General features: G+C 65.0%; 54 protein-coding genes (1 of these 54 only partly in view). 32 read left to right on the forward strand and 22 right to left on the reverse strand.

Annotated elements, in window-relative coordinates:
* The 11 genes from glcE to ABZE94_RS01550 all read left to right on the forward strand — a co-directional run.
* The coding region (glcE, locus tag ABZE94_RS01500) for a glycolate oxidase subunit GlcE (protein WP_372873767.1) at window positions 1–856 on the forward strand (856 nt) is incomplete at its 5' end.
* Between the two features lie 3 nt (window positions 857–859).
* A complete protein-coding gene (gene glcF, locus ABZE94_RS01505; RefSeq protein ID WP_372873768.1) occupies window positions 860–2,077 on the forward strand; it encodes a glycolate oxidase subunit GlcF in 1,218 nt (405 codons plus the stop codon).
* A 55-nt stretch (window positions 2,078–2,132) separates the two neighbouring features.
* Window positions 2,133–2,534, forward strand: a complete 402-nt coding sequence (locus ABZE94_RS01510) for a heme-binding protein (protein ID WP_372873769.1) — start codon at window positions 2,133–2,135, stop codon at window positions 2,532–2,534.
* A gap of 77 nt (window positions 2,535–2,611) precedes the next feature.
* On the forward strand, window positions 2,612–4,789 hold the full coding sequence (locus ABZE94_RS01515; protein WP_372873770.1) for a malate synthase G: 2,178 nt from the start codon (window positions 2,612–2,614) through the stop codon (window positions 4,787–4,789).
* 171 nt (window positions 4,790–4,960) lie between these two features.
* Window positions 4,961–6,661, forward strand: coding sequence for an L-lactate permease (locus ABZE94_RS01520; protein WP_372873771.1), 1,701 nt, complete (start codon window positions 4,961–4,963; stop codon window positions 6,659–6,661).
* A gap of 109 nt (window positions 6,662–6,770) precedes the next feature.
* Entirely contained in the window at window positions 6,771–6,938 is a 168-nt protein-coding gene (locus tag ABZE94_RS01525) for a rubredoxin (protein WP_372873772.1), read from the forward strand.
* Window positions 6,939–7,078: 140 nt separating this feature from the next.
* Complete coding sequence (locus ABZE94_RS01530; RefSeq protein WP_090499839.1) at window positions 7,079–7,246, forward strand: rubredoxin; 168 nt, start codon at window positions 7,079–7,081, stop codon at window positions 7,244–7,246.
* A gap of 86 nt (window positions 7,247–7,332) precedes the next feature.
* Window positions 7,333–8,505, forward strand: coding sequence for an NAD(P)/FAD-dependent oxidoreductase (locus tag ABZE94_RS01535; protein WP_372873773.1), 1,173 nt, complete (start codon window positions 7,333–7,335; stop codon window positions 8,503–8,505).
* 189 nt (window positions 8,506–8,694) lie between these two features.
* Window positions 8,695–8,967, forward strand: a complete 273-nt coding sequence (locus ABZE94_RS01540; protein WP_372873774.1) for an HU family DNA-binding protein — start codon at window positions 8,695–8,697, stop codon at window positions 8,965–8,967.
* A 179-nt stretch (window positions 8,968–9,146) separates the two neighbouring features.
* A complete protein-coding gene (locus tag ABZE94_RS01545; RefSeq protein ID WP_372873775.1) occupies window positions 9,147–9,539 on the forward strand; it encodes a helicase in 393 nt (130 codons plus the stop codon).
* A gap of 74 nt (window positions 9,540–9,613) precedes the next feature.
* The gene (locus tag ABZE94_RS01550) at window positions 9,614–10,366 is read left to right on the forward strand and encodes a hypothetical protein (RefSeq protein ID WP_372873776.1); all 753 of its coding nucleotides are present in this window, start codon (window positions 9,614–9,616) and stop codon (window positions 10,364–10,366) included.
* A 420-nt stretch (window positions 10,367–10,786) separates the two neighbouring features.
* On the opposite strand, the gene ABZE94_RS01555 is transcribed toward ABZE94_RS01550, so the two are convergent.
* The 3 genes from ABZE94_RS01555 to ABZE94_RS01565 all read right to left on the reverse strand — a co-directional run bounded on the left by ABZE94_RS01555 (window position 10,787) and on the right by ABZE94_RS01565 (window position 15,299).
* Window positions 10,787–12,193, reverse strand: coding sequence for an HDOD domain-containing protein (locus ABZE94_RS01555; RefSeq protein WP_372873777.1), 1,407 nt, complete (start codon window positions 12,191–12,193; stop codon window positions 10,787–10,789).
* A gap of 93 nt (window positions 12,194–12,286) precedes the next feature.
* Complete coding sequence (gene recG / locus ABZE94_RS01560) at window positions 12,287–14,362, reverse strand: ATP-dependent DNA helicase RecG (RefSeq protein WP_372873778.1); 2,076 nt, start codon at window positions 14,360–14,362, stop codon at window positions 12,287–12,289.
* A 10-nt stretch (window positions 14,363–14,372) separates the two neighbouring features.
* Window positions 14,373–15,299 (reverse strand): hydrogen peroxide-inducible genes activator, encoded by a 927-nt coding sequence (locus ABZE94_RS01565; protein WP_372873779.1) that lies wholly within the window; start codon window positions 15,297–15,299, stop codon window positions 14,373–14,375.
* Between the two features lie 112 nt (window positions 15,300–15,411).
* On the opposite strand from ABZE94_RS01565, the gene ABZE94_RS01570 reads away from it, so the two are divergent.
* From ABZE94_RS01570 to ABZE94_RS01580, 3 genes are all read left to right on the forward strand, one after another.
* Window positions 15,412–16,269: an NAD-dependent epimerase/dehydratase family protein gene (locus tag ABZE94_RS01570; RefSeq protein ID WP_372873780.1), complete on the forward strand. Its 858-nt coding sequence runs from the start codon at window positions 15,412–15,414 to the stop codon at window positions 16,267–16,269.
* Window position 16,270: 1 nt separating this feature from the next.
* Window positions 16,271–17,068 (forward strand): AraC family transcriptional regulator, encoded by a 798-nt coding sequence (locus ABZE94_RS01575; protein WP_372873781.1) that lies wholly within the window; start codon window positions 16,271–16,273, stop codon window positions 17,066–17,068.
* A gap of 193 nt (window positions 17,069–17,261) precedes the next feature.
* Complete coding sequence (locus tag ABZE94_RS01580; RefSeq protein WP_372873782.1) at window positions 17,262–17,873, forward strand: LysE family translocator; 612 nt, start codon at window positions 17,262–17,264, stop codon at window positions 17,871–17,873.
* Between the two features lie 101 nt (window positions 17,874–17,974).
* On the opposite strand, the gene ABZE94_RS01585 is transcribed toward ABZE94_RS01580, so the two are convergent.
* The 5 genes from ABZE94_RS01585 to ABZE94_RS01605 all read right to left on the reverse strand — a co-directional run bounded on the left by ABZE94_RS01585 (window position 17,975) and on the right by ABZE94_RS01605 (window position 22,847).
* Entirely contained in the window at window positions 17,975–18,355 is a 381-nt protein-coding gene (locus ABZE94_RS01585) for a RidA family protein (RefSeq protein ID WP_372873783.1), read from the reverse strand.
* 144 nt (window positions 18,356–18,499) lie between these two features.
* Window positions 18,500–20,608 carry a bifunctional GTP diphosphokinase/guanosine-3',5'-bis pyrophosphate 3'-pyrophosphohydrolase gene (spoT, locus tag ABZE94_RS01590; RefSeq protein ID WP_372873784.1) on the reverse strand — a complete coding sequence of 703 codons (2,109 nt, stop codon included), beginning with the start codon at window positions 20,606–20,608 and terminating at the stop codon, window positions 18,500–18,502.
* 60 nt (window positions 20,609–20,668) lie between these two features.
* Window positions 20,669–20,932, reverse strand: coding sequence for a DNA-directed RNA polymerase subunit omega (rpoZ, locus tag ABZE94_RS01595; protein WP_079203875.1), 264 nt, complete (start codon window positions 20,930–20,932; stop codon window positions 20,669–20,671).
* Between the two features lie 192 nt (window positions 20,933–21,124).
* Window positions 21,125–21,745: a guanylate kinase gene (gene gmk / locus ABZE94_RS01600; RefSeq protein ID WP_372873785.1), complete on the reverse strand. Its 621-nt coding sequence runs from the start codon at window positions 21,743–21,745 to the stop codon at window positions 21,125–21,127.
* 238 nt (window positions 21,746–21,983) lie between these two features.
* On the reverse strand, window positions 21,984–22,847 hold the full coding sequence (locus ABZE94_RS01605; protein ID WP_372873786.1) for a YicC/YloC family endoribonuclease: 864 nt from the start codon (window positions 22,845–22,847) through the stop codon (window positions 21,984–21,986).
* Window positions 22,848–23,092: 245 nt separating this feature from the next.
* Here ABZE94_RS01605 and rph point away from each other — a divergent pair, with 245 nt between their 5' ends.
* Both rph and ABZE94_RS01615 read left to right on the forward strand, forming a co-directional pair.
* Window positions 23,093–23,815 carry a ribonuclease PH gene (gene rph, locus ABZE94_RS01610; protein ID WP_372873787.1) on the forward strand — a complete coding sequence of 241 codons (723 nt, stop codon included), beginning with the start codon at window positions 23,093–23,095 and terminating at the stop codon, window positions 23,813–23,815.
* Window positions 23,816–23,845: 30 nt separating this feature from the next.
* Window positions 23,846–24,214, forward strand: coding sequence for a DUF4870 domain-containing protein (locus ABZE94_RS01615; RefSeq protein WP_372873788.1), 369 nt, complete (start codon window positions 23,846–23,848; stop codon window positions 24,212–24,214).
* Between the two features lie 63 nt (window positions 24,215–24,277).
* Here the strand turns inward: ABZE94_RS01615 and ABZE94_RS01620 are convergent, their stop codons facing one another.
* Window positions 24,278–25,057: an exodeoxyribonuclease III gene (locus ABZE94_RS01620; RefSeq protein WP_372873789.1), complete on the reverse strand. Its 780-nt coding sequence runs from the start codon at window positions 25,055–25,057 to the stop codon at window positions 24,278–24,280.
* Window positions 25,058–25,150: 93 nt separating this feature from the next.
* Between ABZE94_RS01620 and pyrE the strand changes: the two genes are divergently transcribed.
* Window positions 25,151–25,792 (forward strand): orotate phosphoribosyltransferase, encoded by a 642-nt coding sequence (gene pyrE / locus ABZE94_RS01625; protein WP_372873790.1) that lies wholly within the window; start codon window positions 25,151–25,153, stop codon window positions 25,790–25,792.
* Between the two features lie 25 nt (window positions 25,793–25,817).
* A complete protein-coding gene (locus tag ABZE94_RS01630) occupies window positions 25,818–26,411 on the forward strand; it encodes a DUF4124 domain-containing protein (RefSeq protein WP_372873791.1) in 594 nt (197 codons plus the stop codon).
* A 32-nt stretch (window positions 26,412–26,443) separates the two neighbouring features.
* Here ABZE94_RS01630 and ABZE94_RS01635 read toward each other — a convergent pair whose 3' ends face one another.
* From ABZE94_RS01635 to coaBC, 5 genes are all read right to left on the reverse strand, one after another.
* Window positions 26,444–26,890 (reverse strand): acyl-CoA thioesterase, encoded by a 447-nt coding sequence (locus ABZE94_RS01635; protein ID WP_372873792.1) that lies wholly within the window; start codon window positions 26,888–26,890, stop codon window positions 26,444–26,446.
* A gap of 130 nt (window positions 26,891–27,020) precedes the next feature.
* On the reverse strand, window positions 27,021–27,926 hold the full coding sequence (gene argB / locus ABZE94_RS01640) for an acetylglutamate kinase (protein ID WP_372873793.1): 906 nt from the start codon (window positions 27,924–27,926) through the stop codon (window positions 27,021–27,023).
* Between the two features lie 24 nt (window positions 27,927–27,950).
* Window positions 27,951–29,345, reverse strand: a complete 1,395-nt coding sequence (gene algC / locus ABZE94_RS01645; RefSeq protein ID WP_372873818.1) for a phosphomannomutase/phosphoglucomutase — start codon at window positions 29,343–29,345, stop codon at window positions 27,951–27,953.
* Between the two features lie 1,214 nt (window positions 29,346–30,559).
* The gene (gene dut / locus ABZE94_RS01650; protein WP_372873794.1) at window positions 30,560–31,015 is read right to left on the reverse strand and encodes a dUTP diphosphatase; all 456 of its coding nucleotides are present in this window, start codon (window positions 31,013–31,015) and stop codon (window positions 30,560–30,562) included.
* Window positions 31,016–31,045: 30 nt separating this feature from the next.
* Window positions 31,046–32,254, reverse strand: a complete 1,209-nt coding sequence (coaBC, locus tag ABZE94_RS01655; RefSeq protein WP_372873795.1) for a bifunctional phosphopantothenoylcysteine decarboxylase/phosphopantothenate--cysteine ligase CoaBC — start codon at window positions 32,252–32,254, stop codon at window positions 31,046–31,048.
* 223 nt (window positions 32,255–32,477) lie between these two features.
* On the opposite strand from coaBC, the gene radC reads away from it, so the two are divergent.
* Window positions 32,478–33,152: a DNA repair protein RadC gene (gene radC / locus ABZE94_RS01660; protein WP_372873796.1), complete on the forward strand. Its 675-nt coding sequence runs from the start codon at window positions 32,478–32,480 to the stop codon at window positions 33,150–33,152.
* A gap of 156 nt (window positions 33,153–33,308) precedes the next feature.
* Here the strand turns inward: radC and ABZE94_RS01665 are convergent, their stop codons facing one another.
* Window positions 33,309–34,898: an ABC transporter substrate-binding protein gene (locus ABZE94_RS01665; RefSeq protein ID WP_372873797.1), complete on the reverse strand. Its 1,590-nt coding sequence runs from the start codon at window positions 34,896–34,898 to the stop codon at window positions 33,309–33,311.
* Window positions 34,899–35,261: 363 nt separating this feature from the next.
* On the opposite strand from ABZE94_RS01665, the gene rpmB reads away from it, so the two are divergent.
* Together rpmB and rpmG are read left to right on the forward strand one after the other, a co-directional pair.
* Window positions 35,262–35,498, forward strand: coding sequence for a 50S ribosomal protein L28 (gene rpmB, locus ABZE94_RS01670; protein ID WP_010489195.1), 237 nt, complete (start codon window positions 35,262–35,264; stop codon window positions 35,496–35,498).
* 10 nt (window positions 35,499–35,508) lie between these two features.
* Window positions 35,509–35,664 carry a 50S ribosomal protein L33 gene (gene rpmG, locus ABZE94_RS01675; protein ID WP_090499893.1) on the forward strand — a complete coding sequence of 52 codons (156 nt, stop codon included), beginning with the start codon at window positions 35,509–35,511 and terminating at the stop codon, window positions 35,662–35,664.
* Between the two features lie 184 nt (window positions 35,665–35,848).
* Here the strand turns inward: rpmG and ABZE94_RS01680 are convergent, their stop codons facing one another.
* Together ABZE94_RS01680 and ABZE94_RS01685 are read right to left on the reverse strand one after the other, a co-directional pair.
* Window positions 35,849–36,214 carry a cupin domain-containing protein gene (locus ABZE94_RS01680; RefSeq protein WP_372873798.1) on the reverse strand — a complete coding sequence of 122 codons (366 nt, stop codon included), beginning with the start codon at window positions 36,212–36,214 and terminating at the stop codon, window positions 35,849–35,851.
* Window positions 36,215–36,237: 23 nt separating this feature from the next.
* The gene (locus tag ABZE94_RS01685) at window positions 36,238–37,575 is read right to left on the reverse strand and encodes an aspartate aminotransferase family protein (protein WP_372873799.1); all 1,338 of its coding nucleotides are present in this window, start codon (window positions 37,573–37,575) and stop codon (window positions 36,238–36,240) included.
* Between the two features lie 230 nt (window positions 37,576–37,805).
* On the opposite strand from ABZE94_RS01685, the gene ABZE94_RS01690 reads away from it, so the two are divergent.
* Together ABZE94_RS01690 and ABZE94_RS01695 are read left to right on the forward strand one after the other, a co-directional pair.
* On the forward strand, window positions 37,806–39,299 hold the full coding sequence (locus ABZE94_RS01690) for an aldehyde dehydrogenase (protein ID WP_372873800.1): 1,494 nt from the start codon (window positions 37,806–37,808) through the stop codon (window positions 39,297–39,299).
* Window positions 39,300–39,441: 142 nt separating this feature from the next.
* Window positions 39,442–40,605: an MFS transporter gene (locus ABZE94_RS01695; protein WP_372873801.1), complete on the forward strand. Its 1,164-nt coding sequence runs from the start codon at window positions 39,442–39,444 to the stop codon at window positions 40,603–40,605.
* 213 nt (window positions 40,606–40,818) lie between these two features.
* On the opposite strand, the gene ABZE94_RS01700 is transcribed toward ABZE94_RS01695, so the two are convergent.
* Complete coding sequence (locus ABZE94_RS01700; RefSeq protein ID WP_372873802.1) at window positions 40,819–42,240, reverse strand: PLP-dependent aminotransferase family protein; 1,422 nt, start codon at window positions 42,238–42,240, stop codon at window positions 40,819–40,821.
* Between the two features lie 181 nt (window positions 42,241–42,421).
* On the opposite strand from ABZE94_RS01700, the gene ABZE94_RS01705 reads away from it, so the two are divergent.
* Window positions 42,422–42,649, forward strand: coding sequence for a DUF1127 domain-containing protein (locus ABZE94_RS01705; protein WP_372873803.1), 228 nt, complete (start codon window positions 42,422–42,424; stop codon window positions 42,647–42,649).
* Between the two features lie 346 nt (window positions 42,650–42,995).
* Here the strand turns inward: ABZE94_RS01705 and ABZE94_RS01710 are convergent, their stop codons facing one another.
* A complete protein-coding gene (locus ABZE94_RS01710; protein WP_372873804.1) occupies window positions 42,996–44,309 on the reverse strand; it encodes an NAD(P)/FAD-dependent oxidoreductase in 1,314 nt (437 codons plus the stop codon).
* A gap of 174 nt (window positions 44,310–44,483) precedes the next feature.
* On the opposite strand from ABZE94_RS01710, the gene ABZE94_RS01715 reads away from it, so the two are divergent.
* The gene (locus ABZE94_RS01715; RefSeq protein WP_372873805.1) at window positions 44,484–44,837 is read left to right on the forward strand and encodes a YkgJ family cysteine cluster protein; all 354 of its coding nucleotides are present in this window, start codon (window positions 44,484–44,486) and stop codon (window positions 44,835–44,837) included.
* A gap of 59 nt (window positions 44,838–44,896) precedes the next feature.
* On the opposite strand, the gene ABZE94_RS01720 is transcribed toward ABZE94_RS01715, so the two are convergent.
* On the reverse strand, window positions 44,897–45,385 hold the full coding sequence (locus tag ABZE94_RS01720; RefSeq protein WP_079203848.1) for an Lrp/AsnC ligand binding domain-containing protein: 489 nt from the start codon (window positions 45,383–45,385) through the stop codon (window positions 44,897–44,899).
* Window positions 45,386–45,540: 155 nt separating this feature from the next.
* Between ABZE94_RS01720 and dadA the strand changes: the two genes are divergently transcribed.
* The 6 genes from dadA to ABZE94_RS01750 all read left to right on the forward strand — a co-directional run bounded on the left by dadA (window position 45,541) and on the right by ABZE94_RS01750 (window position 52,073).
* A complete protein-coding gene (gene dadA / locus ABZE94_RS01725) occupies window positions 45,541–46,839 on the forward strand; it encodes a D-amino acid dehydrogenase (protein ID WP_372873806.1) in 1,299 nt (432 codons plus the stop codon).
* The gene (locus ABZE94_RS01730; protein WP_372873807.1) at window positions 46,814–47,164 is read left to right on the forward strand and encodes a RidA family protein; all 351 of its coding nucleotides are present in this window, start codon (window positions 46,814–46,816) and stop codon (window positions 47,162–47,164) included. Before dadA ends, ABZE94_RS01730 begins: the two co-directional genes overlap by 26 nt.
* A 309-nt stretch (window positions 47,165–47,473) precedes the next feature.
* Entirely contained in the window at window positions 47,474–48,562 is a 1,089-nt protein-coding gene (gene alr / locus ABZE94_RS01735) for an alanine racemase (RefSeq protein WP_372873808.1), read from the forward strand.
* A 102-nt stretch (window positions 48,563–48,664) separates the two neighbouring features.
* Window positions 48,665–49,213: a cupin domain-containing protein gene (locus tag ABZE94_RS01740; RefSeq protein WP_372873809.1), complete on the forward strand. Its 549-nt coding sequence runs from the start codon at window positions 48,665–48,667 to the stop codon at window positions 49,211–49,213.
* A gap of 127 nt (window positions 49,214–49,340) precedes the next feature.
* On the forward strand, window positions 49,341–49,763 hold the full coding sequence (locus ABZE94_RS01745) for a cytochrome c5 family protein (protein WP_372873810.1): 423 nt from the start codon (window positions 49,341–49,343) through the stop codon (window positions 49,761–49,763).
* Between the two features lie 162 nt (window positions 49,764–49,925).
* Window positions 49,926–52,073, forward strand: a complete 2,148-nt coding sequence (locus tag ABZE94_RS01750) for an acetyl-CoA hydrolase/transferase C-terminal domain-containing protein (protein ID WP_372873811.1) — start codon at window positions 49,926–49,928, stop codon at window positions 52,071–52,073.
* Here the strand turns inward: ABZE94_RS01750 and ABZE94_RS01755 are convergent.
* On the reverse strand, window positions 52,057–52,629 hold the full coding sequence (locus ABZE94_RS01755) for a xanthine phosphoribosyltransferase (protein WP_372873812.1): 573 nt from the start codon (window positions 52,627–52,629) through the stop codon (window positions 52,057–52,059). The genes ABZE94_RS01750 and ABZE94_RS01755 overlap by 17 nt on opposite strands.
* A gap of 143 nt (window positions 52,630–52,772) precedes the next feature.
* Window positions 52,773–54,782: a DNA helicase Rep gene (gene rep / locus ABZE94_RS01760; protein ID WP_372873813.1), complete on the reverse strand. Its 2,010-nt coding sequence runs from the start codon at window positions 54,780–54,782 to the stop codon at window positions 52,773–52,775.
* A gap of 267 nt (window positions 54,783–55,049) precedes the next feature.
* Between rep and ABZE94_RS01765 the strand changes: the two genes are divergently transcribed.
* Window positions 55,050–55,329, forward strand: partial view of a putative bifunctional diguanylate cyclase/phosphodiesterase gene (locus tag ABZE94_RS01765; protein ID WP_372873814.1) — the 5' portion only. It continues 1,394 nt past the right edge of the window; 280 of the gene's 1,674 nt are visible here — the first part of the coding sequence; it begins with the start codon at window positions 55,050–55,052; its stop codon lies beyond the right edge, outside the window.

The raw sequence follows: 55,329 nt of genomic DNA on the forward strand, positions 1-55,329 counted from the left end.
CACCCCGCTGGCCGAATTGCAGGCGGCGCTGGACGAGGCCGGGCAGATGCTCAGCTGCGAGGCGCCTAGCTTCGGCGGCGACGCCACCGTCGGCGGCATGGTCGCCACGGGCCTGTCCGGTCCGCGCCGGCCCTGGTCCGGTTCGGTCCGCGACATGGTCCTGGGCACCCGCCTGATCAGCGGCCACGGCAAACACCTGCGTTTCGGCGGCGAGGTGATGAAGAACGTCGCCGGCTATGACCTGTCGCGCCTGCTGGTGGGCAGTTTCGGTTGCCTGGGGCTGATCACCGAGGTGTCGCTCAAGGTGCTGCCCAAGCCGCGTCAATGTTTCAGCCTGCGCCTGCAGATGGATGTCGAGAGCGCCCTGCGCCAACTCGCCGAGTGGGGGCAGCAGCCGATCCCGCTGAGCGCCGCCAGCCATGACGGTCGGGCCCTGCACCTGCGCCTGGAAGGCGGCGAAGGTTCGGTGGCCGCGGCCCGCGAGCACATTGGCGGCGAGCCGCTCGACCCGGCCTACTGGCAGCAGCTAAACGAGCAGCGCCTGGCCTTCTTCGCCGATCCGCGGCCGTTGTGGCGCCTGTCGCTGCCCAACAACACCTCGCTGCTCGCGCTGCCCGGCGAGCAGTTGATCGACTGGGGCGGTGCCCAGCGCTGGCTGAAATCTACTGCCGAGGCGGCGCAGATCCGCAGTATCGCCAGCGCTGCCGGCGGCCATGCCACCTGCTTCACTGCCGGGGTCTGCGACAGCCCGTTCCAGCCCCTGGCCGCGCCTTTGCTGCGCTATCACCGCCAGCTGAAAACCCAGCTCGACCCGCAAGGGATCTTCAACGCTGGCCGCATGTACGCCGAGGTGTGAACCGTGCAGACCAATTTAACCGAACAAGCCAAGCGTCTGCCGCGCGGTGAAGAAGCCGAAAGCATCCTGCGCAGCTGCGTGCATTGCGGCTTCTGCAACGCCACCTGCCCGACCTACCAGCTGCTCGGCGACGAGCTGGACGGCCCGCGTGGGCGCATCTACCTGATCAAGCAGGTGCTCGAAGGCAGCCAGGTCACTGCCAAGACCCAGTTGCACCTGGACCGCTGCCTGACCTGTCGCAACTGCGAAACCACCTGCCCGTCCGGGGTCGACTACCACAACCTGCTGGACATCGGTCGCGCCGTGGTCGACCAGGCGGTGCCGCGTCCGCTGGGCCAGCGCCTGCTGCGCGAAAGCCTGCGCGCCCTGGTGCCGCGGCCGGCCCTGTTCAAGGCCCTGGTCCAGGCCGGCGAGGCCTTCCGCCCGTTGCTACCGGCCGTGCTCAAGGCCAAGCTGCCGCGGCAGATCCGCCCGGCCAAGCCGCGCCCGCCGGTGCAGCACGGCCGCCGCGTACTGATCCTCGAAGGCTGCGTGCAGGCCGGCCTGTCGCCCAACACCAACGCGGCCACGGCGCGGGTGCTTGATCGCCTCGGCATCAGCATCACCAGCGTGCGTGAAGCCGGCTGTTGCGGCGCCGTGGATTACCACCTCAATGCCCAGGAACAGGGCCTGCAGCGTGCCCGGCGCAATATCGACGCCTGGTGGCCGGCGATCGAGGTCGGGGCCGAAGCCATCGTGCAGACCGCCAGCGGCTGCGGCGCCTTCGTCAAGGATTACGGCCACCTGCTCGAGCATGACCCGGCCTACTCGGCGAAAGCCAAGCGGGTCAGCGAGTTGGCCAAGGACCTGGTCGAAGTGCTGCGCGGCGAGGCGCTGGAAGGCCTCGGCGTGCGGGGCAGCCAGCGCCTGGCCTTCCATTGCCCGTGCACCCTGCAGCATGCGCAGAAACTCGGCGGCGCCGTCGAAGGCGTGCTCGCCCGTCTGGGGTTCCAGCTTACCGCGGTGGCCGATGGGCACCTGTGCTGCGGCTCGGCCGGCACCTACTCGATCACTCAGCCGGAGCTGTCCAGGCAGTTGCGCGACAACAAGATGGACGCCCTGGAAAGCGGCAAGCCGCAGCTGATCGTCACCGCCAACATCGGCTGCCAGACCCACCTCGACGGCGCCGGCCGAACCCCGGTGCGCCACTGGATCGAAGTGGTGGAAGAGGCCATGGGCTGAGAGTCACGGCCCACGAATTCGCGCATCACGCGCCAATCAATCATGAGGAAAGAACATGCAAAGCAAAGCCGTACTGGGTCAAGCCGAAGTCGCCCGCGTCCTGGCCGCTGCTCGCGCCGAGGCGCAGCAGCACAACTGGGCCGTCAGCATCGCCGTGGTCGATGACGGCGGTCATCCGCTGGCCTTCGAGCGCCTCGACGGCTGCGCGCCGATCGGCACCTACATCGCCACCGAGAAGGCGCGCAGTGCGGCGCTCGGCCGGCGCGAGACCAAGGGTTACGAAGACATGGTCAACGGCGGCCGCAGCGCCTTCCTCTCCGCGCCGCTGCTGACCTCCCTCGAAGGCGGTGTGCCGCTGATCGTCGACGGCCAGGTGATTGGCGCGGTCGGCGTGTCCGGGGTCAAAGCCGAGCAGGACGCCCAGGTCGCCAAGGCCGGTGTCGCCGGCCTGGCCTGAACGCAAAGCACCGAATAAAGCCTGACGCCCGCCGCTGCTGCCGCGGGGCAGGGGAGTACTGAATTGGAGAACCGAAGATGACCGATCGCGTGAACTGCCAGCGCCTGCAAGTGGCCGCCAACCTGCAACGTTTCGTCGATGACGAAGTGCTGCCGGGCACCGGGCTCGCCCGCGAGGCCTTCTGGGCCGGCTTCGACGCCCTGGTGCACGAGCTGGCGCCGCACAACCGTGCGCTGCTGGCCGAGCGCGAGCGTCTGCAGCACGAACTGGATACCTGGCACCGTGCCCACCCGGGTCCGGTGACGGATATGCCCGCCTACCGCGCCTTCCTCGAAGCCATCGGCTACCTGCTACCGCCACCGGCCAGCGTGCAGGCCAGCACCGCCAATGTCGACAGCGAGATCAGCAGCCAGGCCGGCCCGCAGTTGGTGGTGCCGGTGATGAATGCGCGCTACGCGCTGAACGCCGCCAACGCACGCTGGGGCTCGCTGTATGACGCGCTCTACGGCACCGACGCGATCGGCGAAGCGGGCGGGGCGCAGAAGGGCCCCGGCTATAACCAGGTGCGCGGGGCCAAGGTGATCGCCTTCGCCCGGGCCTTCCTCGACCAGGCCGCGCCTCTGGCCAGCGGTTCGCATGCCGACGCCGTCGGTTACCGGGTGGTCGCCGGCCAGCTGCAGGTCGGTCTGGCCAATGGCGCGCGCAGCGGCCTGCGCCAGCCGGAAAAATTCCTCGGCCACCAGGGCGAGGCGGCGCAGCCCAGCGCCATCCTGCTGCAGAACAACGGCCTGCATGTGGAGATCCAGATCGACCCGAGCAGCCCGATCGGCCAGACCGATGTCGCTGGGGTCAAGGATCTGCTGATGGAAGCGGCGCTGTCGACCATTCTCGATTGCGAAGACTCGGTCGCCGCGGTCGATGCCGACGACAAGGTGCTGATCTACCGCAACTGGCTGGGCCTGATGAAGGGCGACCTGAGCGAGGAGCTGGACAAGGGCGGCAAGCGCATCACCCGCCGCCTCAACCCGGATCGTGAGTACCGCGGCGCCGACGGCAGCAACCTGACCCTGCACGGCCGTTCGCTGCTGTTCGTGCGCAACGTCGGTCACCTGATGAGCAATCCGGCGATTCTCGACGGCGAAGGTCGCGAGATCCCCGAAGGCATTCTCGACGGGGTGATGACCAGCCTGATCGCCCTGCACGACCTCAAGCGCCGGGGCAATTCGCGCAGAGGAAGCGTCTATATCGTCAAACCGAAGATGCACGGCCCGCTCGAAGTGGCCTTCGCCGACCAGCTGTTCGGCCGTATCGAAGACCTCCTTGAGCTGCCGCGCAACACCCTGAAGATGGGCATCATGGACGAGGAGCGGCGCACCAGCGTCAACCTCGAGGCCTGCATCGGCGCCGCCAGCGCGCGGGTGGCCTTCATCAACACCGGCTTCCTCGACCGCACCGGCGACGAGATGCACACGGCCATGGAAGCCGGGCCGATGCTGCGCAAGGGCGACATGAAGAGCACGCCGTGGATTCAGGCCTACGAGCGCAACAACGTGCTGGTCGGTCTCAGCTGCGGCCTGCGCGGCCGCGCGCAGATCGGCAAGGGCATGTGGGCCATGCCGGATCTGATGGCCGCCATGCTCGAACAGAAAATCGCCCACCCCAGGGCCGGCGCCAACACCGCCTGGGTGCCGTCGCCGACCGCCGCCGTGCTGCATGCCCTGCACTACCACCAGGTCGACGTGCAGGCGGTGCAGCGCGAACTGGAAGCCATCGACTTCAACGCCGAGCGAGAGCGCCTGCTCGATGACCTGCTGAGGGTTCCCGTGGCCCTCGAGCGCAGCTGGAGCGAGGCGGATATCCAGCAGGAACTGGACAACAACTGTCAGGGCATCCTCGGTTACGTGGTGCGCTGGGTCGAACAGGGCGTCGGTTGCTCCAAGGTGCCGGACATCCACGACGTCGGCCTGATGGAAGATCGCGCCACCTTGCGCATCTCCAGCCAGCACATCGCCAACTGGCTGCACCACGGCGTGGTCAGCCCAGCCCAGGTGCGCGAGACCCTCGAGCGCATGGCCCGGGTGGTCGATGGGCAGAATGCCGGCGATCCGCTGTACCGGCCAATGGAGGCGGACTTCGAGCGCTCGCATGCCTTCCGCGCTGCCTGCGACCTGGTGTTCAAGGGCCGCGAACAGCCCAGCGGCTATACCGAGCCGCTGCTGCACGCCTGGCGCCTGCGCTTCAAGCGGGAGGGGTAACGCCCAGCGACCGAACTTCAGCCCGTGCGCGCAGGCACGCGGGGCTTTGAGCATGGATGCCGGTATGGACAAGCTCCAGTGCCGGTGTTCGCGGGCCTGACCGGCTCCGATGCGTGATACCGGGTCATTCCGGGCAACAGTGGTTCACAACAACTAAAAAGGACCCAACCCATGAATCAAACGCTACTGTCCATCCTCGCCTTCGTGCCGCTGGTGCTGGCGGGCGTGCTGCTGATCGGCTTTCGCTGGCCGGCCAAGTACGCCATGCCGGTGGTCTTCCTGCTCACCGCGATCATCGGCCTGACCGCCTGGGACATGTCCCTCAACCGGGTCGTGGCCTCAAGCCTGCAAGGGCTGATCCTCACCGCGGCGATCCTGTGGATCATCTTCGGGGCGATCCTGTTGCTCAATACCCTCAAACACTCCGGTGGCATCACTGCCATCCGCCACGGCTTTGCCAATATCACCCCGGATCGGCGGGTACAGGCCCTGATCGTCGCCTGGCTGTTCGGCTGTTTCATCGAGGGTGCCTCCGGTTTCGGCACCCCGGCCGCGGTGGCGGCGCCGCTGCTGGTCGCGTTGGGCTTTCCGGCCCTGGCGGCGGTGGTCCTGGGGATGATGGTGCAATCCACGCCGGTGTCTTTCGGCGCGGTCGGTACGCCGATTCTGGTGGGCGTGGCCGGCGGCCTGGACAAGGTCGGCATGAGTGAGCAATTGCTCGCCCTGAACAGTAACTGGGAGGTGTTCTTCCACCTGATCTACTCGCGGGTGGCGATTGTCCACGGCCTGATCGGCCTGCTGATGCCGCTGATCATGGTGATGATCATGACCCGCTTCTTCGGCAAGAATAAGTCGTGGAAAGAAGGCCTGGCGGTGGCGCCATTCGCCATCTTCACCGCGCTCTGTTTCTCCGTTCCGTACATGGCCGCCGGGGTGTTCCTCGGTCCGGAGTTCCCGTCGATGATCGGCGCCATGGTCGGTCTGGCCATCGTCGTGCCGGCAGCCAAGGCCGGTTTCCTGCTGCCGAAGCAGACCTGGGACTTCGCCGAAGCGAAAGACTGGCCGTCCGAGTGGATGGGCAAGATCGAGATGAAGATCGAGGATGTCGCGGGCAAGTCCCCGGTGTCGGTCCCCATGGCCTGGGCGCCTTACCTGTTGCTGGCGATCTTCCTGGTGCTGTCGCGGATCTTCCCCGAGCTCAAGGCGGCGCTGATCGCGGTCAGCTTCGGCTGGACCGACATCCTCGGCGAAACCGGCGTCTCCGGTACCCTGCAGCCGCTCTACCTGCCGGGCGGCATCCTGTGCATGGTGGTGATCGTGACCTGCTTCCTGCACCGCATGCGCTTCAGCGAAGTGAGGGCCGCGCTCAGCGAGTCGAGCCGCACCCTGCTGGGCGCCGGTTTCGTCTTGATCTTCACCATTCCGATGGTGCGTATCCTGATCAACTCCGGGGTCAACGCTTCCGACCTGATGTCGATGCCGGTGGCCATGGCGCAACTGGTGGCCGACAGCGTGGGCGGCGTGTATCCGTTCTTCTCCCCGGCCGTGGGCGCACTGGGCGCCTTTATCGCCGGCTCCAACACCGTGTCCAACCTGATGCTCTCGCAGTTCCAGTTCAACACCGCCGGCCTGCTCGGCGTGTCCGGGGCGATGATGGTGGCGGCGCAGTCGGTCGGGGCGGCCGCGGGCAACATGATCGCGATCCACAACGTGGTGGCGGCCTCGGCCACCGTGGGCCTGCTCGGCCGCGAAGGCATCACCCTGCGCAAGACCATGCTGCCGACCCTGTACTACCTCCTGGCAGCCGGTAGTCTGACCATGATCGCCATGTATGGCATGGCCATCACCGACCCGCTGCTGATCGCCCGCTGATTGCGGCTGGCCTGCCGCCGGGCGCAAATGCCCGGCCGCCGGCTTGGCGCCCCCGCACATTTCCGGTAGCGTGTTTGCATGCACTACCCGAGAGGTACCCGAGGACGTTATGAAGAAGTGGCAATGTGTGGTCTGTGGATTGATTTACGACGAAAGCCTGGGCTGGCCCGACGAAGGCATCGCTGCGGGCACGCCGTGGCAGGATGTACCGCAAGACTGGCTGTGCCCGGACTGCGGCGTGGGCAAGCTGGATTTCGAGATGATCGAAATCGGCTGAGTGCAGCAATAGAAAAACGGCGCCCCCAGGGTCGCCGTTTTTTATTGCCAGGATAATTGCCGGCTTGGCCTGGCTCGGGCTTGGCGCCCGTCGGGCAATTGCGCTAGGGTCGGGGAAATTCCCCGCGCGCGGAGGTCGCCATGCGCAAGTGGCAATGCATCGTCTGCGGCTTTATCTACGACGAAGCCGCAGGCCTGCCTGAAGAAGGCCTTGCACCGGGTACCCCCTGGGAAGACATCCCAGCGGACTGGCTGTGTCCGGACTGCGGCACCGGCAAGCAGGACTTCGAGATGATCGAGATCAGCTGAGCCGCCAGACCTCCCCCTGAATAGTCCATGAAGTGATGCCGGCCTGCAGCCCTGTCCCCGCTGTTTGGTCGATCGAGGAAGTGAAGATGAGTGCAACGGTGACGCCGCCCGTAGCTACACCCGTAGTGATAGTCGGTACCGGCCTGGCCGGCTACAACCTGGCCCGGGAATTTCGCAAGCTGGACGGCGACACCCCCTTGCTGCTGATCAGCGCCGATGACGGGCGTTCCTACTCCAAGCCGATGCTGTCCACCGGCTTCGGCAAGCACAAGGACGCCGATGGCTTGAGCATGGCCGAACCCGGTGCCATGGCCGAACAGCTCAAGGCCGAGATCTACACCCATACCCGCATCACCGGCATCGACCCGGGGCATAAGCGCCTGTGGATCGGCGAGGAGGCGCTGGCCTACCGCGACCTGGTGCTGGCCTGGGGGGCCGAACCGATCCGGGTGCCGGTCGCCGGCGACGCCCAGGACGCGATCCTCTCGATCAACGACCTGGAGGACTACGCCCGCTTTCGCGCCGCCTCGGCCGGGAAAAAGCGTGTGCTGCTGCTCGGCGCCGGCCTGATCGGCTGCGAGTTCGCCAACGACCTCAGCCTCGGCGGTTACCAGGTCGAGCTGGTGGCGCCCTGCGAGCAGGTCATGCCCGACCTGCTGCATCCGGCGGCGGCAGCAGCGGTGCAGGCGGGGCTGGAAAGCCTCGGGGCGCGCTTCCACCTCGGCCCGGTGCTGGCCAGCCTCAACCATGCAGGCGAGGGCCTGCAAGGACGCCTATCCGACGGCACGGCGATCGCCTGCGATCTGGTGCTCTCGGCGGTCGGGTTGCGTCCGCGCACCGAGCTGGCGGCTGCCGCCGGCCTGGCGGTCAACCGCGGGGTGGTGGTCGACCGTGAACTGCGCAGCTCCCACGCCAACATCTATGCCCTGGGCGATTGCGCCGAGGTCGATGGCCTCAACCTGCAGTACGTCATGCCGCTGATGCACTGCGCTCGCGCCCTGGCCAGAACCCTGGCCGGCCAGCCGAGCACCGTCAGTTACGGGCCGATGCCGGTCACGGTGAAGACCCCGGTGTGCCCGCTGGTGGTTTCGCCGCCGCCGCGCGGCATGCCGGGCGAGTGGACGGTCGAGGGCAGCGGCCGCGACATCAAGGCGCTGTGCCGCGATGCCGACGGGGGCCTGCTCGGCTACGCCTTGACCGGCGCGGCGGTACAGGAAAAGCTCGCCTTGAATAGGCAGTTGCCGGCGCTTCTGGCGTGAGTCTCGGCCGTTCTGGCGTAAATACCCTCGAATTGTCCGGTTAAACTGTCGGACAAGACTGGCGCAGGTCTTGATCACATGCCATTCTCCCTTTGGTCTGCCGCAGAGTAGAGCTGTTGCGGCGCCTTGGGCGCTGTTCTAGAAGAGCAGCACGGACACAACAACAACAAAACCGTCAAAGAGGCATTTATGCGTAAACCGGAACTCGCCGCCGCCATCGCCGAAAAGGCGGATCTGACCAAAGATCAGGCCAACCGTGTACTCAACACCGTACTGGAAGAAATCACCGGTGCACTGAACCGCAAGGACAGTGTGACCTTGGTGGGCTTTGGCACCTTCTTGCAGCGTCACCGCGGTGCTCGCACCGGCAAAAACCCGCAAACCGGCCAGCCGGTCACGATCAAGGCCAGCAACACCGTTGCCTTCAAACCGGGGAAGTCCCTGAAAGACGCGGTCAACTGAGCCTCGTCCGCCCGGAGCCGCCTGGCTCCGGGTGCTCTGCTCCTTCTCTAGAACCTGCTCAGGCAGTCGACGTTCGCCAGTCTTCCCCGCTTTTCGCCGGCTTCGATGGCGGGCTGTGGATCCCTGCAAAAAACACTACAATGCGCCGCCAATTTCCTTCCCCCGTCGAGGCCGTGCGCATGAAATTCCGTTTTCTCCTGTGGATGCTGGGGCGCCTGATGGCCAAGGCCAGCCGTGACAACCCGGCGTTCCAGCAGCAATTGGTCGACCGCAACATGGTGTTCCAGCTGCACACCCTGGATGGCAAGGTGGCCCGTCACTTCATCGTCAAAGACCAGCGCATCAGCAGCAAGCGCGGCCTGGCCAGCCAGCCGGCCTTTGCCCTGGGTTTCAAGGATGCCGCCTACGGCTTCGCCACCATGAGCGCGAAGAACAAGCAGCTGGCCTTTATGCAGGGCATCCAGAACAAGGACATCCAGATCCAGGGCAACCCGGCCCTGGTGATCTGGTTCCAGGGCCTGACCAAGTACCTGATGCCGAAGAAGAGCAGCAGCGAGAAAAAAGCCGCCTGATCCCCCCAGGACGCCGCTGGCCGACGCCGGTTGCATTCGCTAGGCTGGAGCACCGTCACCGTGGATGCCCGCTTATGCGCTTGCCGCTGCTCGTCCTGCTCCTCATCAGCACCCTGGCACACGCCGAACCGGGCAAAGTCGCAGCCTTTGCCCCGGTGTTCGAGCTGGCCGGCATTCGCCTGCTCTGCGAGCAGAGTGCGCCGCTGCTGGCGCGTGGCTTGAGCGAGCGACAGCAGGCGCAACTGGGCGACACCTTCGCCGCCGATGCACTGTGCCAGGATCTGGCCAGGCAGCTCGCCGGCACCTTCGACCAGGCCGTGCTGCAGCAGATCCAGGACGTGCTCGACAGCCCCGTGGCCCGGCGTTTCGGCGCGGCGGAGCGGGCGGTCGGGGAAGACGGCGGCGCGGCGCTGGCCAGCTACCGCATACAGCTTGCCCAGCGGCCGCCGCTCGCAGAGCGTCTGGCGTTGGTACGGCGCCTCGATGGCGCCGCGCACACCAGCGCACTGGCCAGCCTGCTGCGTTACGAAGTGGGCAAGACCCAGGCGCTGTTGGCCCTCATGGCGCGTGGCGATAGCCTCGACGAGCAAACCCTGAGCCGCCAGACCGCCAGCCAGGCCACAGCGCTGCGGGCCTCGAGCGTCGAGGCGGTGGAGTCGTTCATGCTTTATGCCTACCGGCAGATGCCCAGCGCGCAACTGGCCGCTTACGCCGCGCTCTACGAGCAGCCGGCGGTCGCGCTGTTGCTGGAACGCTGCGTGCAGCTGTTGCCACAGCTGTTCGCCGAACGTCGGGCGACGCTCAGGAAGGCGGCGGCCAAGCCCTAGGGCCGCAGAGGCTCGGTTGCGTAGCCGGATAAGCGTCAGCGCAATCCGGGAGCGTCAGCCCGCGCCACTCTTATCAAGTAGTCCGTATGTCATTGATTTTGTGGGTTATCACGGTTCTGTAGGAGTGCGGCCCGGACCGCCCGATCTCGAGCAATCCGCCCGATCTGGGGTAACCCACAATCGGTAGGGTGTCACTCGCCGCAGGCAGTGCACCATGGGTTCACCGGAGCGGCCCAAAAGCTGGCGGGTTGTCGCTGCGCTCCGAAGCCGCCCTACGAGCGGAACGTCGCCCGACCGCTCCTACAGGAGCTCACAAGCTAACAGGTGCGATTGCCCCCCAGTTTGCTGCGCGACAGCGCGGCGTCGAAGACGGGACGGCCGCGCCTACACAAGCCGTCGTAACTCCGAGGAATCGCGACCTCAACGTAGCGGATGGAACTGGCTGGCCAGTTCGCGTAGCGCCACCTCGGCGGAGAGGACTTTGCTCACCGCCTCCTCGGCCTTGTCGCGGCTCAGCGCCAGGGAATCGAGCAGGCTCTGCGGAATCTCGCGTTGCGGGCCGGCGCCGATGCCGCGGTTGCGCAGGAGGTTGACCGCCAGGCACACCAGGTTGGGGTAGGCCGCATGGATGCCGGCATACTCGGGGTCGTGCTGGAAGCGCAGGGCGATGGCCAGTTCTTCGGGCATGTCCCAGTAGCGCATCAGCCAGGTGCCGATCTGCTCGCGGCTGATGCCCAGCAGGTGCTGTTCGATGTAGCTGTGCGACAGGTGTGGATTGACTTCCATATGCCGGCAGATCAGCGAGAAGTGCGGCGGAAAGACATGCGCCAGTACCAGGTAGCCGAAGTTGTGCAGCAGCCCGGCGAGGTAGGTCAGCCCCGCTTCCGGGCGCTGGGCGCGCGGCATGGCCCGGGTCAGGCCCTCGATCACGGCGGCGGTGTAGATCGCCTGTTGCCAATAGGGTGTGGCCTGTTGCGGTTTGTCTTTGGGCAGGCTGAGGGTTTTGCCCAGGGCCAGGCCGAGGGCCAGGTTGATCACCAGATCGAAGCCGAGCACGCGGACGATCGCGTCCTCCACCGAGCGGATCTTGCCGGGCGCGGCATAGTAAGGCGAGGCTGCCCAACTGACCACCTGGGCCGCCAGCGCCGGGTCGGTTTCGACCACGCCGGTGATGTCGTCTACCGTGGCATTCGGGTCGACCCGCAGTTTGATGATTTTCTGCGCGGTTTCCGCCAGTGGCGGGATCTCGATGGTTTCTTCCAGGCGTTGCTGGATGCGCCGCGCGGTGAAGGCGTGCACCGCCTGGGTGATCTCGGCGCGGTCGTCGTCCGGGCGGTCGAGGTTGGGCCGGATCTTGCTCAACGGCTCGCCGATACGGGCGGCGCTGGCCTTGCTCAGCAGGCTCTTGAAGACCTCGCTGGCTATTTCCAGGAGGACGCCGGGTTGGCCGGACTCGATGAACAGGCTCGGCACGTGCAGCAGGCGCTCGTCGTACAGGCAGGGCGAGCTGGTCAACTGCGGCAGGCCGGGCAACACGCCGAGGGCATGCTTGGCGAGCATGCGTTGCAGGCGTTCGGGTTTTACCGCGACCAGTGTGCGCCCAGTCAGCTCGGCCAGGCGATCCAGGGCGAGCAGTTGGCTCTGTGGAAAGAGCACCAGCAAGGCGCCGACCGCATCCTCGAGCAGCACCGCCTGTACCCGTTGCGTAGCGGGTAACCCGGCATGCTCGCGGTGTACCCGATAAGCCAGGCCGAGTTTATCCAGCAGTTGCACGATTACCGGCGGCGGGGTCGCTGCGGTGTCTGGGGCGAGGGCTACATCACTCATATCGAGATCCGGTTCGGGGGCACAAGTGCCCGAAGTATAAACAGCAGGCCAGTGGGCCAAAGGGGTGAGGCGACGGATGCCCTGCGAACTGGTTCACACTTGTCCGTATTGCTGGCCATGGCGCAGCCAGCGCTCGAGCAGTGGGCTGACATGCTGCGGCCAGTGTTCCAGTAGGGCTTGCGCGGCATCGCGCACGGCCGGCAGCAGGTCGGCGTCACGCATCAGGTCGGCGACCTTGAACTGCAGCAGGCCGGTCTGCCGGGTGCCGAGCATTTCCCCCGGGCCGCGCAGCTCCAGATCTTTTTCGGCGATGACGAAACCATCGCAGGTCTCGCGCATGATGCCAAGGCGTTCCCGGCCCAATTGCGACAGCGGCGGGTGGTAGAGCAGTACGCAATGGCTGGCGGTACTGCCGCGGCCAACCCGCCCGCGCAACTGGTGCAGTTGCGCCAGGCCCAGGCGTTCAGGGTTCTCGATGATCATCAGGCTGGCATTGGGCACGTCGACGCCGACCTCGATCACGGTGGTGGCGACCAGCAGTTGCAACTGGCCCTGCTTGAACTGCTCCATCACCGCAGCCTTCTCCGCCGCTTTCATCCGCCCGTGAATCAAGCCGACATTGAGCCCGCCGAGTGCGCTGGCGAGATCCTCGAAGGTGGTCTCGGCGGCCTGGCAGGTCAGCTCCTCGGACTCCTCGATCAGGGTGCAGACCCAGTAGGCCTGACGGCCTTCGTTGCAGGCCGAACGGACCCGTTCGACCACTTCGGGGCGGCGGCTGTCGGCAATCACCAGGGTGTTCACCGGCGTGCGGCCGGGCGGCAGCTCATCGAGGATCGAGGTGTCGAGGTCGGCATAGGCGCTCATCGCCAGGGTGCGCGGTATCGGCGTGGCGGTCATGATCAGCTGGTGCGGGCACATGCGTCCGCCGATGCCTTTCTGGCGCAGGGCCAGGCGCTGTTGCACACCGAAGCGGTGCTGCTCGTCGATGATCACCAGGGCCAGCCGGGCGAATCTGACCTCGTCCTGAAACAGCGCATGGGTGCCTACCACCATGGCTGCGCCGCCGGCGATCCTTTCCAGCGCCGCGACGCGGGCCTTGCCCTTGAGCTTGCCGGCCAGCCAGGCGACCTCGATGCCGAGCGGCGCCAGCCATTTGCTGAAATTGAGGAAGTGCTGCTCGGCGAGGATTTCGGTGGGCGCCATCAGGGCGACCTGGTAGCCGGCCTCCAGCGCCTGCAGCGCGGCGAAGGCGGCGACCACGGTCTTGCCGGCACCGACGTCGCCCTGGATCAGGCGCAGCATGGGCTCGTCCTGGCTGAGGTCATAGGCGATCTCGGCGCCGACCCGTTGTTGCGCACCGGTGGGGGTAAAGCCCAGGTTGGCGAGGTACTGCTGCGGCAGGCGCTTGGCCAGCGGCAGTGCCGGTGCCTGCTGGGCGCGCACGCTTTCGCGCAGGCGTTGCAGGGACAGCTGGTGGGTCAGCAGTTCCTCGAAGGCCAGGCGGTGCTGGGCCCAGTGGCGGCCCTCGGCGAGTTCGGCCTGGTCGGCGTCCGGCGGCGGTCGGTGCAGGTAGCGGATGGCCTGATCCAGCGGGCTCAGCCGGTAGTCACGGGCCAGTTCGCGCGGCAGCCAGTCCGGCAGGCTGTGCGGGCCGAGTCTGGCCAGGGCCTGTTCGCTCAGGCTGCGCAGGCGCTGCTGGGTCAGGCCTTCGGTGCTCGGGTAGATCGGCGTCAGGGTCTGTTCCACGGCAATCGGTTCGCTGGCCGAGAGCGCACGATATTCCGGGTGGTAGATCTCCAGGCCGGAAGAGCCGGGGCGCACCTCGCCGTAGCAACGCACCTGGGTGCCGCGCTTGAGGCCTTCCTTCTGCGCCTGGCTGAAGTGGTAGAAGCGCAGGGACAGGCTGCCGCTACCGTCCTGCAGGCGCACCAGCAGGCTGCGCCGGCGGCCCATGACCACATCGGCGCCGACCACCGTACCTTCGACCACGGCGTCCTGACCGGGGCGCAGTTCGCCGATCGGCACGATGCGGGTGCGATCCTGGTAACGCAGCGGCAGATGGAACAGCACATCCTGCAGGGTTTCCAGGCCGACCCTGGCGAGTTTCTCGGCCAGGGCGGCGCCGACACCTTTCAGCGCGGTGACGGAAACCGCAGCGAGCTCGGTCATGGGGCGTGCCTTAGGCAGTTTTTGCTTGCGGCTGGGCCACCGAGCACAGGCGGATCGAATCGGCCAGGATCTCGATGGCTTTCGGCCGCGGGAAGCTGGCGCGCCAGGCGATGGCCACGGTGCGGAACGGCGTCGGGGCGCTGAGCGGGCGTACTTCGATGATCCCGGGGGCATAGTGGTGGCTGTCCACCGCCGAGAGCGGCAGGATCGACACGCCGAGGCCGGAGGCGACCATGTGGCGGATGGTTTCCAGCGAGCTGGATTCCACCGTGGTGTGCTGGGCGTGTTCTTCGCCGCCCTTGCGCAGGCTCGGGCAGGCCTCCAGAACCTGATCGCGGAAGCAATGGCCTTCGCCGAGCAGCAGCAGGCTCTTGTCGTTGAGCAGTTTGCTGTCGATGGTCTTCATCGCCGCCCAGGGGTGATCGGCCGGCAGCAGCGCGTAGAAGGGTTCGTCGTAGAGCGGCAGGGTCAGCACGTCGGCTTCCTGGAACGGCAAGGCGATGATGATCGCGTCCAGCTCACCGGTGCGCAGCTTGTCGCGCAGCACATGGGTGAAGTTCTCTTCGATATACAGCGGCATCTGCGCCGCCACCCGGTGCAACTGCGGAATCAGGTGGGGAAACAGGTAGGGGCCGACGGTATAGATGGCGCCGATCTTCAGCGGTGCGGTCAGCTGGTTCTTGCCGGCCTGGGCCAGCTCGCGGATGCCCTGGGCCTGCTCCAGGACCTTCTGCGCCTGGGTGACGATGCCTTCGCCGACCGGGGTCAGGCGCACCGCGCTCTTGCTGCGCTCGAAGATCAACACGCCGAGTTCGTCCTCGAGCTTCTTCACCCCCACCGACAGGGTCGGCTGGCTGACATGGCAGCGCTCGGCGGCACGGCCGAAGTGTTGTTCCTGGGCGAGGGTGACGATGTAGCGCAGCTCGGTGAGAGTCATAGTGTTTATCCATTAAGTTGCTGCCAAGCATAGCCTTTGCATTGTAATCAACCAACCGGGCTAGACTGTCTGCCTGTGAATTACTGTTGCCAGTGAATTGAGGGAGGGTTTCATGTCGACTTGCCCGAGTCTGTTGATTGCCGGTTGCGGCGATGTCGGAACGCGCCTCGGCCTGCGTTTGGCGGCGCTGGGCTGGACGGTGCATGGTCTGCGGCGTGCGGTCGAGAGGCTGCCCGCGCAAATCCTGCCGGTTGCCGGGGATCTGCAGGTCGATGGCTGTCCGCCGGCCTGGCCGGCGGCTGAGCTGGATTACCTGGTGTACTGCGCGGCGGCGACCGAGCGCGACGAGGCCGGTTACCGCGCCGCCTACGTCGATGGCCTGCGCCGGGTGCTCGGCTGGCTGGCGCAGCATGGGCAGACACCCAGGCGCTTGCTGTTCGTCTCCAGCAGCAGCGTTTATGCCCAGCAGGCTGGCGAGTGGATCGACGAGACCTCGCCGGCCGAGGCCACCGGTTTTTCCGGGCGCATCATGCGCGAAGCCGAGCAACTGGCCCTGCACAGCGGGATGGCCGCCAGCCTGGTACGCCTGACCGGTATCTACGGGCCGGGCCGTCAGTGGCTGCTCGGCCAGGTGCGCCAGGGCTACAGGGTGGCGAGTGAGCCGCCGCTGTATGGCAATCGGATTCATGTCGATGATGCCGCCGGCTTGCTGGCCTTCCTGCTGCAAACCGATGCCCGTGGGGTGACGCTGGAGGACTGCTACCTCGGCGTCGACGATGAACCGGCGCCGCTGCACGAGGTGTTGGCCTGGTTGCGCGGGCAGTTGGGCGTCAGCCACTGGGCCGAGCAGTCGACGGTGCGTCGCGCCGGCAGCAAACGCTGCAGCAACGCCCGGGCTCGGGCTCTGGGCTGGGCGCCCGAGTACCCGAGCTATCGCGAGGGCTATGGTGCGATCCTGGCGGAGCGCTGAGGTGGACGCCAATCGACTGCTGGCGCGGGCCTGGTTGCCGGGGGTGGAATTGTTCCACGCGGATTTTTCCGGGCAGGCGTTTGGCCGGCACAGCCACGATGCCTTCGCCATCGGCGCCATCCTGCAGGGCGTTGGCGGCTACCAGTGTCGAGGTGCGCGGCATGCCCTGCCGGCAGGCACCCTGTCGCTGATGAATCCGCAAGAGCCGCATACCGGGCATGCCGAGTCCGAGCGCCTGGTGTACCGCATGCTCTATGTCGAAGAGAGTCGTCTGCCGCAATTGCTGGGGCGCAAGCGCCTGCCGCGGGGCTTCGTCGAGCTGAACCCGGCGGACGACGGCGCGGTGGCCCTGGGCCTGGCGCGCCTGGCAACGGCGTTCGAACAGGCGGATGTGTTGACCCTGGAGAGCGAGCTGCTGGCGCTGCTGGAACGGGTGTTCGTGCGCCATGGCGGTTTGCCGGCGGCCCGGGCCGCGCGGCGCGATGGCGGGGTGATCCAGGCCCTGCGCGACTACCTGGAGGCGCATTATGCCGAGGCGGTCAGCCTGGAGCAGTTGGGCCGGCAGTTGCAGCGTCATCCTCGCCATCTGGTCGAGGCGTTTCGCCGCGTCTACGGCGTACCGCCGCATACCTACCTGCTACAGCGCCGGGTCCGCGAGGCCAAGCGCCGCTTGCTTCGGGGCGAGGCGCTGGTGGCGGTAGCGCTGGACCTGGGGTTTTACGATCAGGCGCATTTCTCCACGACGTTCAAGCGCTTTACCGGGGTCAGCCCCGGGCTGTTTCGCCGCTCGACCGCCTGAGAGGCTGTGAAAAAAACTCCCGCCTACGGCGACCGCCCCCCGGACGCCCGCTGCTGACGTAGCGCGCCTTGCCGCGAACGTCTGGAGACGGTCTCGCTACGGCGCTCGATATTTTCACAACCTCTGAGGTTCTTCCAAGACCGACCCTGGCCGCCCCGTTGAGACTGGCTTCCGTTGAATTCGGGAGCCGTTCATGTTCGCCTTGTTTCTGCTGGTCGCCAGCACCCATTTCGCCGCCCTGCTGTCGCCGGGGCCGGACTTCTTTCTGCTGATCCGCGCCGCGTTGCTCAGGGGCCGGCAGCAGGCGGATGGCTGTGCCACCGGGATCGCCCTGGCCAATCTGCTGAGCATGCTGCTGGTCGTGCTGGCCCTCCACCTGTTGCCGGCCCGGAGCGGCTGGCTGTGGCCTGTCTTGCAGATCGCGGGTGGGGTCTATTTCGTCTGGATCGGTGGCCAGGCGCTACGCTCGCGGCGTCAGCTGGAGCTGGCGGTTGTTGTGGCGCGGGAGGCCGGGAGCTGGGCAGGCGGCTTGCGCGAGGGGCTGCTGGTCAGCTGCCTGAATCCCAAGGTGCCGATTTTCTACGCCGGTTTGTTCGGCGTGCTGCGCGATGCGGCGATGCCCGCCTGGGGCTTGGTCCTGAGCATGCTGTGGATGACGCTGGTGGTGCTGGGCTGGGATCTGGCCCTGGTGCGTCTGCTCGGGCAGGCGCGCTGGCGCAGCTGGTTGCAGCGGCGCGTGGCCTGGCTGGATCGGCTGTGCGGCGGTTTGCTGCTGGCGCTCGGCCTGTGGTTGCTGCTGGGGTAGTCGCGTTGCCACCGCCAGGCGCCGGACGGCACGGCGGAGCCGGGACGCATGGCGTGCCCCGATCGAGCCGGACGGCGGGGCGGGTTGCCCCGCCGGCGGACTTATTCGAGGACCAGGATCGCGTCCATTTCCACTTGGGCGCCCTTCGGCAGGGCCGCTACGCCGATGGCGGCGCGGGCCGGATAGGGCTGCTGGAAGTAACGGCCCATGACTTCGTTGACGGTGGCGAAATGAGCCAGGTCGGTGAGGAAGATGTTCAGCTTGACCACGTCCTTGAACGAGCCGCCAGCGGCTTCCATGACGGCCTTGAGGTTCTCGAAGACCTGCACGGTCTGGGCTTCGAAGCCTTCGACCAGTTCCATGGTCTGCGGGTCCAGCGGGATCTGCCCGGACAGGTAGACGGTGTTGCCGGCCTTGATCGCCTGGGAATAGGTGCCGATGGCCGCGGGGGCCTTGTCGCTGTTGATAACGCTCTTGCTCATGGGGACTCCTTGGAAAGAAGCAGCTTCAAGCGGCAAGCCTCAAGCTGCAAGAAAAGGCGGATGTCAGGCTACAGGCTGCAAGCCAAGGCCTGCAAGGGCGGGGACTGTTGCTTGTGGCTTGCAGCTCGTGGCTTGCCACTGCCGTCAGGCTTTTACCCGGGTGATGCGCATCACGCCCTTGAGCGCGCGCAGCTTCTTGATCACCCGCGCCAGGTGCACGCGGTCATGCACGCTGACCACCAGCTGCACGACGCTGATGCGGCCGTCGCGCTCGTCCATGCTGATCTTCTCGATATTGCCGTCGGCGGCGTTGACGCTGCCGGCCAGCAGGGCGATCAGGCCGCGCTGGTGTTCCAGTTCGATGCGCAGTTCGACATTGAATTCGCCGACCACGTCTTTGGCCCATGACAGCTGGATGCATTTTTCCGGGTTGTGGCGGATTTCACCGATGTTCCTGCAGGTTTCCAGGTGCACCACCATGCCCTTGCCGGCGGACAGGTGGCCGACGATCGGGTCGCCGGGAATCGGTGTGCAGCATTTCGCGTAGCTCAACACCAGGCCTTCGGTGCCGCGGATCGCCAGCGGTCCTTCGGCGTTCGGCAGCTGTTCGCCGTCGCTGGCGAGCAGGCGGCGCGCCACCACGAAGGCCATGCGGTTGCCCAGGCCGATGTCTTCCAGCAGGTCCTCGATCACTTCCAGGCGGTATTCGCCGAGCACCGCCTGCACCCGCTCCGGGACCAGCTTGTCCAAGTGGCTGTCGAAGCCGGCCAGGACCTTGTTGAGCAGGCGTTCGCCGAGGCTGATCGACTCGGAGCGGCGCTGCAGCTTGAGGGCGTGGCGAATGTGCGTGCGCGCCTTGCCGGTGACCACGAAATTCAGCCAGGCCGGATTCGGTCGTGCCCCGGGGGCGCTGACGATTTCCACGGTCGAGCCGCTTTCCAGGGCCTGGGACAAGGGCGCCAGGCGGCGGTTTATACGGCAGGCGATGCAGGTGTTGCCGACGTCGGTGTGCACCGCATAGGCGAAGTCGACCGCGGTCGAGCCCTTGGGCAGCTCCATGATCCGGCCCTTGGGCGTGAACACATAGACCTCGTCGGGGAACAGGTCGATCTTCACGCTCTCGATGAATTCCAGCGAGTTGCCGGCGCGCTGCTGCATCTCCAGCACGCCCTTGACCCACTGGCGGGCGCGGGCGTGGGTGCCCTTGGGCTGGTCGACTTCGTTGGACTTGTACAGCCAGTGCGCGGCGATACCGTTGTTGGCCATCTCCTCCATCTCGTGGGTGCGGATCTGGATTTCGATGGGCACGCCGTGCATGCCGAACAGGGTGGTGTGCAGCGACTGGTAGCCGTTGGCCTTGGGGATCGCGATGTAGTCCTTGAAGCGTCCCGGCAGCGGCTTGTACAGGTTGTGTACGGCGCCGAGCACGCGGTAGCAGGTGTCGACCTTGTCGACCACGATGCGGAAGGCGTAGACGTCCATGATCTCGTTGAACGCCTTACGCTTGCCGCGCATCTTCTGGTAGATGCCGTAGAGGTGCTTCTCGCGGCCGATCACCTCGCCTTCCAGGCCTTCGCGGGCCAGGCAGTGGGTCAGCGATTCTTCGATCTTGTTGACGATTTCCTTGCGGTTGCCACGGGCGCGGCGCACCGCGGCGCGGATGCGATCGGAGCGCATCGGGTGCATGGCCTTGAAGCCCAGGTCCTCGAATTCCACGCGCATGCTGTGCATGCCCAGGCGGTTGGCGATGGGGGCGTAGATTTCCAGGGTTTCCTTGGCGATGCGCCGGCGTTTCTCGCCGGACAGCACTTCCAGGGTGCGCATGTTGTGCAGGCGGTCGGCCAGCTTGACCAGGATCACGCGGATATCGCGGGCCATGGCCATGGCCATCTTCTGGAAGTTCTCGGCCTGCGCCTCGGCCTTGGTCTCGAAATTCATCTGGGTCAACTTGCTGACCCCGTCGACCAGTTCGGCCACGGTCTCGCCGAACTGGGTGTTCAGCGCTTCCTTGGCGATACCGGTGTCTTCGATCACGTCGTGCAGCATGGCCGCCATCAGGCTCTGATGGTCCATGTGCATGTCGGCCAGGATGTTCGCCACCGCCAGCGGATGGGTGACGTAGGCTTCGCCGCTGCGGCGGCGTTGGCCGTCGTGGGCTTGTTCGGCGTAGAAATAGGCGCGACGAACCAGGTTGACCTGGTCGTTATCCAGGTAGCCCGACAGTCGATCGGCGAAGGCGTCTATGCTCGGCATGGATGACCTCCCAGCCGACTCTTGTGACCCTGCGCCGTACGACTTCGACCAGGCATAGGCTTACAGAGGCTCGTTGGCCTCATCCTCGAAGGCCGCGAACAGCGGCTCTTCTTCGATGATTTCGTCTTGGGCGATGACGTCGTAGCTCATCAGGCCGGCAGCGATTTCACGCAGGGCGACCACGGTAGGCTTGTCATTTTCCCACGCCAGTTTCGGCTCTTTGCCGCCGGTGGCGAGCTGGCGCGAACGCTTGGTGGCGAGCATGACCAGTTCAAAACGGTTCTCAACGTGATCCAGGCAATCTTCGACGGTAACGCGAGCCATGGTCTTCCTCGTAGCGTATGCAAAATAAGGCTGGCCCAGTGGGGCGAGCGGACTGATTAGTTTAAAAAACAACCAGTGTTAATGGAAGCTTTGTTTTCATCAACTATAAGCTTATGTCATAAGCAGTCTATGCAGAGCCACTGCTCAAGGCGGCTCTGCGTATGGCTCAGAGCTTACAGGGTGCCGCTGCCTTTAGGCCAGTAGCTCGCTGAGCAGGCCGCGATGACGCTGTTGTTGCGGGCTTTGCAGCAGCTGGTTGGCGCGGAAGATGGCCTTCAGGTCGCTGAGCGCGTGGGCGAAGTCGTCGTTGATCAGCAGGTAGTCGTATTCGACGTAGTGGCCCATTTCACTGACCGCCTCGCGCATGCGCTGTTCGATGATCTCGCCGCTGTCCTGGCCGCGATTGGTCAGGCGGTGGCGCAGCGCCTCCTGGGTCGGCGGCAGGATGAAGATGGACCTGGACTGGGGCATCAGGCGGCGCACTTGCTGGGCACCCTGCCAGTCGATTTCCAGAATCAGGTCGAAGCCTTCGAGGAGCGTCTGCTCGACCCAGGCTTGCGAGGTGCCGTAGAGGTTGCCGAAGACTTCGGCATGCTCGAGCAGTTCGCTGTTGTCGATCATCGCGTGAAACTGCTCGCGGCCGACGAAGTGGTAATTCACCCCTTCCACCTCGCCGGGGCGCATGGCGCGCGTGGTGTGCGAGACCGACACGCGGATCTGCGGCTCGCTGTCGATCAGCGCCTTGACCAGGCTGGTCTTGCCGGCGCCGGACGGGGCGGAAATGATGTAGAGGGTGCCGGTGGTGATGGCCATAAGGGGTTCCCGGGACTGGCTGTATTAGGTCTTTAAAAACGTAGCGAGCGACGGCTAGGCCGGGCGCGCAGTAAGGCGAAGTCAGGCGAGAAAGCGGACTGGGCTCGCACTCGAGTTTACGACTGTAAATGAGCATTTCGAGCCTGATTTATTCGCTTCGCTCCCCTTGCGGGCCAGCCTTTGGCTGTTACTCCGCTTTGCTTCGTTTCAACGCGGCATAGCCTAGCGCAGTAGTTTTTTACTCGATGTTCTGCACTTGTTCGCGCATCTGCTCAATCAGCACCTTGAGGTTGACCGCGGCCTGGGTGCTGCGGGTGTCGAAGGCCTTGGAGCCGAGGGTGTTGGCTTCGCGGTTGAGTTCCTGCATCAGGAAGTCCAGGCGTCTGCCGGCTGCGCCGCCGCTCTTGAGTACGCGGCGCACTTCGCTGACGTGGGTGCTCAGGCGATCCAGCTCTTCGGCGACATCGCTTTTCTGCGCGAGTATCACCAGTTCCTGCTCCAGGCGCTGCGGGTCGAGTTCGGCCTGCAGTTCGGCGCTGCGGTCGAGGATTTTCTGCCGTTGCATGGCGAGCATCTGCGGTACCAGTTCGCGCAGGGCCGCGACTTCGCCGTCAATACTGTCCAGGCGCTCGTTGAGCAGTTTGGCCAGTTCGATGCCTTCGCGCGAGCGGCTCTGCTTGAGCTCGTCCAGTGCTTGCTTGAACAGGCCCAGGGCGGCTTTGTTGAGTGCTTGCGGGTCGGCGGCGTCGGCGACCAGCACCCCGGGCCAGCTCAGGACTTCCAGGGGGTTGAGTGGCGCCGGATGCTTGATCAGGCTGGCGACGCTCTCGGCGGCGGCGACCAGTTGGGCGGCGCGTTCGCGGTCCACTTGCAGCGGCTTGCCGGCGCTGTCCTCGGCGAAGCGCAGGGTGCATTCGACTTTGCCGCGCGACAGACCATTGCGCAGCGCCTCGCGCACGGCGCCTTCGAGGTCGCGCAAGGCCTCCGGCAGGCGCAGGTGCGGCTCCAGGTAACGGTGGTTGACCGAGCGCAGTTCCCAACTCAGGGTGCCATTGGTCCCGGCCTGCTCGGCGCGGGCGAAGGCAGTCATGCTGTGGATCATGGGCGAACCTCGCGGAAAGTCGGTACTGGCGGGCGTGCCCTGCGGGGCCCGCGGAATCATGAAAGTCGTATGCGGCACGTCCGTTGCCCTCATCCGGCGCTAGGAGGGCATCGCAGCGCGACTTTCATGGTTAAAGGCGCGAGATTGTAGCGCAGTGCGTCGGTCGCTCCCAATTCGGCATGTCGTTGCTGGCGTACGCCCCCTATAATGGCTCGCAGATTTCTATATAGAGTAGGTATTCCTTGATGAAACGTCCCAGTGGCCGCAGCGCCGATCAGTTGCGCTCGATCCGTATCACCCGCAACTACACCAGGCACGCCGAAGGCTCGGTGCTGGTGGAGTTCGGCGACACCAAGGTGATCTGCACGGTCAGCGTCGAATCGGGCGTGCCGCGCTTCCTCAAGGGGCAGGGCCAGGGCTGGTTGACCGCCGAGTACGGCATGCTGCCGCGCGCCACCGGCGAGCGTAACCAGCGCGAGGCCAGCCGCGGCAAGCAGGGCGGTCGCACCCTGGAAATCCAGCGCCTGATCGGTCGCTCGCTGCGCGCTGCGCTGGACATGAGCAAGCTGGGCGAAAATACCCTGTACGTCGACTGCGACGTGATCCAGGCCGATGGCGGTACCCGTACCGCATCGATCACCGGCGCCATGGTGGCCCTGATCGACGCGCTGAAGGTGATCAAGAAGCGCGGCGGCCTGAAAGGCGGCGATCCGCTCAAGCAGATGATCGCTGCGGTATCGGTCGGCATGTACCAGGGCGAGCCGGTGCTCGACCTGGATTACCTGGAAGACTCCGCCGCGGAAACCGACCTGAACGTGGTCATGACCAGTGCGGGCGGCTTCATCGAGGTGCAGGGCACCGCCGAAGGCGCGCCTTTCCAGCCGGCAGAGTTGAATGCCATGTTGGCCTTGGCGCATAAGGGCGTGAGCGAATTGTTCGAGTTGCAGCAGGCAGCATTGGCCGATTGAGCGTTTGACGTTCTGCTAAGGAGGGTGACCATGGAACCGCAGGATCTTGTACCGGCCCCCACTCCAGAGGCTCGACAGTGGGCGATGTTCTGCCACTATGCGGCGTTCTTCTGGTTTTTGGTGCCGATGATCGGCAATGTAATCGGGCCCTTGATCGTCTGGCAGTTGAAGAAGGACCTCGACCCCTTCGTCAATGAGCAGGGCAAGGAAGCGCTGAACTTTCAGATCACCTTCAGCCTGGCCATGATCGTTTGCGGCATCCTGGCCTGGGTGGTGATCGGCTTCCCGCTGATGCTGCTGGTCAGCATCAGCGCGCTGGTGCTGACGATCATTGCCGGGATCAAGGCCAATGCCGGGGAGGCCTATCGCTACCCGATTTGCTGGCGCCTGGTGAAGTAGCGTTCTACCCGCAGAAACAACAAAGCCGGCGCGATGCCGGCTTTGTTGTTTCTGCGGGTCGCGTTAGACGCTGAGAATCCAGTCGTAATCGACGATCAGCGGTGCATGCTGGGAGAAGCGTGGCTGGCGCGGCAGGCGCGCCGTGCGCACGCTGCGGCGCATGCCGGGGGTGAGCAGGTGATAGTCGAAGCGATAGCCCAGGTTGAGCAATTCGGCCTGCTCGCTGTCCGGCCACCAGCTGAACTGGTCACCTTCGCGGCTGACTTCGCGCAGGGCATCGACATAGCCCATGCTGCCGATCACTTCATCCAGCCAGGCGCGCTCCGGCGCCAGGAAACCCGGTGATTGCTGGCAGTCGCGCCAGTTCTTCACGTCGATCTTCTGGTGTGCCACGTGCAGCGAGCCGCAATAGATGTACTCGCGGCGCTTGCGCCGCTGCTTGTCCAGGTAATGGGTGAAATCGTCCATGAACTTGAATTTCTGATTCAAGCCCTCGTCGCCGTCCTGCCCGGATGGCAGCAGCAGAGTGGCGATACTCACCTTGTCGAAATCGGCCTGCAGGTAGCGCCCATAGCGATCGGCCATTTCAAAGCCGAGACCGCTGATTACCGCCTTGGGTTGCAGCCGCGAATACAGTGCCACGCCACCTTGGCTTGGTACTTCGGCATCGCAGGCATAGAGGAAATAGCCATCCAGTTGGAAGGCTTGGTCGTCCAGCTCAAAGGCGGAGGCGCGGGTGTCCTGCAGGCAGATGACGTCGGCATTCTGCGCTTGCAGCCAACTGAGCAAACCGCGCTCGACTGCAGCGTGAATACCATTCACGTTCACACTGATGATCCGCATAAATGGCCCCTAAAAACACGTGCGTGTATGATACCCGAGCTCGTCTCCAATAAGCTAAATTCCTAGCTAAATCCGTGCCGTCCGGGGCTTTTCATGCAAGCGTACCAGCGCGACTTCATTCGTTTTGCCATTGATCGCGGGGTTCTGCGCTTTGGCCAGTTCACCCTCAAATCGGGGCGCACCAGCCCGTATTTCTTCAATGCCGGGCTGTTCGACAGCGGTCTGGCACTGGCCCGGCTGGGACGCTTTTACGCCGCGGCGGTGGTCGACAGCGGAATTCCCTTCGATGTGCTGTTTGGCCCAGCCTACAAGGGCATCCCGCTGGCGGCGACTACCGCGGTGGCGCTGGCCGAGCATCATCAGCGCGATGTGCCCTGGTGTTTCAATCGCAAAGAGGCCAAGGCGCACGGCGAAGGGGGCAGCCTGGTCGGCGCGCCGCTGGCCGGCAAGGTGCTGATCGTCGATGATGTGATCACCGCCGGCACCGCGATCCGCGAGGTGATGCAGATCATTCAGGCCCAGGGGGCGCAGGCCGCAGGCGTACTGATTGCGCTGAATCGTCAGGAGCGTGGCCAGGGCGAGCTGTCGGCGATCCAGGAGGTCGAGCGCGATTTCGGCATGCCGGTGGTGAGCATCGTGTCGCTCGAGCTGGTGCTGGAATACCTGGCAGACGATGCCGAACTCAAGCAGTATCTGCCGGCGGTGCAAGCCTACCGCGCCGAATATGGAATCTGACTCCTCGACCTAGGGTGCTGTCTCGATGCGCAAACCGGCTCTGCTCCGCTGTTCGCTGTTGTTCGGATTGCTGCTGCCGATTGTGGCGGGCGCCACCGAGTTGTATCGCTATACCGACGATCAGGGCGTTACCGTGCTCAATCGTCAGGGCGTGCCGCCGGAGTTCATCGGCCGGGGCTATGAGGTGCTCAATGACCAGGGGCGGGTGATCAAGGTCGTCCCGCCGGCCCCGAGCGCCGAGGAGATGCAGCGTTTGCTGGCCGACAAGGCCCGCGCCAACTCCGATGCCCAGCTGCTGCGCCTGTACAGCACGCCCGAGGACATCGATCGGGCCCGCGATCGCAAGCTGGCCGAGCTGGACGGGTTGATCGGCGTGGCGCGCAGCAACTTGCAAGTGGCGCGCCTGCAGCAGGACAACTTGCAGAGCCAGGCGGCGGATCATGAGCGGGCCGGGCGGGCAGTGCCGGAGCACCTGCTGGCGCAGATCGACAATCAGAAGGACGAGCAGCTGCGTCAGTACAAGGACATTGCCCGCTACCAGGAAGCGCGCAAGCAGGCCCAGGCCAGCTTCGCCGCCGATCGCCAGCGTCTCGCCGAGCTGCTGGGCAAGCGGCGCTAGTTGGGCTCACACCCTCTATCGGCCGGTAGGGGCTATTCCTGCGGGACGCAGTGCTCATAGCCGCGCACCTTGTCGCGCAGCCACTGCGGCAGAGGTCGGCTGCGGCGGCTGGCGCTGTCGGCATGCACGTAGATCACTTCACCGCCAGTCAGTGCCTCGCCCCCGCGCCAGATGCCCAGGTTGAAACTCAGGCTGGAGCGCCCCAGGCGGCCAACGCGCACGCCAATCTCCAGCAGATCGTCGAAGCGCGCCGGCGCCAGATACTCGAGTACCGTCTTGATCGCGAAGAAGTCGCCGCCGTCGCGGCTCAGGTCAGCCGGGTAGGCGATGCCCAGGGCACGAAAGTATTCGGTGATGGCGACATCGGCATAGGTCAGGTAGTGGCCGTTGAACACGATGCTCTGAGGGTCGACTTCGGCCCAGCGCACCCGCAGCGGGTGGAAGAAGCGGAAGGCGTCACGGGAGGGTGTGGCGGTCATGGCGAGGCTCTGCTGTGTCGGTGAGGTCGCTAGAGCTTCGACGCACAGCCGCAGAACGGCAAGTGACAGGCAGGCTTATTCGAGGGGCGAATCGGCCCGAGCCAGTCGGGCCGATTTGCGTGTTGTGATGTCAGTGACGCTTGCGGTTGCAGATCTGGGTACCGACACCGCTGTCGGTGAAGATTTCCAGCAGCACCGCGTTGGGCACCCGGCCGTCGATGATGTGCGCGCTGGTTACACCGCCCTGAACCGCTTCGAGGGCGCAGCGGATCTTCGGCAGCATGCCGCCGTAGATGGTGCCATCGGCGATCAGGCCGTCGACCTGTTCGGTGGTCAGGCCGGTGAGCACCTCGCCCTGCTTGTCCATCAGGCCGGCGATGTTGGTCAGCAGGATCAGTTTCTCGGCCTTCAAGGCTTCGGCGACCTTGCCGGCGACCAGGTCGGCGTTGATGTTGTAGGACTCGCCTTGCGCGCCGACACCGATCGGCGCGATGACCGGGATGAAGTCTCCCTTGACCAGCATGTTGAGCAGGTCGGTATTGACCCCGGTGACCTCGCCGACGTGGCCGATGTCGATGATTTCCGGGGTGGTCATCTCAGGGGTCTGGCGCGTCACGGTGAGCTTCTTGGCGCGGATCAGTTCGGCGTCCTTGCCGGTCAGGCCGATGGCGCTGCCGCCGTGGCGGTTGATCAGGTTGACGATGTCCTTGTTGACCTGGCCGCCGAGGACCATTTCCACCACGTCCATGGTCTGTGCATCGGTCACGCGCATGCCGTCGATGAAGTGGCTCTCGATCGACAGGCGCTTGAGCAGGTCGCCGATCTGCGGACCGCCGCCATGCACCACCACCGGATTGATGCCGACCGCCTTCATCAGCACGATGTCGCGGGCGAAGTTGGTTTTCAGTTCGTCGCTTTCCATGGCGTTGCCACCGTACTTGACCACCAGGGTCTTGCCGACGAAGCGGCGAATGTACGGCAACGCTTCGGACAGGACTTTGGCAATGTTGCTGGCGGCATCACGTTCGAGGGTCATGCGGGACTCCATGGCTAATCTCAATCAAAACGGCAAAGTGATATCGGGTGCAGCGCTATACAGTTGCGCGCGGAAGACTTCCTTGATGCGCTCGAGCTCTTCCTCGCTGTCGGCCTCGAAGCGCAGCACCAGCATCGGTGTGGTGTTGGAGGCACGTACCAGGCCCCAGCCCTTAGGGTAGTCGACGCGCACGCCGTCCAGGGTGGTGAGGTTGGCCTCGCCCCAGTGGCCGTCGCGCTGCAGGCTGTCGATGATGCTGAATTTGCTCTGCTCGGTAACCAGGATATTGATTTCCGGAGTGGAAATATCGCAGGGGAAGGCCGCGAACACCTGTTCGGCGTCGCGCTTGTCCTGGCTGAGGATTTCCAGCAGGCGGGCGGCGCTGTAGACACCATCGTCGAAGCCGAACCAGCGCTCCTTGAAGAAGATGTGCCCGCTCATCTCGCCGGCCAGCAGGGCGCCGGTTTCCTTCATCTTTTTCTTGATCAGCGAGTGGCCGGTTTTCCACATCACCGGGCGGCCGCCGTAGCCGCTGATCAGCGGGGTCAGGCGGCGGGTGCACTTGACGTCGAAGATGATGTCGGCACCGGGATTGCGCGACACCACGTCCTTGGCGAACAGCATCAGCAGGCGATCCGGGTAGATGATGGTGCCCTTGTTGGTCACCACGCCGACCCGGTCGCCGTCGCCGTCGAACGCCAGGCCGAGGTCGGCCTGCTCTTCCTTGACCTTGGCGATCAGGTCGACCAGGTTTTCCGGCTTGCCCGGATCCGGGTGGTGGTTGGGGAAGGTGCCGTCAACCTCGCAGAACAGCGGGATCACGGTGCAGCCCAGGGCTTCGATCAGCTGCGGGGCGATTACCCCGGCGGCGCCGTTGCCGCAGTCGACCACGACCTTCAGCGGTTTGGCCGTGGCGATATCGTCGCGAATATGATTGAAGTAGCGCTCCAGCACATCGACCTGTTCGACCGTACCGACGCCGCTGACCAGGTCGTTGGTGTCGATGCGGGTCTTGAGCGCCTGAATCTGTTCGTTGGCCAGGGTGTCGCCGGCGATGACGATCTTGAAACCGTTGTAATCCGGCGGATTGTGGCTGCCGGTGAGCATCACCGCGGATTTGCCCGCGAGTATATGGCCGGCGTAGTAGACCACCGGGGTTGGCACCATGCCGACATCGCTGACGTTGCAGCCGCAGTCGAGCAGGCCCTGGATCAGTTGTCCAACCAGCTCCGGGCCGGACAGGCGGCCGTCACGGCCCACCGCAATATTCGGTTCGCCCTGCGCCAGGCTCTGCGAGCCGATCGCGCGGCCGATCCAGTAGGCGGTCTGCGCGGTCAGGCTGCTGCCGACCACGCCGCGAATGTCGTAGGCGCGGAAGATGTCGGCGGGCACTTTTGGCGCTGAATTGAGGTTATTCATAACGGGGTTTTGCTCCAGTCCCAGGAGATCCTGGTCTTCGTCGAGAATGTCGATATCGAGGATATCGGTGTCTTGAAACAGCGGATCGATCAACCCGGGCGTCTGGTTGGGTACCGCTGCGGGCGAAGCGCTGCCGGCGCTGTTGGGGGCTTCCGTTATTTTGCTGGTGTGGCGCGAGAGGCGCGCCAGGGTTTTTGCCAGGCTGTCGAGCGCCGGCAGGCTCAGGCTGAAAGCTTTGACGGCTTTACCGGCTGAGAGTTCTTTAACCAGTTGCTCAAGTTGCAATGCATCCCGGTGCAGGCGTTGTTGCTGGCCGCGGTACACCAGGTAGAGGCCAAGCAGGGCGCCGGCCAGTGCCAGCAGAGTCGCGAGGCCTGGCAACATGGGGGAGAAGGCCGCTGCGGTCAGGCGCGGGCCTGGAGTGAAGCTAAGCTGCCAGTTCGGATTGCCGCTATCGAGGCGTTGGGCCTCGCCTTGTGCTTGGCCGCGTTGCGTCAGCAGTTGGCCGGCGGTGTTGCCGAATTGCTGAATCAGTTGCAGTTGGCCGGCGTCGCCCGGTAGCGGCGGCAAGGTGGCCAGCAGGCGGTTCAGCTCGACGGCCAGCAGCAGGGTGCCCTGTGCCGGTTGGTCATCACCTTGGCGCAGTGGCGCTGCGCTGTAGACCAGCCAGCGCTGGCCGATCTTGTAAGCCTCGGCCGCAGGCGTCTGGCCGTTTTCCACGCGGCGCAGCATATCCAGCGCAGCAAAGTTCATCGGGGCGTCCCGGCCCATGTCCTGCACGGCTTCGCCGCGCGCATTGAGGTGCGCATCGATCACGCCATCCCAGTAGCGCAGATTGCGTTCGGCCGCCCGCACCTGCTGGCTGTCGTGGCTTTGCAGCGCTTGTAACAGTTCGGGATTGCGCGCCGCGGCGCTGGTGTCGGCGGCCAGCTGGCGCACTGCCTGTTGCAAGGTTGCCGCTTGCGCGCCTCCCCAGGCCTGGGCGAGTTGCTGCTGTTGTTGTTGCTGCATGCTGCTGAACAGGCCGAGCCAGAGCAGCGCGCCGGCTAGAAGCACGCCGCCGATAACGGCCGGCAGGCCCGGCAGCAGGGCCTTTGCGGTCTGTCTGCCGATGCCGGGCGGCTGCCCGGCCGGGCTGCTGGCGTCCTTGGCGGTGCGCTTGAAGCGTTTCATCGAACGTCTCCTTGGCGGTTCGTCCTGAAAGGGGGTATCACTCAGTGGCTGCCGGAATGGCCAAAGCCGCCGCTGCCGCGCTGGCTTTCGTCGAACTCCTCGACCAGCTCGAAGTGCGCCTGCACCACCGGCACCAGGATCAGTTGGGCGATGCGCTCGCCGATGGCCATGCTGAAGGCGCTTTGCCCACGGTTCCAGCAGGACACCATCAGCTCGCCCTGGTAGTCCGAGTCGATCAGGCCGACCAGATTGCCGAGGACGATGCCGTGCTTATGGCCGAGGCCCGAACGCGGCAGGATCATCGCCGCCAGGCCAGGGTCGCCGATATAGATCGACAGGCCGGTGGGGATCAGCACGGTTTGCCCGGGCTCGAGGATCAGTTCCTGCTTGAGCATGGCGCGCAGGTCGAGGCCGGCGGAGCCCGGGGTGGCGTACTGCGGCAGGGGGAATTCGCTGCCCAGGCGCGGGTCGAGGATTTTGGCTTGTAAGGCGTGCATGTCAGGCTCTGCGGTCGGTGAATGAGGGCATCAGGTGCGCTGCAAGCGGTCGGCGATAAAGGCCACCAGTTGGCGGGCGATCTTGCCTTTGCTGGTCTGCGCGAAGCTGCTTTGCTGGAGGTCGCGATCGATGATGGTGATGGCGTTTTCCTCGCTGTTGAAGCCGATGCTCGGGTTGGCCACGTCGTTGGCGACGATCAGGTCGAGGTTCTTGTCCTGCAGCTTGCGCGAGGCATAGCCCAGCAAATTCTCGGTCTCGGCGGCGAAGCCGACGCTGAATGGTCGGTCGGCGCGTCCTGCCAGGGTGGCGAGGATATCCGGGTTGCGCACCATTTGCAGGAGCAGGCCGTCGCCGCTGGCAGGATCTTTCTTCAATTTGTGCTGGGCGACCACTTCCGGACGGTAATCGGCGACGGCGGCCGCGGCGATCAGCAGATCGCAGGGCATGGCGGCTTCGCAGGCGGCGAGCATGTCGCGGGCGCTGACCACGTCGATGCGGCTGACCCGGTCCGGGGTCGGCAGGTGCACCGGGCCGCTGATCAGGGTGACCCTGGCGCCGGCTTCGGCGGCGGCCTCGGCGAGGGCGAAGCCCATCTTGCCGGAGCTGTGATTGGTGATGTAACGCACCGGGTCGATGTTTTCCTGGGTCGGCCCCGCGGTGATCAGCACGTGCTTGCCGGTCAGCGCCTGGTTCTGGAAGCAATCGGCGGCGCATTGCGCCAGCTCGTCGGCTTCGAGCATGCGGCCGAGGCCGACGTCGCCGCAGGCCTGGCTGCCTGCGGCGGGGCCGAACAGGCGCATGCCGCGCTCGCCGAGCAACTGGGCGTTGGCCTGGGTGGCCGGATCGCGCCACATCGCCTGGTTCATCGCCGGTGCCAGGGCGACCGGGGCATCGGTCGCCAGCACCAGGGTGGTCAGCAGGTCGTCGGCGACACCCTGGGCCAGGCGCGCCATCAGGTCGGCGGTGGCCGGGGCGATCAGCACCAGATCGGCCCAGCGCGCCAGTTCGATATGGCCCATGGCGGCTTCGGCGGCGGGATCGAGCAGATCCAGGTGGACCGGGTGGCCGGACAGGGCCTGCAGGGTCAGCGGCGTGATGAACTCGCGGCCGCCACGGGTCATGACCACATGCACGTCGGCGCCCTGATCGCGCAGGCGGCGAACCAGCTCTGCGCTCTTGTAGGCGGCAATACCGCCACCCACGCCGAGAACGATGCGTTTTCGATATAGCCGCTGCATAGGCCTGCCTTGTCTTGGGGTGGATGTACGCCGCGACTGTGACGCTTGCCTGGCGACCGCTGGGAGCGTCCCAAGTCCGACTGGCCGCAGACCAGTCACCGCGCAAAAAGTTGGGCTAAGATAGCACAGCAGCCGCAGTGGAAAAGCGGCACTAGGCGCTTGCCGGACCAAGGCCGCAGGGCCGTTTCAGGGAGGCAGGCGCAGGGCTCGACAGGGAGGTGCTATGAGTATTCGCGATTGGCCCGCGGCGGAACGCCCGCGGGAGAAACTTCTGGCCCAGGGGGCCGTTACCCTGACCGACGCCGAATTACTGGCGATCTTCCTGCGTACCGGCGTGGCCGGGCAGAGCGCGGTGGATCTGGCGCGTCATCTGCTCGGCGATTTCGGTGGGCTGCGCGCGTTGATGCAGGCGGATTTGCCGTCCTTCAGCCGGCGTCTTGGGTTGGGCCCGGCCAAGTTCGCCCAGCTGCAGGCTGTACTGGAGATGGCCCGCCGGCACCTGGCCGAGCAGTTGCGGCGGGATTCGGCGCTGGAGAGTCCGCAGGCGGTGCGCGACTACCTCAAGGCCCTGTTGCGGCATGAGCCGCATGAGGTGTTCGGTTGCCTGTTTCTCGATGCCAAGCATCGGGTGCTGGCCTTCGAGGCGCTGTTCCACGGCTCCATCGACAGCGCCAGCGTCTATCCCCGTCAGGTGGTCAAGCGTGCGCTGGCGCATAACGCCGCGGCGCTGATCCTGACCCACAACCATCCCTCGGGCGTGGCCGAGCCAAGCCAGGCGGACCGGGTACTGACCCGGCGTCTGAAGGAAGCGCTGGAGCTGGTCGATGTGCGGGTGCTCGATCACTTCATCGTCGGCGACGGCGAGCCGCTGTCGATGGCCGAGTACGGCTGGTTGTAGGTTGGCGCTGAGCGCAGCGAAGCCCAGCGGCGATGTCCGGCTGGACTTCGGCGGTGCGCCTGCCATCGCCCGTTGGGCTTCGTCGCTGCGCTCCTCAACCCAACCTACGACTCGGCCGGTGGTCGGGTCGGGCCGCCAAGCCCAACACAGGGCCACTCAGGGGTTCAAGCGCACCTTGGCGAAATCCTGGCGGCCGAAGGGGCTGACCTGGTAGCCCTCGACTTCCTTGCGGATCAGGGCATAGGCGGTCGGGTGGGCCAGGGGCAGCCACAGGGCCTGCTGCTGGATGATCCGCTGCGCGTCCCGATAGATCTGGCTGCGCTGCGCCTGGTCGCTGGCGGTTTTGCCGGCGGCGATCAGTTTGTCCAGTTGCGGGTCGCAGTAGCGGGCGAAGTTCAGCCCCGACTCGAGCGAGGCGCAGGCGAATTGCGGGGTGAGGAAATTGTCCGGGTCGCCATTGTCGCCGGCCCAGCCCATGAACAGCAGGTCGTGTTCGCCGGCCTTGGCGCGGCGGATCAGTTCGCCCCATTCGATCACGCGGATCTCGGCTTGAATGCCGACTTTGCCCAGGTCGGCTTGTAGCAACTGGGCGCCGAGGCTCGGGTTGGGGTTGAGCAGGCTGCCGCTGGGACGGGTCCAGATGCTGGTCTTGAAGCCCTCGGGCAGGCCGGCCTCGGCCAGCAGGGCGCGGGCCTTGGCCGGGTCATGGGCATAACCGGACAGTTCCGCGGCATAGCTCCAGGTGTTGGGCGGGTAGGGGCCGTTGGCGGCCTCGGCGCTGTTCTCGAACACCGCTTGCAAGTAGCTGGCCTTGTCGAAGGCCAGGTTGATCGCCTGGCGCACGGCGGTTTTATCCAGCGGCGCATGCTGGCTGTTGATGCCGACGAAGGCGGTCATGAAGGCCGCCGTGTGCACGCTCTTCAGCTCGGCGTCGGCGGCGCTGGCCTGCACGTCCTGCGGTTTCGGCGAGAGGGCGATATGGCATTCGCCGCGGCGCAGCTTCTGCAGGCGCACATTGGCGTCCGGGGTGATGGCGAACACCAGGCGCTCCACCGCGGGCTTGCCGGCAAAATACTCGGGGTTGGCGTCATAGCGCACCACCGCGTCTTTCTGGAAGCGCTTGAAGACGAAGGGCCCGCTGCCGATCGGCTGGCTGTTGAGCCGCTCCGGGGTGCCGGCGGCGAGCAACTGGTCGGCGTATTCGGCGGAATAGACCGAGGCGAAACCCATGCTCAGGGTGGCGAGAAAAGTGGCGTCGGGGCGGCTCAGGGTGAAGCGCAGGCTGTGTTCGCCGAGCTTGTCGATGCTCTTGATCAGGCTGGGCAGTTGCATCGATTGGGCGTGCGGGTAGCCGCCGGGGGCAGTCTTGTGCCAGGGGTGGGTCGGGTCGAGCATGCGCTGGAAGCTGAACAAGACGTCGTCGGCGGTCAAGGGGCGGCTGGGGCTGAAATAGTCGGTTTCGTGGAAGGCGACATCTTCGCGCAAGACAAAGCTGTAGCTCAGGCCGTCCTTGCTGACGTCCCAGCTCTGCGCCAGGCTGGGCAGCAGCTGGCCGCTGCCGGCATCGAAGTCCACCAGGCGGTTCATCAGCACGTCGGCCGAGGCGTTGGTGGTGGTCAGCGAGTTGTATTGCACGACGTCGAAGCCATCCGGGCTGGCTTCGGTGCAGACACTAAGCGTAGCGGCCTGAACCAATAGCGGACTCAGCAGGCCGGTCAATAGCAGCGTTGGGGTGGCGAGGCGCATGACAGACTCCTTGATAATGCGGTGCGCGCACACCAGGCGCGCCGACAAAGGTTTCACCCTAGACCATAACGCGCGGCCAGAACAGCGGACTTGTCGACGAGCGGTAGGCTGAGGCTGGCGCCTGCGCTGCTGGCCCGGAGACCGCTGTTGCGCAGCAGGTGCCTGCGGGTCGAAAGTGCGGTTAGCCTTGTTGCACGCCTGGCTTTCTGGTATAAAGCAGCGCTCTTTTGTAGGGGCCCGGTTCGTGCGCTTTGTTGTGCAGCTGGTAAGACCCTCGAGATACACGGCGCCGAGCGCCAATGATATTGAGTTTATGCGGCCAACCCATGCCGGGTTGGGCATGTGGTTTTAGAGGGCTGAGGCATGTCGAGAGTCTGTCAAGTTACCGGTAAGGGTCCGGTAACTGGGAACAACGTTTCCCACGCACACAACAAAACCCGTCGTCGTTTCCTGCCGAACCTGCAGCATCACCGCTTCTGGGTCGAGTCTGAGAACCGTTTCGTGCGCCTGCGTGTTTCTGCCAAGGGCATGCGTTGCATCGACAAGCGTGGTATTGACGTCGTTCTGTCCGAGCTGCGTGCTCGCGGCGAAAAGGTTTAAGGAGTAAGTCATGCGCGAACTGATCCGTTTGATCTCGAGTGCCGGTACTGGTCATTTCTACACTACCGACAAGAACAAGCGCACCATGCCGGACAAAATCGAAATCAAAAAATTCGATCCGGTTGTACGCAAGCACGTGATCTACAAGGAAGGCAAGATCAAGTAATTGATCCCCGCTCTTGTCGAAAAAGCCCGCCGCATGGCGGGCTTTTTCATGCCGGCGATCTAGCGCCAGGCTGCTTGGGCGGGCTGCGGCCGCGCCCGTGCTGCCCGGCGCGACCCGGCCGCCTGGGTAGGCGAAAAAAAGCCCGCACAGGGCGGGCTAAAGGGTGACGCATGAATGGAGCCGGTCAGTGCGCGGCGGGTTCGAAGATCACGTAGACCTTGCGGCAGGCTTGCAGCACTTCCCAGGTGCCGGAAAAGCCGGCGGGAATGACGAAGCGGTCGCCGGCGCGCACGGTCTTGGCGTTGCCGTTCTGGTCGCGCAGCACGGACACGCCCTGGAGGATTTCGCAGTATTCGTGTTCGCTGTAGTTGACCGTCCACTGGCCGACCGCGCCTTCCCAGATGCCGGCGTTGAACTGGCCGCACGGACTGCCGTAGTGATTGCGTACGCTTTGCTCGGGGTCGCCTCCGAGGATTTTTTCCGGCGCCGGGCGGTAGTGCTCGGGAGCGGTGTTGACTTGGGCGAAGTCGAGAATCTGTTCGATAGTCATGCTGAGGTTCCGGGTCGGGGCGGTTAGCTGGCTTGGCGGATCGAATCGGCGAGTTTTTCCACCAGGGTGTCGATTTGCGTCTTTTCCACGATCAGCGGTGGCGACATGGCCAGGGTATCGCCGGTCACCCGCACCATCAGGTCGTTATGGAAGCACTGCTCGAATACCTGATAGCCGCGCTTGCCGGCGCCTTGGTTGCTCGGCGCCAGTTGCACGCCGCCGACCAAGCCGATGGCGCGGATGTCAATCACGTTGGGCAGGTCGCGCAGGCTGTGCAGGGCATCCTGCCAGTAGCCTTCCAGCTCGATGGCGCGGTCGAACAGCCGGTCGCGCTGGTAGATGTCCAGGGTCGCCAGGGCCGCCGCGCAGGCGACCGGGTGGCCTGAGTAGGTGTAGCCGTGGAACAGCTCGATGCCGTCCGGCCCCTGCATAAAGGCGTCATGGATCTGATCGTCGACCAATACCGCGCCCATCGGGATGGCGCCGTTGGTCAAACCCTTGGCGGTGGTGATGAGGTCCGGGGTGACGCCCCAGCGCTGGGCGGCGAACGCCTGGCCGACGCGGCCGAAACCGGTGATCACTTCATCGAAGATCAACAGGATGCCGTGCTTGCGGGTGATCTCGCGCAGGCGCTGCAGGTAGCCGACTGGCGGCAGTATCACCCCGGCCGAGCCGGACATCGGTTCGACGATCACGGCGGCGATGTTTTCGGCACCGTGCAGGCTGACCAGGCGTTCCAGTTCGTCGGCCTTGTCGATACCGAATTCCGGCAGGCCCCGGCTGAACGCATTGCGCTGGATGTCCAGGCAGTGCGGCAGATGGTCGACACCCGGCAGCATCAGCGGGAAGGCCTTGCGGTTGTTGAGCATGCCGCCGACCGAGATGCCGCCGAAGCCGACGCCGTGGTAGCCCAGCTCGCGGCCGATCAGGCGGGTGCGCGTGCCTTGGCCGATGGCGCGCTGGTAGGCCAGGGCGATCTTCAGGGCGGTGTCGGCCGATTCGGAGCCGGAGTTGGTGAAGAACACCTTGTTCAGCCCGGCCGGGGCGATCTCCGCCAGACGGCTGGCCAGTTCGAACGGCAGCGGGTGACCCATCTGAAAGGTCGGGGCAAAATCCAGTTTGGCGATCTGCCGGCTCACCGCCTCGGTGATTTCCCGACGACCGTGGCCGGCGTTGCAGCACCAAAGCCCGGCGGTGCCGTCTAATACCTTGCGGCCATCGTCGCGGGTGAAATACATGCCTTCGGCGCTGTCCAGCAGGCGTGGTTTGGCCTTGAATTGACGATTGGCAGTGAATGGCATCCAGAAGTCGTCGAGGCGGCTGGTTTTTCTGTGCGGTGGAGTCTGGTTATCGGTTGTCATGCTGGTCGTCCGGACGCGCGAAGAAAGGGGTAGGTGAGCGATTTCGCGCAGTCTATGTTTAATAAAACGAACATGACAAGGGGGTTTGTCGGGCTTTGTAAAAAATATTGAAAAGGTGCAGCCCTCTGGTTTAGTGTGGCCAGCAGGATTTGGCCCTGACCGGCCTTGCAGAATTATTGACAGTACGCGCGCCGATGCCGCGGTACTTTTTACTGATAGAGGATGCTCGAATGACTAACCTGACTCGTGCCGACTGGGAACAGCGCGCCAACACCCTGAAGATCGAAGGCCGTGCCTTTATTCATGGCGAATACCGGGCGGCGGTTTCCGGGGCGACCTTCGAGTGCATCAGCCCGGTGGACGGACGCATGCTGGTAGCGATCGCCAGTTGCGACCTGGCCGATGCCGAACTGGCGGTGCAGGATGCCCGCAAAACCTTCGATTCCGGCATCTGGTCGCGTCTGGCGCCCGTCGCGCGCAAGGCCGTGATGATCCGTTTCGCCGAGCTGATCGAGCAGCACGGCGAAGAGCTGGCGCTGCTGGAAACCCTCGACATGGGCAAGCCGATCAGCGACGCCCTGGGTATCGACGTCTCCAGTGCGGCCAACTCCATCCGCTGGAGCGGCGAGGCGATCGACAAGATCTACGACGAAGTGGCCGCCACGCCTCATGACCAGTTGGGCCTGGTGACCCGCGAGCCGATCGGCGTGGTCGCGGCCATCGTGCCGTGGAACTTCCCCCTGCTGATGAGCTGCTGGAAGCTCGGCCCGGCCCTGTCCACCGGCAATTCGGTGATCCTCAAGCCCTCGGAGAAATCGCCGCTGACCGCCATTCGCCTGGGGCAACTGGCCATTGAGGCCGGCATTCCGGCGGGCGTGCTCAATGTGCTGCCGGGTTACGGCCATACCGTCGGCAAGGCCCTGGCCCTGCACATGGACGTCGACACCCTGGTGTTCACCGGCTCGACCAAGATCGCCAAGCAACTGATGATCTACGCCGGCGAGTCGAACATGAAGCGTGTCTGGCTGGAAGCCGGCGGCAAGAGCCCGAACATCGTCTTCGCCGATGCGCCTGATCTGCAGGCCGCCGCCGAAGCAGCGGCCGGCGCCATCGCCTTCAACCAGGGCGAAGTCTGTACCGCCGGCTCGCGCCTGCTGGTGGAAAATTCGATCAAGGAGCGTTTCGTGCCGATGGTGGTCGAGGCGATCAAGAGCTGGAAGCCGGGCCACCCGCTGGACCCGGACACCAATGTCGGTGCGCTGGTCGACGTCACCCAGATGAACAATGTGCTGAGCTACATCCAGGCCGGTCATGACGACGGCGCCACCCTGGTGGCCGGTGGCAAGCGGGTGATGGAGGAGAGCGGCGGCACCTACGTCGAGCCGACCATCTTCGACGGGGTGAGCAATGCCATGCGCATCGCCCGCGAGGAAATCTTCGGCCCGGTGCTCTCGGTGATCGGCTTCGACTCGGCCGAGGAAGCGGTGCAGATCGCCAACGACACGCCCTACGGCTTGGCCGCGGCGGTATGGACCAGCAATCTGTCCAAGGCCCACCTGACCGCCAAGGCGCTGCGTGCCGGCAGCGTCTGGGTCAACCAGTACGACGGCGGCGACATGACCGCACCGTTCGGCGGCTTCAAGCAGTCCGGCAACGGCCGTGACAAGTCGCTGCATGCCTTCGACAAGTACACCGAGTTGAAGGCCACCTGGATCAAGCTGTAACGTCGATAAGCGACAGGCGGGTAACCGCCTGAAGGTCCGCCCTTCGGGGCCGGTTCTTGATGAACCACACCTGCGGCCGGGTTTCCTTGGGAAACCCGGCCGTTTTGTTTTGTTCCGGGCCACGACATAAAGGAGTCTGGCAATGCGTTGGGGTACCTATTTCGCGGTCTGTGCAGCGGTCATCAGCATCGGCCTGGCCCTTGGGGTGACCATGCCGTTGGTGTCGCTGCGCCTGGAGGGCTGGGGCTACGACTCTTTCGCCATCGGCGTGATGGCGGCGACCCCGGCGGTGGGCATCTTGCTCGGCGCGTCCCTGGCGGGTCGGCTGGCGGCGTACTTCGGCACCACCCGGCTGATGCAGCTGTGTCTGCTGGTCGGCGCCCTGTCCGTGGGGCTGCTGGCGCTGATGCAGAGCTATGCGGTGTGGCTGCTGTTGCGCCTGCTGATCGGCGTGGCGCTGACCGTGGTGTTCATCCTCGGCGAAAGCTGGATCAACCAACTGGCCGTGGAGAAATGGCGCGGCCGCCTGGTCGCCCTGTATGGCACCGGCTATGCGTTGAGCCAACTGTGCGGGCCGTTGCTGCTGACCGCGTTGGGCACCGCCACCGACCAGGGTTTCTGGGCCGGCGTCGGCCTGTTGATCGGCGGCTCGCTGCTCCTGCTGGGGCGCACGGGCGCGCCGCGGGTGGACGCCCATAGCGCCTCGGGCCGCGGTCTGCCGGCGTTCTGCCGCAAGTTGCCGGCCATCGCCTGGGCGGTGATGCTGTTCGCCGGCTTCGAGGCGATGATGCTGACGTTGCTGCCGATCTACGGCCTGCGTCAGGGCTTCACCCAGGAGGTGGCGCTGTTCATGGTCAGCGTGGTGGTGGTCGGCGACGCCGCCCTGCAACTGCCGATCGGTTTGCTCGCGGACCGCATGTCGCGGCGCAGCCTGTTCCGCGGGTGCGGGGTGATTCTGCTGCTGTCTAGTCTGGCGCTGCCGCTGCTGCTGCATACGGCGTTGATCTGGCCGCTGCTGGTGCTGTTCGGCGCCAGCGCCGGCGGGCTGTTCACCCTGTCGCTGATCCTGATCGGCGAGCGCTACCGCGACGATGAGCTGGTGCGCGCCAATGCCCATGTCGCGCAACTCTGGGGCATCGGCTGCCTGGTCGGCCCGCTGGCCACCGGTGCGGCCAGCCAGTGGGTCAGCGGCCATGCGTTGCCGTTGTTGATGGCGCTGGGGGCGGCGGTGTTCGTGGTGCTGGCCTGGCGTGGCCAGGGCGGCGATGACCAGTTTGGTACGGCCGCGCCCGCGCGCGGCGACTAACAGACCGTTGAAAAACTACCTACGTTGCCCCTCTTGATGAAAGAGAGGGGCGTTAAAAACGGCCTCGCGTGCGAGCCCAGTCCGTTTTGACTCGCTTCGCTCGCCCTGCGGGCCAGCCTACGGCTGTTACTCCGCTGCGCTGCGTTTCGGCCATTTTTGTGGGGCCGCCTAGGCATTGTCTTGGCTGCCTCGCCTACATTTTTCAACGGCCTGCTAGTCCAGCTCCGCCAGCAGTTCGGCGACGCTCTCGCCGACCCAGCGGATCGCCTGTTCGATCTCTGCGCTGGGCTTGGCCGCGTAGTTGATGCGCAGGCAGTTGCGGTACTTGCCGGCGGCGGAAAAGATGCTGCCCGGGGCGATCTGCACCTGGTGCGGGCGCAGCATTCGGTTCAGGCGTTGGCTGTCGAAGCCCGGGTCGAGCTCGACCCAGAGCATGAAGCCGCCGCGCGGCTGGCTGACCCGGGTGCCGGGCGGGAAATAACGGCTGACCCAGTCGACCATCTGCTCCAGGCCGCGGGCGTACTGGCTGCGCATGCGCCGCAGGTGCGGCTGGTAGTGGCCGGCCTCGAGGTATTCGACCAGGGCCAGCTGCGGCAACTGTGCGGTCATCCCGGTGCCGATGTACTTGAGGTGCAGCACCTGCTGCAGATAGCGGCCCGGGGCGATCCAGCCGATGCGCAGGCCGGGCGCCAGGGTCTTGGAAAAGGAGCTGCAGAACAGCACGCGGCCATCCTCGTCATAGGACTTGATGCTGCGCGGACGCGGGTAGCTGTAGGCCAGTTCGCCGTAGACGTCGTCCTCGATGATCGCCACGTCGTAGCGTTGCGCCAGGGCCAGCAGGGCGCGCTTGTTGGCCTCCGGCATGATGTAGCCGAGCGGATTGTTGCAGTTCGGGGTGAGCTGGATGGCCTTGATCGGCCATTGCTCCAGGGCCAGCTCCAGGGCTTCCAGGCTGATCCCGGTGAGCGGGTCGGTGGGCAGTTCCAGGGCCTTCATGCCGAACCCTTTCAGCGCCTGCATGACCCCGTGAAAGCTCGGCGAGTCCACCGCGACTATGTCGCCCGGCGCGCAGACCGCGCAGATGGCCGCCGACAGCGCCTCGTGGCAGCCGGTGGTGATGACGATGTCCTGGCCGGGGATCCGGCAGCCGCAGTCGAGCATCAGGCGCGACAGCTGCTCGCGCAGGCCCGGATCGCCCTGCAAGCAGCCATAGCTCAGTTCCTTGAGTTCCTGGCGGCGGCTCAGGCGCGACAGGGTGCGCAGCAGCGGCTTCAGGGTCGGGCTGCTGATGTCCGGCATGCCGCGGCCCAGCTGAATCACCTCGCCGCCCGGCGGGACGCTGATCAGCTCGAGCACCTGATCCCATTGCGAGACATCCACCGGCCGTTGCGCCGCGCGACTGACCATCGGCAGTGCCGGTTTTGCTCGAGTGAGCGGCACGAAATAGCCGGACTTCGGCCGCGGCGTGGCCAGGCCCTGGTCTTCCAGGTGGCGGTAGGCCTGTTGCACCGTGCTCAGGCTGACGCCGTGCTCGAGGCTGAGGGCGCGCACCGAGGGCAGGCGCTCGCCTGGGCGGTACAGGCCTTGCTCGATGCGGGCGCCGAGCTGGTCGGCCAGGTTGACGTAGAGGGTCATTACAGTTGCCCTGATTCTTGAGCGTTAATAAGGTAAGCAATACAGATACCGCATAAATCCACGATTCAGCGGCTTCAAAGCGCCATCTGTATGTAGTTAATAAGATAATTTTGAATCTGTCATGCCTTTTGTCCGGCGTTCATCATGATCTCCCAGAGTGCTTTCGAGCAGGAGAAAGGTGATGAACGGGCTTGGCGATGCAAGGCTGACAGTGGAGATGAATGAGCCGGTGAGCAGCCGTCCGGCGCCCGTGGCGGGTGAGTCGCGCTGGCTGCTGTTCTGGCGCCGGCTGGGTACCCGCCGGGCGCTGCTCAGGCTGACCGATGCGCAGTTGCGCGATATCGGCCTGACCCGGGTAGAGGCCAACCACGAAGCCTTGCGGCCGATCTGGACGCTGTGGAAGCCCTGAGAGGTTGTGAGCGCCTACTGCGACCGCCTCCAGACACCCGCTGTTCCGACCGATAGCCTCGCGCAATCCGCGCTCCGTGTTACTCGCCGCAGGCAGTGCACCAGGGGGCACCGGCGCGGTACAAAAGCTGGCGGGTTGTCGCTGCGCTCCGAAGCCGCCCTACGGTCTGGGGCAATCCGAGATCTGGAACAATCCACGATCCGTAGGGTGTTACTCGCCGCAGGCAGTGCACCGGGGGGGGCACCGGCGCGGTACAAAAGCTGGCAGGTTGTCGCGGCGCTCCGATAGGAGCGTCGCTCGGACCGCGATGCGTTCAGTACGGCCCAGAGGGACTTATCGGCCGCGCCTACAGCAGCTCCTTTAGGCGGTGCCAGAGCATGCCCAGGGCCAGCAACGGCGAGCGCAGGTGCTTGCCGCCGGGGAAGGTCATGTGCGGCACCCGGGCGAACAGGTCGAAGCCCTGGCTGGCCTGGCCGGCGATGGCCTCGGCCAGCAGCTTGCCGGCCAGGTGGGTGGCGTTGACGCCGTGGCCGGAGTAGGCCTGGGCATAGTAGACGTTGGCTTGCTGCTTGAGCCGGCCGATCTGCGGCAGGCGGTTGGCGCCGATGCCGATCATCCCGCCCCACTGGTAGTCGATCTTCACCTCCTGCAGATGGGGGAACACGGCCAGCATTTTCGGCCGCATGTAGCCGGCGATGTCCGCCGGATCGCGGCCCGAATAGTGGCAGGCACCACCGAACAGCAGGCGCCGGTCGGCGGACAGGCGGTAGTAGTCGAGGGCCACGCGCTGGTCGCACAGCGCCATGTTCTGCGGAATGATCGCGTGGGCTTGGGCCTCGGACAGCGGCTCGGTGGCGATGACGTAGCTGCCGGCCGGCAGCACCTTGCCGCCCAGGGTCGGGTTCAGCCCGCCCAGGTAGGCGTTGCAGCCGAGCACCAGGTGAGCCGCGCGCACCACGCCCAGGGCGGTGTGCACCCTGATCTGCGGGCCGTAGTCGATGCGGCTGACCGGCGAATCCTCGAACAGCTGCACACCCAATGATTGAGCCGCGGCGGCTTCGCCCAGGGCCAGGTTGAGCGGGTGCAGGTGGCCGGAGCCCATGTCGACCAGGCCGCCGACGTAGCGGTCGGAGCCCACCACCTCGTGCATCTGCTCCGCCTGCAACAGGCGCAGCTCATGGCGGTAGCCGAGACCCTGCAGCTCCGCCTTCTCGGCGGCGAAGGCGTCGAGGTGGCCGGGCTTGTTGGCCAGGTCGCAATAGCCCCAGGTCAGGTCGCAGTCGATGCTGAACTGCGCGATCCGGCGGCGGACGATTTCCACGGCTTCCAGGCCCATCAACTTGAGCTCGCGCACGCCGTCGGCACCGATCACCGATTCGAACTGCTCGACGCCATGGCCGACCCCGCGAATCAGCTGGCCACCGTTGCGCCCGCTGGCACCCCAGCCGATCTTGTGCGCCTCCAGCAGCACCACCGAGAAGCCTTTCTGCGCCAGTTCGATGGCCGTGTTCAGCCCGGAAAAACCGCCGCCGACGATGCACACATCGGCGCTGAGCTCCCCGTGTAGCGGCGGGTAGGTCAGTTGTCGATTGACGCTGGCGGCGTAGTAGGACGCGGCGTGTTGGGTGTTGTGGACCGGTTGGTGAACGCGGGCGTTCATGTGTGAAATCCTGTTTGTTATGTTTGGAAATTTTTACGCAGGATAAGCGCGGGCTCTGCTCGCCGCCAAGTGGGGGCGGCAAAAAACTCGACTTCCATCGGGATAATCGGCCATTCGCCGGCAATCGACGGCGAGCGGGGTTAAGATGCGCGGAATTTCCACAGGACACTAGCGATGAGTTGCACCAGCCGCAGGATCGATCAGCTGCGCTTGCAGATTCCACGTTTCGACTGCGTGCCCGGTTGTCACGACTGCTGCGGACCGGTCACCGCCTCGTCCGAGGAGATGGCCCGCCTGCCGGTGAAAAGCGACGCCGCACATGACGCCGCGCTGGCCGAGCTGAACTGTGTGCACCTCGGCCCGCAGGGCTGCGAGGTCTACGAGCAGCGGCCGTTGATCTGTCGCCTGTTCGGCACCAGCAAGAGCCTGCCCTGTCCCCATGGTCGCGGGCCGGAGACGCCGATCGAGGCGCAGGTCGAGCGACAGGTGCACCGGCTGATCGCCACGACCCGTCAGGTGTTGGTGTAGGGCAGCGGCAAGTCGTAAGCCGTAAGCTGCAAGCAAGCGCGAACAGCTTGCAGCTTGCGTCACTCCGCAATGGGTAGCGCCAGCGATTCCTTGACCTCTTCCATGACGATATAGCTCTTCGATTCGCGCACGTGCGGCAGTTTGAGCAGGATGTCGCCGAGCAGCTTGCGGTAGCTGGCCATCTCGTTGATCCGCGCCTTGACCAGGTAATCGAAATCGCCGGAGACCAGGTGGCACTCCAGCACATGCGGCAGCTTGAGCACGGCGCGGCGGAACTCCTCGAAGGTGTCGCCGGACTTGTAATCCAGGCTGATCTCGACGAACACCAGCAGGCTGGCCTTGAGGTACTGCGGGTTGAGGCGGGCGTGGTAGCCCATGATGATGCCTTCGCGCTCCAGGCGCCGCACCCGCTCGGTGCAGGGCGTGGTCGACAGGCCGACCCGTTCGCCCAGTTCGGTGAAGGAGATGCGTCCGTCTTCCTGCAGGAAGCGCAGGATATTGCGGTCGATCTTGTCCAGTTCGCGACGGCTCTGGTGCTGGGTGCGCATGGGGGATGCCCCTCCGTAGAAGCGGTTTTCGCCAAGAATTCTCGCCAAATATAGTCCTATATATAGTGAAAAGCACTGGCTAATGCTCCATATACTGCGCACATCAACGCTCAAGATAAAAAACGCCAGCGCATAGTCGCGGCGAGGAGATGACGATGCGGGTTCTGGTGCTTGGTAGTGGTGTGGTGGGTGTGGCCAGTGCGTATTACCTGGCGCGCCAGGGCTTCGAAGTGGTGGTGGTAGACCGTCAGGACGGTCCCGCCATGGAAACCAGTTGCGCCAACGCCGGCCAGGTCTCCCCGGGTTATGCCTCGCCCTGGGCGGCGCCGGGCGTGCCGCTGAAAGCCATCAAGTGGCTGCTGCAAAAGCACGCGCCACTGGCGCTCAAGTTCACCGCCGATATCGACCAGTACCTGTGGATGGCGCAGATGCTGCGCAACTGCACCGCCAGCCGTTACGCGGTGAACAAGGAGCGCATGGTGCGCCTGTCCGAGTACAGCCGCGATTGCCTCGACGAACTGCGTGCCGAGACCGGCATCGGCTACGAAGGCCGCCGCCTGGGCACTACCCAGCTGTTCCGCACCCAGGCGCAAGTGGACAACGCGGCCAAGGACATCGCCGTGCTCAAGCAGTCCGGGGTGCCCTTCGAGTTGCTCGACCGTGACGGCATCGCCCGCGTCGAACCGGCCCTGGCCGGAGTCAAGCACAAGCTGGCCGGCGCCCTGCGCCTGCCCAACGACCAGACCGGCGACTGCCAGATGTTCACCCTCAAACTGGCCGAGATGGCCAAGCAATTGGGCGTCGAATTCCGCTTCGGCCAGACCATCGAGCGCCTGGATGTTGCCGGCGACCGGGTCAATGGCGTCTGGATCGACGGCAAGCTGGAAACCGCCGATCGCTACGTGCTGGCGCTGGGCAGCTACAGCACGCAACTGCTCAAACCGCTGGGGATTCGCGCGCCTATCTACCCGCTCAAGGGCTATTCGCTGACCGCGGCTATTACCAATGGCGACCTGGCGCCGACCTCGACCATTCTCGATGAGACCTACAAGGTCGCCATCACCCGCTTCGACAATCGTATCCGGGTCGGCGGCATGGCCGAGATCGCCGGTTTCGACCTGAGCCTGAATTCGAAGCGCCGCGCGACCCTGGAGATGGTCGCCGGCGACCTCTACCCGCAAGGAGGCGACTTCAAGCAGGGGGAATTCTGGACCGGCCTGCGCCCGGCCACCCCGGACGGCACGCCGATCGTCGGCGCCACCGGTTTGCGCAATCTGTTCCTCAATACCGGTCACGGCACGCTGGGCTGGACCATGGCCTGCGGTTCCGGTCGTTTTCTCGCCGATCTGATGGCCTCGAAGCGCCCGCAGATCAGCGCCGAGGGTCTGAATATCTTCCGTTACAGCAACTCCAAGGAGTTTTCCAAGCATGTCAGTCCAGCGCCTGCGCACTGAAAACCGTTACAGCGAAATCAACATCCACAACGGCACGGTCTACCTGGCCGGGCAGTTGGCCGATGATTACAGCGGCGACATCGTGCAGCAGACCCGCGAGACCCTGGCCAATATCGACCTGATGCTGGCCGAGGCCAGCAGCGACAAGTCGCGCATCCTCTCGGTGACCATCTACCTCAAGGACATGGCCCGCGACTACGCCGGCCTCAATCAGGTATGGGACGCGTGGGTCGCACCCGGCGCCGCGCCCGGTCGCGCCTGCGTCGAGGCGGCGATGTATACGCCCGAGGTGTTGGTCGAGATGATGGTGGTGGCGGCCGTTTAACAGGCCGTTGAAAAACTACCTGCGTTGCCCCTCTTGATAAAAGAGAGGGGCGTTAAAAACAGGCTCGGAATGCTCATTTACAACTCGTAAACTCGCGTGCGAGCCCAGTCCGCTTCCTCGCCTGTTTTTGCCTTGTCTCGGCTGCCTCGCCTACGTTTTTCAATGGCCTGTTAAGCCTGCGCCGCCGGTTTGAGTTGGCTCTTGCCCGGCTGCCCCGCCGGGCTTTTTTAATCTGCGATCCGCAGGCCGTGCGCCGGATTGCGCCGAACAACGCGTCTACCCGGCCCACGGCCGATACTCGAGAAGACCATGCGTCCAGCCCGTGCCCTGATCGACCTGCAAGCCCTGCGTCACAATTATCAACTGGCCCGCGAAGTCACCGGCGCGCGGGCGCTCGCGGTGATCAAGGCCGATGCCTACGGGCATGGCGCCGTGCGCTGTGCGCAGGCTCTGCAGGAGCAGGCCGATGGTTTTGCCGTGGCCTGCATCGAGGAGGCGCTGCAACTGCGCGCGGCCGGCATTCGCGGACCCATTCTGCTGCTGGAAGGCTTCTTCGAGGCCGACGAGTTGGCGCTGATCGAACAGCATGACCTCTGGTGTGTGGTGCATGCGTTGTGGCAACTGGAAGCCATCGAGCGCTCGTCCGTGCGCAAGCCGCTGACCGTATGGCTCAAGCTGGACTCGGGCATGCACCGCGTCGGCCTGCCTCCGGCCGACTACCAGGCGGCCTATCGGCGCCTGCTGGCCAGCGGCAAGGTGGCGAAAATCGTCCTGATGAGCCACTTCGCCCGTGCCGACGAACTGGATTGTCCGCGTAGCACAGAGCAACTGGCGGTGTTCGAGCAGGCGCGGCAAGGCCTGGTGGCGGAGGTCAGCCTGCGTAATTCGCCGGCGGTGCTCGGCTGGCCCCAGCTTGACTATAGCGAGCGGCCGAGTGACTGGGTGCGTCCCGGCATCATGCTCTACGGCGCCACCCCGTTCGAGCAGGCGCAGGCCGTGGCGGCCCAGTTGCAGCCGGTCATGACCCTGGAATCGAAGATCATCAGCGTGCGCGAGCTGCCGGCCGACGAACCGGTCGGCTATGGCGCGCGCTTCGTCACCGAGCGGCCGACCCGGGTCGGCGTGGTCGCCATGGGCTATGCCGACGGCTACCCGCGGCATGCGCCGAGCGGCACGCCGGTGGCGATCGACGGCCAGCTCAGCCGGCTGATCGGCCGGGTGTCGATGGACATGCTCTGCGTCGATCTCAGCGACCTGCCGCAAGCCGGCCTCGGCAGCCGGGTCGAACTCTGGGGCAAGCAGGTCCTCGCCAGCGATGTGGCGAGCCGTGCCGAGACCATTGCCTACCAGCTGTTCTGCAATCTGCGCCGGGTGCCGCTGCTCTATTGCGGGGGTTGAGAGGAGGCTGGGCAGAATCTGCGATCAAGGTGTTGTAAATACCGAACGCTGTTGCCATGATACGGACACTTTTTCCGTATCTTCCCGAGGGGGACTCCAGCATTGGACGTCGGTGTTCGACTGCAATCCATTCGCAAACTCAAGGGCCTGTCCCAGCGTGAACTCGCCAAGCGGGCCGGCGTCACCAACAGCACCATCTCGATGATCGAGAAGAACAGCGTGAGCCCCTCGATCAGTTCGCTGAAAAAGGTGCTGGCGGGGATTCCCATGTCGTTGGTTGAGTTCTTCTCCCAGGACGCGGAGCCGGACAACTACACCCAGGTGGTGTATCGCGCGGCCGAGCTCACCGATATCCACAGTGGCGCGATCAGCATGAAGCTGGTGGGCAAGACCCACCCGAATCGCGCCATCACCCTGCTCGACGAGACCTATCCGGCCGGCTCCGATACCGGCGACGAGATGTACACCCATGAGGGCGAGGAAACCGGCTTGCTGGTGGAGGGTCGCATCGAACTGACCGTCGGCGCAGAGGTGTTCGTCCTCGAGCCGGGCGACAGTTACTACTTCGAGAGCAGCAAGCCGCACCGCTTCCGCAATCCCTTCGATCAGCCGGCCCGGCTGATCAGCGCCACCACGCCGGCGAATTTTTAAACGGCAGCTTGCAGCCAATAACCCTGCGACAATCTGGGTTGTTTCCGCTTGGCAGGCTTCCCGTTATACTGTCGCCCGCTCGCGAAACCGTGGCCGCGGGCGTGACTAGCCACGATGAGGGTGTACCGTGAATCTGATTAAGAAAATGCTGGTAGCGCCGGCTGCCGTCTTGGCCCTGTGGGCAGTGACTGCTCAGGCCACGACCGATGAGGCCATCGCCGAGCGCCTGAAGCCGGTGGGTGAAGTCTGCATCATGGGTGAAGAATGCAAGGGCGTCGGCGCAGTGGCGGTTGCCGCTGGCGGTGCCGCACGTACTGCCGATGACATCGTTGCCAAGCACTGTGGCGCGTGCCATACCGCTGGCGTGCTCGGCGCGCCGAAGATTGGTGATAGCGCTGCCTGGAAAGCGCGTGCCGATGCGGCGGGTGGCCTTGACGGTATCCTCGCTACGGCCATTTCCGGCATCAACTCGATGCCGCCGAAGGGCACCTGCGGCGACTGCTCGGATGACGAGCTGCGTGCCGCCATCGAGAAGATGTCCGGCCTCTAAGCGCAGACGCTGTAAGAAAACCGCCCTCGGGCGGTTTTTTTGTTTTTCCGTGCCGCGTTAGCGTTTCCATTCGCCGCCGTGGGTCCACACTGCTATGCAGATGGCGGCGCGGCATTGCGTACCGTCGATTTCGAGTCAGCCACTCACCCTGCAGGGCATTGGATGCACAAGCGCTGTTCCATCGAGCAAGCGGTCGACCAGGTCCTCGACCAACTCGACGGCCCCATCCGGCTCGGCCTGCCCCTGGGCTTGGGCAAGCCCAATCAGTGGGTAAATGCGCTCTATGCGCGGATCAAGCAATTGCCCGAGCGCCAATTGGTGATCTATACCGCGCTGTGCCTGGGCCGGCCGCCTCTCGGTTCGGGGCTGTCGCGGCGCTTTCTCGAGCCCTTCGTCGAGCGCGTGTATGGCGACTATCCGGAGCTGGATTTTCTCGCCGACCTGCACCGTGACCGCTTACCGGCCAACGTGCGCGTCGAGCAGTTCTTCCTGCAGCCGGGCAGCCTGCTCGACAGCACCACGACCCAGCAGAACTACATCAGCAGCAATTACAGCCACGTTGCCCGCGACCTGAATGACAAGGGCCTGAATCTGATCGCCCACCTGGTCGCCCAGGACCCGCAGCGCCCGGAGCATTTCAGCCTCAGCTGCAACCCGGATATCTCCCTGGATCTGCTGCCGCTGCTGGAGCGGCGCCGCGCCGCCGGCGAAACCATTCTGTGCCTGGCCCAGGTGCATCGGGCATTGCCCTACATGGCAGGCACCGCCGAAGTGCCGCGCGCCACCTTCGACCTGCAGCTGCTGGAAGAAGACTGCAGCACACTGTTTTCCACGCCGAACATGCCGGTGACGCTGCAGGACCACTGCATCGGTCTGCAGGCCGGCGCGCTGGTGCGCGACGGCGGCACCCTGCAGATCGGCATCGGCGCCATGGGCGATGCATTGACCGCCGCCTTGCTCGCGCGGCAGGCGGATAACGCGGCCTACCGGGCGACGCTGGACGAACTGCGTTGCACCCGCCATTGGGCCGCCGAGATCGACCAGGATGGCGGTCTGCAGCCCTTTGCCGAGGGCCTCTACGGTTGCAGTGAAATGTTCGTCAACGGCCTGCTGGTCCTGGCCGATGCGGGCATCCTGCGCCGTGCGGTGTATCCCGAAACGCGCCTGCAGCAGCTGGCCAATGGCGGGGCCCTGGATGAGCAGGGCATAGCGCGCAGCGTGCAGGCCCTGCTCGATGCCGGCCTGACGCCGCAGCTCGACGCCGCTACGCTGCGTTGGTTGCAGGACTGCGGCGTGCTGGCCGAGTCGATCGGCTGGGAGGAGGGGCGTTTGTTGCTGCCCGGTGGTGAGCCGCTTTGCGCCGATCTGCGTGACCCGCATAGCCAGGCCGGCTTGCAGCCTTATCTCGGCGCGGCGCTTGGCGGCGTGGTACTGCACGGCGGCTTCTTTCTCGGCCCGCAAGCCTTCTATAAGCGCCTGCGCGAGCTGAGCGCGGAGCGCCTGGCCCGCTTCGCCATGACCGGCATCGGCTTCATCAACGAATTGCACGGCGACGAAACGCTCAAGCGCCTGCAGCGCCGCGATGCGCGCTTTATCAACACGGCCTTCACCATGACCCTGATGGGCGCCGGAGTCGCCGACCAGTTGGAAGATGGTCGGGTGCTCAGCGGCGTCGGTGGGCAATACAACTTCGTCGCCCAGGGCCATGCGCTGCTCGGGGCACGCTCGATTCTGCTGCTGCGCAGTTGGCGCGAAGCTGACGGCAAGGTCCGCTCGAACCTGGTCTGGGACTACGGCCATGTGACCATTCCGCGGCACCTGCGCGATATGGTGGTGACCGAGTACGGCATCGCCGACCTGCGCGGCAAGACCGATGCCGGGGTGATCGAGGCGCTGCTCAAGATCAGCGATTCGCGCTTTCAGCCCGGGCTGATCGAGCAGGCCCAGCGGGCCGGCAAACTGCCCAAGGATTTCCGCCTCGATGCGTGCTTCGCCGACAACCGTCCCGAGCGTTTGCAGGCGGTACAAGCGCGGCACCCGGCGCTGTTCGAGAGCTTGCCCCTGGGCAGCGATTTCACTCGGGTCGAGCGCGAGCTGTTGCCCGCGCTGAGTTGGCTCAAGCGCCGGTTGAAAGTCGCCCATGCCCTGGAACTGGCTGCGGCGCTGATCCGCACACCGGCACCGGCGGCATACGCCGCCCATCTTCAGCGTATGGCCCTGGCGCAGCCGCGGCGCTTGGTCGAGAAGCTCTATCGGCGCCTGCTGTTGGCGGCCCTGGGCGCAACTGCCGGTGCTAATCGAGAAAGCTGACCCACCCATTGCTCAGGGAGCTGATACGCGCCAGGGACTCGACCCGGTAGCCTTGGGCGTCCAGCTCGGCGCGGCCGCTCTGGAAGGATTTCTCGATCACCACGCCAATCCCGGCGATGCTCGCGCCGGCCTGCTGGATCAGGTCGATCAGCGCCTGGGCGGCATGGCCGTTGGCGAGGAAATCGTCGATCAGCAGCACATGGTCGCTGGCCGTCAGGTGCTTGGCGGAGATGGCGATGGTGCTTTCGGTCTGCTTGGTGAAGGAGAACACCTTGGAGATATACAGGTCGTCCTTGAGCGTCAGCGACTGGTACTTGCGCGCGAAGATCACCGGCACGCCCAGTTCCAGGCCGGCCATGATCGCCGGGGCGATGCCCGAGGCCTCGATGGTGACGATCTTGCTGATGCCCTGGCCGGCGAAGCGTTGGGCGAATTCATGGCCGATCTGTTGCATCAGGGCTGGATCGATCTGGTGGTTGAGAAAGGCATCGACCTTGAGCACCTGCTCGGACAGCACGATGCCGTCCTGGCGAATCTTCTGTTTCAGCGCTTCCACGCGGTTGTCCTCGCTGTTTAGTGATCTCTCGTAGCCCGGATTGCATCCGGGCTACGCCAAGCACTCGGTTATTTTTTATGGCCTGCCATCCCTGGCGGCCACCCTGCGGGCCGTCGCTGCGCGACGTTAAAAATAGCTCCCGGCTATTTTTTCAGCATCGCCCGCATCGCCGCTAAGGCATCGTTGCCACGGGCGGCCTTGACCTCCACCGGGGCTTCATCATGGCCTTCCCACTGCAGGTCCTCGGGCGGCAGCTCGTCGAGAAAGCGGCTCGGCGAACAGTCGATGATCTCGCCGTACTGCTTGCGCTTGGCGGCGAAGGTCATGGTCAGGTTGCGCTTGGCGCGGGTGATGCCGACATAGGCCAGACGCCGCTCTTCCTCGACGGTGTCGGCCTCGATGCTGGAGCGGTGCGGGAGGATCTCCTCCTCCACGCCGAGGATATAGACCGAGGGGTATTCCAGGCCCTTGGAGGCGTGCAGGGTCATCATCTGCACGCCTTCGGCGCCTTCCTCTTCCTCCTGCTGGCGTTCCAGCATGTCGCGCAGCACCAGCTTGCCTATGGCATCCTCGATGGTCATCTCGCCGTCTTCGTCGCGCTCCAGCGTGTTCTTCAGCGCCTCGACCAGGAACCAGACGTTGCCCATGCGCGCATCGGCGACCTTGTCGCTGGAGGCGTTCTGCCGCAGCCAGTTCTCGTAGTCGATGTCCATGACCATGCTGCGGATAGCCGCGATCGGGTCGTTCTGCGCGCACTCCTGGCGCACCCGGTCCATCCACCTGGTAAAGCGCGCCAGGCGTTCGGTGAAGCGCGCATCCAGGTGCTCACCCAGGCCCATCTCGCCGGCGGCGGCGTACATGCTGATCTTGCGCTCGGTGGAGTAGTTGCCGAGCTTTTCCAGGGTGGTGGAGCCGATTTCGCGGCGCGGCACGTTGATCACCCGCAGGAAGGCGTTGTCGTCGTCCGGGTTGACCAGCAGGCGGAAGTAGCTCATCAGGTCCTTCACCTCCTGGCGGGCGAAGAAGCTGGTGCCGCCGCTCAGGCGATAGGGGATCTGGTGGTGCTGCAGCTTCAGCTCCATCAGCTTGGCCTGGTAGTTGCCGCGATAGAGGATGGCGTAGTCGCTGTAGGGTCGCTCGGTGCGCAGGTGTTCGGTGAGGATCTCCAGGGCCACCCGCTCGCACTCGGCGTCTTCGTTCTTGCAGCGGATCACGCGGATCTCGTCGCCCATGCCCATCTCGCTCCACAACTGCTTCTCGAAAGCATGGGGGTTGTTGGCGATCAGCACGTTGGCGCACTTGAGGATGCGGCTGGTGGAGCGGTAGTTCTGCTCCAGCATCACCACCTTCAGCGAGGGATAATCCTCCTTCAGCAGCATCAGGTTTTCCGGGCGGGCGCCGCGCCAGGCGTAGATCGACTGGTCGTCGTCGCCGACCACGGTGAACTGGTTGCGCATGCCCACCAGCAGCTTGACCAGCAGGTACTGGCTGGCGTTGGTGTCCTGGTATTCGTCGACCAGCAGGTAGCGGATGCGGTTCTGCCATTTTTCCAGGATGTCCGGGTGCTCCTGGAACAACTTCACCGGCATCAGGATCAGGTCGTCGAAATCCACCGCGTTGTACGCCTTGAGCGTGCGCTGGTAGTGCAGGTAGACGATCGCCGCGGTCTGTTCCTTGGGGTTGCGCGATTCGGCCAGGGCCTGCTCGGGCAGGATCAGTTCGTTCTTCCAGTTGCCGATGTAGTTCTTGATCTCGTCGGCGCCGTCGTCCCCGGCGTATTCCTTCTGCATGATGTCGCTGAGCAGCGCCTTGATATCGCCCTCGTCGAAAATCGAGAAGCCCGGCTTGTAGCCCATCGCCGCGTATTCCTTGCGGATGATGTTCATGCCCAGGTTGTGGAAGGTCGAGACGGTCAGGCCGCGGCCCTCGGCGCCCTTGAGCAGGCTGCCGACCCGTTCCTTCATTTCCCGCGCGGCCTTGTTGGTGAAGGTCATGGCGACGATATGCCGCGCCTGGATGCCACAGTTCTGCACCAAGTGGGCTATCTTGCGCGTGATCACGCTGGTCTTGCCGGAGCCTGCGCCGGCGAGCACCAAAAGAGGGCCGCCGACGTAGTTCACGGCGTCCTGCTGCCGGGGGTTCAGTCGGGACATTGCATGGATCGTCTGGGTGAGTGGGCGCGCATTTTAGCAGGCCCTGAGTTTTGTGCCTGAATCCTCTGCCATTGTGCGATGGGGGGCGTGCTGGCAGTAGGCCAGGCTTGGTTATTTCGTGTAATCCAGTACTCTGGCGCCGCTTGTCAGTTTTTTGTCTTTAATGCAGGATGCGCGACAGTAGCACTCGGATGTGCCTGATTAGAAGTCGATTTCGGCGTAGTTGGTGGTGTTCCGCCGACTCTCTTTGAGGCCTGGGGAGGTTGATTGTCCGCGCTCGACGAACCCTTGCGGTTGGTGCTGCTGGCTGAAACGCCGGAGTGGCTCGAGCTATTGCGCGAGCGGCTGGCCGCCTTGGGCAGTGTCTTCCCGCTGATTACCGCGCCCACTTGGGCGGCGGCCAGCAGCCTGTTCGATAGCCGGATCAATGGCCTGCTGCTGACCACGGAGGCGCACCGGCCCGCGGCTGGGATCTGTCCGCTACCGATCATCTTGCTGCTTGAGGAAGAGCCTGCCGAAGCGCCTGCGGGGGTCTGCGACTGGCTGG

This window comes from Pseudomonas sp. (genome assembly GCF_041601375.1).
Taxonomy (GTDB): Bacteria; Pseudomonadota; Gammaproteobacteria; order Pseudomonadales; family Pseudomonadaceae; genus Aquipseudomonas.

Bases quoted from the DNA above. Each gene is read 5' to 3' on its own strand.
- ABZE94_RS01510 (WP_372873769.1), top strand. From the start codon at position 2,133: ATGCAAAGCAAAGCCGTACTGGGTCAAGCCGAAGTCGCCCGCGTCCTG.
- ABZE94_RS01515 (WP_372873770.1), top strand. From the start codon at position 2,612: ATGACCGATCGCGTGAACTGCCAGCGCCTGCAAGTGGCCGCCAACCTG.
- ABZE94_RS01520 (WP_372873771.1), top strand. From the start codon at position 4,961: ATGAATCAAACGCTACTGTCCATCCTCGCCTTCGTGCCGCTGGTGCTG.
- ABZE94_RS01525 (WP_372873772.1), top strand. From the start codon at position 6,771: ATGAAGAAGTGGCAATGTGTGGTCTGTGGATTGATTTACGACGAAAGC.
- ABZE94_RS01530 (WP_090499839.1), top strand. From the start codon at position 7,079: ATGCGCAAGTGGCAATGCATCGTCTGCGGCTTTATCTACGACGAAGCC.
- ABZE94_RS01535 (WP_372873773.1), top strand. From the start codon at position 7,333: ATGAGTGCAACGGTGACGCCGCCCGTAGCTACACCCGTAGTGATAGTC.
- ABZE94_RS01540 (WP_372873774.1), top strand. From the start codon at position 8,695: ATGCGTAAACCGGAACTCGCCGCCGCCATCGCCGAAAAGGCGGATCTG.
- ABZE94_RS01545 (WP_372873775.1), top strand. From the start codon at position 9,147: ATGAAATTCCGTTTTCTCCTGTGGATGCTGGGGCGCCTGATGGCCAAG.
- ABZE94_RS01550 (WP_372873776.1), top strand. From the start codon at position 9,614: ATGCGCTTGCCGCTGCTCGTCCTGCTCCTCATCAGCACCCTGGCACAC.
- ABZE94_RS01555 (WP_372873777.1), bottom strand. From the start codon at position 12,193: ATGAGTGATGTAGCCCTCGCCCCAGACACCGCAGCGACCCCGCCGCCG.
- recG (WP_372873778.1), bottom strand. From the start codon at position 14,362: ATGACCGAGCTCGCTGCGGTTTCCGTCACCGCGCTGAAAGGTGTCGGC.
- ABZE94_RS01565 (WP_372873779.1), bottom strand. From the start codon at position 15,299: ATGACTCTCACCGAGCTGCGCTACATCGTCACCCTCGCCCAGGAACAA.
- ABZE94_RS01570 (WP_372873780.1), top strand. From the start codon at position 15,412: ATGTCGACTTGCCCGAGTCTGTTGATTGCCGGTTGCGGCGATGTCGGA.
- ABZE94_RS01580 (WP_372873782.1), top strand. From the start codon at position 17,262: ATGTTCGCCTTGTTTCTGCTGGTCGCCAGCACCCATTTCGCCGCCCTG.
- ABZE94_RS01585 (WP_372873783.1), bottom strand. From the start codon at position 18,355: ATGAGCAAGAGCGTTATCAACAGCGACAAGGCCCCCGCGGCCATCGGC.
- spoT (WP_372873784.1), bottom strand. From the start codon at position 20,608: ATGCCGAGCATAGACGCCTTCGCCGATCGACTGTCGGGCTACCTGGAT.
- rpoZ (WP_079203875.1), bottom strand. From the start codon at position 20,932: ATGGCTCGCGTTACCGTCGAAGATTGCCTGGATCACGTTGAGAACCGT.
- gmk (WP_372873785.1), bottom strand. From the start codon at position 21,745: ATGGCCATCACCACCGGCACCCTCTACATCATTTCCGCCCCGTCCGGC.
- ABZE94_RS01605 (WP_372873786.1), bottom strand. From the start codon at position 22,847: ATGATCCACAGCATGACTGCCTTCGCCCGCGCCGAGCAGGCCGGGACC.
- rph (WP_372873787.1), top strand. From the start codon at position 23,093: ATGAAACGTCCCAGTGGCCGCAGCGCCGATCAGTTGCGCTCGATCCGT.
- ABZE94_RS01615 (WP_372873788.1), top strand. From the start codon at position 23,846: ATGGAACCGCAGGATCTTGTACCGGCCCCCACTCCAGAGGCTCGACAG.
- ABZE94_RS01620 (WP_372873789.1), bottom strand. From the start codon at position 25,057: ATGCGGATCATCAGTGTGAACGTGAATGGTATTCACGCTGCAGTCGAG.
- pyrE (WP_372873790.1), top strand. From the start codon at position 25,151: ATGCAAGCGTACCAGCGCGACTTCATTCGTTTTGCCATTGATCGCGGG.
- ABZE94_RS01630 (WP_372873791.1), top strand. From the start codon at position 25,818: ATGCGCAAACCGGCTCTGCTCCGCTGTTCGCTGTTGTTCGGATTGCTG.
- ABZE94_RS01635 (WP_372873792.1), bottom strand. From the start codon at position 26,890: ATGACCGCCACACCCTCCCGTGACGCCTTCCGCTTCTTCCACCCGCTG.
- argB (WP_372873793.1), bottom strand. From the start codon at position 27,926: ATGACCCTCGAACGTGATGCCGCCAGCAACATTGCCAAAGTCCTGTCC.
- algC (WP_372873818.1), bottom strand. From the start codon at position 29,345: ATGAATAACCTCAATTCAGCGCCAAAAGTGCCCGCCGACATCTTCCGC.
- dut (WP_372873794.1), bottom strand. From the start codon at position 31,015: ATGCACGCCTTACAAGCCAAAATCCTCGACCCGCGCCTGGGCAGCGAA.
- coaBC (WP_372873795.1), bottom strand. From the start codon at position 32,254: ATGCAGCGGCTATATCGAAAACGCATCGTTCTCGGCGTGGGTGGCGGT.
- radC (WP_372873796.1), top strand. From the start codon at position 32,478: ATGAGTATTCGCGATTGGCCCGCGGCGGAACGCCCGCGGGAGAAACTT.
- ABZE94_RS01665 (WP_372873797.1), bottom strand. From the start codon at position 34,898: ATGCGCCTCGCCACCCCAACGCTGCTATTGACCGGCCTGCTGAGTCCG.
- rpmB (WP_010489195.1), top strand. From the start codon at position 35,262: ATGTCGAGAGTCTGTCAAGTTACCGGTAAGGGTCCGGTAACTGGGAAC.
- rpmG (WP_090499893.1), top strand. From the start codon at position 35,509: ATGCGCGAACTGATCCGTTTGATCTCGAGTGCCGGTACTGGTCATTTC.
- ABZE94_RS01680 (WP_372873798.1), bottom strand. From the start codon at position 36,214: ATGACTATCGAACAGATTCTCGACTTCGCCCAAGTCAACACCGCTCCC.
- ABZE94_RS01685 (WP_372873799.1), bottom strand. From the start codon at position 37,575: ATGACAACCGATAACCAGACTCCACCGCACAGAAAAACCAGCCGCCTC.
- ABZE94_RS01690 (WP_372873800.1), top strand. From the start codon at position 37,806: ATGACTAACCTGACTCGTGCCGACTGGGAACAGCGCGCCAACACCCTG.
- ABZE94_RS01695 (WP_372873801.1), top strand. From the start codon at position 39,442: ATGCGTTGGGGTACCTATTTCGCGGTCTGTGCAGCGGTCATCAGCATC.
- ABZE94_RS01700 (WP_372873802.1), bottom strand. From the start codon at position 42,240: ATGACCCTCTACGTCAACCTGGCCGACCAGCTCGGCGCCCGCATCGAG.
- ABZE94_RS01705 (WP_372873803.1), top strand. From the start codon at position 42,422: ATGAACGGGCTTGGCGATGCAAGGCTGACAGTGGAGATGAATGAGCCG.
- ABZE94_RS01710 (WP_372873804.1), bottom strand. From the start codon at position 44,309: ATGAACGCCCGCGTTCACCAACCGGTCCACAACACCCAACACGCCGCG.
- ABZE94_RS01715 (WP_372873805.1), top strand. From the start codon at position 44,484: ATGAGTTGCACCAGCCGCAGGATCGATCAGCTGCGCTTGCAGATTCCA.
- ABZE94_RS01720 (WP_079203848.1), bottom strand. From the start codon at position 45,385: ATGCGCACCCAGCACCAGAGCCGTCGCGAACTGGACAAGATCGACCGC.
- dadA (WP_372873806.1), top strand. From the start codon at position 45,541: ATGCGGGTTCTGGTGCTTGGTAGTGGTGTGGTGGGTGTGGCCAGTGCG.
- ABZE94_RS01730 (WP_372873807.1), top strand. From the start codon at position 46,814: ATGTCAGTCCAGCGCCTGCGCACTGAAAACCGTTACAGCGAAATCAAC.
- alr (WP_372873808.1), top strand. From the start codon at position 47,474: ATGCGTCCAGCCCGTGCCCTGATCGACCTGCAAGCCCTGCGTCACAAT.
- ABZE94_RS01750 (WP_372873811.1), top strand. From the start codon at position 49,926: ATGCACAAGCGCTGTTCCATCGAGCAAGCGGTCGACCAGGTCCTCGAC.
- rep (WP_372873813.1), bottom strand. From the start codon at position 54,782: ATGTCCCGACTGAACCCCCGGCAGCAGGACGCCGTGAACTACGTCGGC.